The 56,445-nt window shown below is 68.9% G+C and carries 48 protein-coding genes and 2 tRNA genes (2 of these 50 cut by a window edge); 31 read left to right on the top strand and 19 right to left on the bottom strand.

Features of this window, described 5'->3' with window-relative positions; genetic code table 11:
* Positions 1-714, top strand: partial view of an ABC transporter ATP-binding protein gene (locus BLS85_RS04855; RefSeq protein WP_092782963.1) — the 3' portion only. It extends 42 nt beyond the left edge of the window; only the last 714 of its 756 coding nucleotides appear in the window; its start codon lies beyond the left edge, outside the window; its stop codon occupies positions 712-714.
* A complete protein-coding gene (locus tag BLS85_RS04850; protein ID WP_342729086.1) occupies positions 711-1,427 on the top strand; it encodes an ABC transporter ATP-binding protein in 717 nt (238 codons plus the stop codon). The genes BLS85_RS04855 and BLS85_RS04850 overlap by 4 nt, the downstream gene beginning before the upstream one ends.
* A 280-nt stretch (positions 1,428-1,707) precedes the next feature.
* On the opposite strand, the gene BLS85_RS04845 is transcribed toward BLS85_RS04850, so the two are convergent.
* From BLS85_RS04845 to BLS85_RS04835, 3 genes are read right to left on the bottom strand one after another with little or no spacing between them, the layout of a single operon-like run.
* Complete coding sequence (locus tag BLS85_RS04845) at positions 1,708-3,144, bottom strand: efflux transporter outer membrane subunit (protein WP_092782960.1); 1,437 nt, start codon at positions 3,142-3,144, stop codon at positions 1,708-1,710.
* Positions 3,141-6,281, bottom strand: coding sequence for an efflux RND transporter permease subunit (locus tag BLS85_RS04840; protein ID WP_092782957.1), 3,141 nt, complete (start codon positions 6,279-6,281; stop codon positions 3,141-3,143). The genes BLS85_RS04845 and BLS85_RS04840 overlap by 4 nt, the downstream gene beginning before the upstream one ends.
* A 4-nt stretch (positions 6,282-6,285) precedes the next feature.
* Entirely contained in the window at positions 6,286-7,389 is a 1,104-nt protein-coding gene (locus BLS85_RS04835; protein ID WP_092782954.1) for an efflux RND transporter periplasmic adaptor subunit, read from the bottom strand.
* Between the two features lie 394 nt (positions 7,390-7,783).
* Here BLS85_RS04835 and BLS85_RS04830 point away from each other — a divergent pair, with 394 nt between their 5' ends.
* From BLS85_RS04830 to phnE (BLS85_RS04810), 5 genes are all read left to right on the top strand, one after another.
* Entirely contained in the window at positions 7,784-8,611 is an 828-nt protein-coding gene (locus BLS85_RS04830) for a class I SAM-dependent methyltransferase (protein ID WP_092782951.1), read from the top strand.
* A gap of 291 nt (positions 8,612-8,902) precedes the next feature.
* Positions 8,903-9,694, top strand: coding sequence for a phosphonate ABC transporter ATP-binding protein (phnC, locus tag BLS85_RS04825; protein ID WP_092782948.1), 792 nt, complete (start codon positions 8,903-8,905; stop codon positions 9,692-9,694).
* Positions 9,695-9,775: 81 nt separating this feature from the next.
* Entirely contained in the window at positions 9,776-10,684 is a 909-nt protein-coding gene (gene phnD / locus BLS85_RS04820; RefSeq protein WP_092782945.1) for a phosphonate ABC transporter substrate-binding protein, read from the top strand.
* 72 nt (positions 10,685-10,756) lie between these two features.
* Positions 10,757-11,641, top strand: a complete 885-nt coding sequence (phnE, locus tag BLS85_RS04815) for a phosphonate ABC transporter, permease protein PhnE (RefSeq protein ID WP_092782942.1) — start codon at positions 10,757-10,759, stop codon at positions 11,639-11,641.
* Positions 11,638-12,501, top strand: coding sequence for a phosphonate ABC transporter, permease protein PhnE (gene phnE, locus BLS85_RS04810; protein ID WP_092782939.1), 864 nt, complete (start codon positions 11,638-11,640; stop codon positions 12,499-12,501). Before phnE (BLS85_RS04815) ends, phnE (BLS85_RS04810) begins: the two co-directional genes overlap by 4 nt.
* Before the next feature lie 163 nt (positions 12,502-12,664).
* Here phnE (BLS85_RS04810) and BLS85_RS04805 read toward each other — a convergent pair whose 3' ends face one another.
* Positions 12,665-13,252 (bottom strand): YqgE/AlgH family protein, encoded by a 588-nt coding sequence (locus BLS85_RS04805; protein ID WP_092782936.1) that lies wholly within the window; start codon positions 13,250-13,252, stop codon positions 12,665-12,667.
* Positions 13,253-13,659: 407 nt separating this feature from the next.
* Here BLS85_RS04805 and BLS85_RS04800 point away from each other — a divergent pair, with 407 nt between their 5' ends.
* Both BLS85_RS04800 and BLS85_RS04795 read left to right on the top strand, forming a co-directional pair.
* Positions 13,660-15,345 carry a GGDEF domain-containing protein gene (locus tag BLS85_RS04800; protein WP_143027093.1) on the top strand — a complete coding sequence of 562 codons (1,686 nt, stop codon included), beginning with the start codon at positions 13,660-13,662 and terminating at the stop codon, positions 15,343-15,345.
* A complete protein-coding gene (locus BLS85_RS04795; RefSeq protein WP_092782930.1) occupies positions 15,342-16,676 on the top strand; it encodes a DUF2336 domain-containing protein in 1,335 nt (444 codons plus the stop codon). The genes BLS85_RS04800 and BLS85_RS04795 overlap by 4 nt, the downstream gene beginning before the upstream one ends.
* A gap of 112 nt (positions 16,677-16,788) precedes the next feature.
* Here BLS85_RS04795 and BLS85_RS04790 read toward each other — a convergent pair.
* Positions 16,789-16,878, bottom strand: a tRNA-Ser gene (locus tag BLS85_RS04790).
* Between the two features lie 488 nt (positions 16,879-17,366).
* On the bottom strand, positions 17,367-18,281 hold the full coding sequence (locus tag BLS85_RS04785; RefSeq protein ID WP_092782927.1) for a LysR substrate-binding domain-containing protein: 915 nt from the start codon (positions 18,279-18,281) through the stop codon (positions 17,367-17,369).
* Positions 18,282-18,659: 378 nt separating this feature from the next.
* On the opposite strand from BLS85_RS04785, the gene BLS85_RS04780 reads away from it, so the two are divergent.
* Positions 18,660-19,136 carry a FeoA family protein gene (locus BLS85_RS04780; protein WP_092782924.1) on the top strand — a complete coding sequence of 159 codons (477 nt, stop codon included), beginning with the start codon at positions 18,660-18,662 and terminating at the stop codon, positions 19,134-19,136.
* 50 nt (positions 19,137-19,186) lie between these two features.
* Here the strand turns inward: BLS85_RS04780 and BLS85_RS04775 are convergent, their stop codons facing one another.
* On the bottom strand, positions 19,187-20,416 hold the full coding sequence (locus BLS85_RS04775) for a class I SAM-dependent rRNA methyltransferase (protein WP_092782921.1): 1,230 nt from the start codon (positions 20,414-20,416) through the stop codon (positions 19,187-19,189).
* 134 nt (positions 20,417-20,550) lie between these two features.
* On the opposite strand from BLS85_RS04775, the gene thiE reads away from it, so the two are divergent.
* Positions 20,551-21,225, top strand: a complete 675-nt coding sequence (gene thiE / locus BLS85_RS04770; RefSeq protein ID WP_092782918.1) for a thiamine phosphate synthase — start codon at positions 20,551-20,553, stop codon at positions 21,223-21,225.
* A gap of 6 nt (positions 21,226-21,231) precedes the next feature.
* On the opposite strand, the gene BLS85_RS04765 is transcribed toward thiE, so the two are convergent.
* Positions 21,232-21,777, bottom strand: coding sequence for a GNAT family N-acetyltransferase (locus BLS85_RS04765; RefSeq protein WP_092782915.1), 546 nt, complete (start codon positions 21,775-21,777; stop codon positions 21,232-21,234).
* A gap of 360 nt (positions 21,778-22,137) precedes the next feature.
* Here BLS85_RS04765 and BLS85_RS04760 point away from each other — a divergent pair, with 360 nt between their 5' ends.
* From BLS85_RS04760 to BLS85_RS04745, 4 genes are all read left to right on the top strand, one after another.
* Positions 22,138-24,777, top strand: a complete 2,640-nt coding sequence (locus BLS85_RS04760; protein WP_092782912.1) for a hypothetical protein — start codon at positions 22,138-22,140, stop codon at positions 24,775-24,777.
* Between the two features lie 468 nt (positions 24,778-25,245).
* Positions 25,246-25,818: a molybdenum cofactor biosynthesis protein B gene (moaB, locus tag BLS85_RS04755; RefSeq protein ID WP_092782909.1), complete on the top strand. Its 573-nt coding sequence runs from the start codon at positions 25,246-25,248 to the stop codon at positions 25,816-25,818.
* 5 nt (positions 25,819-25,823) lie between these two features.
* On the top strand, positions 25,824-26,075 hold the full coding sequence (locus BLS85_RS04750) for a hypothetical protein (protein ID WP_092782905.1): 252 nt from the start codon (positions 25,824-25,826) through the stop codon (positions 26,073-26,075).
* A 174-nt stretch (positions 26,076-26,249) separates the two neighbouring features.
* Positions 26,250-26,326 (top strand) — tRNA-Asp (locus BLS85_RS04745).
* A gap of 77 nt (positions 26,327-26,403) precedes the next feature.
* On the opposite strand, the gene BLS85_RS04740 is transcribed toward BLS85_RS04745, so the two are convergent.
* A complete protein-coding gene (locus BLS85_RS04740) occupies positions 26,404-26,823 on the bottom strand; it encodes a VOC family protein (protein WP_092782902.1) in 420 nt (139 codons plus the stop codon).
* A 111-nt stretch (positions 26,824-26,934) separates the two neighbouring features.
* On the opposite strand from BLS85_RS04740, the gene BLS85_RS04735 reads away from it, so the two are divergent.
* The 4 genes from BLS85_RS04735 (at position 26,935) to tkt (ending at position 31,900) form a co-directional block, all read left to right on the top strand.
* On the top strand, positions 26,935-27,585 hold the full coding sequence (locus BLS85_RS04735; protein ID WP_092782899.1) for a response regulator transcription factor: 651 nt from the start codon (positions 26,935-26,937) through the stop codon (positions 27,583-27,585).
* A gap of 147 nt (positions 27,586-27,732) precedes the next feature.
* Entirely contained in the window at positions 27,733-28,710 is a 978-nt protein-coding gene (glpX, locus tag BLS85_RS04730) for a class II fructose-bisphosphatase (protein WP_245699079.1), read from the top strand.
* A gap of 86 nt (positions 28,711-28,796) precedes the next feature.
* Positions 28,797-29,735, top strand: a complete 939-nt coding sequence (locus tag BLS85_RS04725; protein ID WP_092782896.1) for a phosphoribulokinase — start codon at positions 28,797-28,799, stop codon at positions 29,733-29,735.
* 161 nt (positions 29,736-29,896) lie between these two features.
* Positions 29,897-31,900 (top strand): transketolase, encoded by a 2,004-nt coding sequence (gene tkt, locus BLS85_RS04720; RefSeq protein WP_092782893.1) that lies wholly within the window; start codon positions 29,897-29,899, stop codon positions 31,898-31,900.
* Between the two features lie 130 nt (positions 31,901-32,030).
* Here tkt and BLS85_RS19270 read toward each other — a convergent pair whose 3' ends face one another.
* From BLS85_RS19270 to BLS85_RS04705, 3 genes are all read right to left on the bottom strand, one after another.
* Positions 32,031-32,399, bottom strand: coding sequence for an excalibur calcium-binding domain-containing protein (locus BLS85_RS19270; RefSeq protein WP_218128290.1), 369 nt, complete (start codon positions 32,397-32,399; stop codon positions 32,031-32,033).
* A gap of 150 nt (positions 32,400-32,549) precedes the next feature.
* Positions 32,550-33,626: a glycosyltransferase family 2 protein gene (locus BLS85_RS04710; protein ID WP_092782887.1), complete on the bottom strand. Its 1,077-nt coding sequence runs from the start codon at positions 33,624-33,626 to the stop codon at positions 32,550-32,552.
* 213 nt (positions 33,627-33,839) lie between these two features.
* The gene (locus BLS85_RS04705; RefSeq protein WP_143027092.1) at positions 33,840-34,055 is read right to left on the bottom strand and encodes a hypothetical protein; all 216 of its coding nucleotides are present in this window, start codon (positions 34,053-34,055) and stop codon (positions 33,840-33,842) included.
* Between the two features lie 377 nt (positions 34,056-34,432).
* On the opposite strand from BLS85_RS04705, the gene BLS85_RS04700 reads away from it, so the two are divergent.
* The 7 genes from BLS85_RS04700 (at position 34,433) to BLS85_RS04670 (ending at position 42,030) form a co-directional block, all read left to right on the top strand.
* Positions 34,433-36,310 carry a thiamine pyrophosphate-dependent enzyme gene (locus BLS85_RS04700; protein WP_092782881.1) on the top strand — a complete coding sequence of 626 codons (1,878 nt, stop codon included), beginning with the start codon at positions 34,433-34,435 and terminating at the stop codon, positions 36,308-36,310.
* 4 nt (positions 36,311-36,314) lie between these two features.
* Positions 36,315-36,947 carry an indolepyruvate oxidoreductase subunit beta gene (locus BLS85_RS04695; protein WP_092782878.1) on the top strand — a complete coding sequence of 211 codons (633 nt, stop codon included), beginning with the start codon at positions 36,315-36,317 and terminating at the stop codon, positions 36,945-36,947.
* A gap of 278 nt (positions 36,948-37,225) precedes the next feature.
* Complete coding sequence (gene gcvPA / locus BLS85_RS04690; protein WP_092782875.1) at positions 37,226-38,578, top strand: aminomethyl-transferring glycine dehydrogenase subunit GcvPA; 1,353 nt, start codon at positions 37,226-37,228, stop codon at positions 38,576-38,578.
* Positions 38,575-40,095, top strand: coding sequence for an aminomethyl-transferring glycine dehydrogenase subunit GcvPB (gcvPB, locus tag BLS85_RS04685; RefSeq protein WP_092782872.1), 1,521 nt, complete (start codon positions 38,575-38,577; stop codon positions 40,093-40,095). The genes gcvPA and gcvPB overlap by 4 nt, the downstream gene beginning before the upstream one ends.
* A 36-nt stretch (positions 40,096-40,131) precedes the next feature.
* On the top strand, positions 40,132-40,536 hold the full coding sequence (locus tag BLS85_RS04680) for an STAS/SEC14 domain-containing protein (protein ID WP_092782869.1): 405 nt from the start codon (positions 40,132-40,134) through the stop codon (positions 40,534-40,536).
* The gene (locus tag BLS85_RS04675; protein ID WP_176793374.1) at positions 40,533-41,534 is read left to right on the top strand and encodes a mitochondrial fission ELM1 family protein; all 1,002 of its coding nucleotides are present in this window, start codon (positions 40,533-40,535) and stop codon (positions 41,532-41,534) included. Before BLS85_RS04680 ends, BLS85_RS04675 begins: the two co-directional genes overlap by 4 nt.
* Before the next feature lie 55 nt (positions 41,535-41,589).
* Positions 41,590-42,030, top strand: a complete 441-nt coding sequence (locus BLS85_RS04670; RefSeq protein ID WP_092782836.1) for a DUF29 domain-containing protein — start codon at positions 41,590-41,592, stop codon at positions 42,028-42,030.
* A 15-nt stretch (positions 42,031-42,045) separates the two neighbouring features.
* Here BLS85_RS04670 and BLS85_RS04665 read toward each other — a convergent pair whose 3' ends face one another.
* Genes BLS85_RS04665 through BLS85_RS04655 form a run of 3 tightly spaced genes read right to left on the bottom strand, consistent with a single transcriptional unit; the run spans position 42,046 to position 44,508 of the window.
* Positions 42,046-43,017 carry a 2-hydroxyacid dehydrogenase gene (locus BLS85_RS04665; RefSeq protein WP_092782833.1) on the bottom strand — a complete coding sequence of 324 codons (972 nt, stop codon included), beginning with the start codon at positions 43,015-43,017 and terminating at the stop codon, positions 42,046-42,048.
* A gap of 14 nt (positions 43,018-43,031) precedes the next feature.
* Positions 43,032-43,646, bottom strand: a complete 615-nt coding sequence (gene leuD / locus BLS85_RS04660; protein ID WP_092782830.1) for a 3-isopropylmalate dehydratase small subunit — start codon at positions 43,644-43,646, stop codon at positions 43,032-43,034.
* A 58-nt stretch (positions 43,647-43,704) separates the two neighbouring features.
* Positions 43,705-44,508 (bottom strand): alpha/beta fold hydrolase, encoded by an 804-nt coding sequence (locus BLS85_RS04655; RefSeq protein ID WP_092782827.1) that lies wholly within the window; start codon positions 44,506-44,508, stop codon positions 43,705-43,707.
* Between the two features lie 453 nt (positions 44,509-44,961).
* Between BLS85_RS04655 and BLS85_RS04650 the strand changes: the two genes are divergently transcribed.
* Positions 44,962-45,156, top strand: a complete 195-nt coding sequence (locus BLS85_RS04650) for a DUF1192 domain-containing protein (protein WP_245699078.1) — start codon at positions 44,962-44,964, stop codon at positions 45,154-45,156.
* Positions 45,157-45,297: 141 nt separating this feature from the next.
* Here the strand turns inward: BLS85_RS04650 and ykgO are convergent, their stop codons facing one another.
* Positions 45,298-45,423 (bottom strand): type B 50S ribosomal protein L36, encoded by a 126-nt coding sequence (gene ykgO, locus BLS85_RS04645; protein ID WP_092782824.1) that lies wholly within the window; start codon positions 45,421-45,423, stop codon positions 45,298-45,300.
* Between the two features lie 474 nt (positions 45,424-45,897).
* Positions 45,898-47,733 (bottom strand): phosphoenolpyruvate carboxykinase (GTP), encoded by a 1,836-nt coding sequence (locus BLS85_RS04640; protein WP_092782821.1) that lies wholly within the window; start codon positions 47,731-47,733, stop codon positions 45,898-45,900.
* 335 nt (positions 47,734-48,068) lie between these two features.
* Between BLS85_RS04640 and BLS85_RS04635 the strand changes: the two genes are divergently transcribed.
* Positions 48,069-48,572 (top strand): copper chaperone PCu(A)C, encoded by a 504-nt coding sequence (locus BLS85_RS04635; protein WP_092782818.1) that lies wholly within the window; start codon positions 48,069-48,071, stop codon positions 48,570-48,572.
* Between the two features lie 37 nt (positions 48,573-48,609).
* On the opposite strand, the gene BLS85_RS04630 is transcribed toward BLS85_RS04635, so the two are convergent.
* Entirely contained in the window at positions 48,610-49,404 is a 795-nt protein-coding gene (locus tag BLS85_RS04630; protein WP_092782815.1) for a TetR/AcrR family transcriptional regulator, read from the bottom strand.
* Between the two features lie 104 nt (positions 49,405-49,508).
* Here BLS85_RS04630 and BLS85_RS04625 point away from each other — a divergent pair, with 104 nt between their 5' ends.
* The 3 genes from BLS85_RS04625 to scpC all read left to right on the top strand — a co-directional run bounded on the left by BLS85_RS04625 (position 49,509) and on the right by scpC (position 55,614).
* Positions 49,509-50,681, top strand: a complete 1,173-nt coding sequence (locus tag BLS85_RS04625; RefSeq protein ID WP_092782812.1) for an efflux RND transporter periplasmic adaptor subunit — start codon at positions 49,509-49,511, stop codon at positions 50,679-50,681.
* 15 nt (positions 50,682-50,696) lie between these two features.
* Positions 50,697-53,822 carry an efflux RND transporter permease subunit gene (locus BLS85_RS04620; RefSeq protein WP_092782809.1) on the top strand — a complete coding sequence of 1,042 codons (3,126 nt, stop codon included), beginning with the start codon at positions 50,697-50,699 and terminating at the stop codon, positions 53,820-53,822.
* Positions 53,823-54,096: 274 nt separating this feature from the next.
* A complete protein-coding gene (gene scpC, locus BLS85_RS04615) occupies positions 54,097-55,614 on the top strand; it encodes a succinyl-CoA:acetate CoA-transferase ScpC (protein ID WP_425438464.1) in 1,518 nt (505 codons plus the stop codon).
* Between the two features lie 135 nt (positions 55,615-55,749).
* Here scpC and BLS85_RS04610 read toward each other — a convergent pair whose 3' ends face one another.
* A protein-coding gene (locus BLS85_RS04610; protein ID WP_245699077.1) for an alpha/beta hydrolase crosses the window boundary here: on the bottom strand, positions 55,750-56,445 show its 3' portion. It continues 390 nt past the right edge of the window; only the last 696 of its 1,086 coding nucleotides appear in the window; the start codon falls outside the window, past its right edge — the gene reads right to left on this strand; its stop codon occupies positions 55,750-55,752.

The following is a 56,445-nucleotide window of genomic DNA, read 5'->3' as shown; positions in this document are numbered from 1 at the left end:
TTCGGTGGCGTCACCGCGTCCGCAGAGTTGTCGTTCACCGTCCTGCCCGGCGAGGTTCATGCCCTGATCGGCCCCAACGGCGCCGGCAAGACGACGGCCGTGGCCCAGATCGCCGGCGAGTTGCGCCCCGATGCCGGCCGGGTGCTGTTCGACGGCCGCGACATCACCGCCCTGCCGGTGCATCGCCGCGCCCTTCTGGGGCTGGGGCGGTCGTTCCAAATCACCTCCGTTCTGGGGGCCTTCTCGGTGCTGGACAACGTGGCCCTGGCGGTGCAGGCGCATGCCGGGCACAGCTTCCGTTTCCTGGGGGATGCCAGACGGGACCGCCGCCTGCGCGACCCGGCCCGGGCCACCCTCGCCCGCCTGGGCCTGGAGGACGACGCCGAGCGGCCCGCCGCCATCCTCTCGCACGGCGGTCGGCGCACCCTGGAACTGGCCATGGCGCTGGCGGGGCGGCCGCGCCTGCTGCTGCTCGACGAGCCGATGGCCGGCATGGGCGCGGAGGACTCGGCGCGCATGGTCGAGGTTCTGCGCGCCCTCAAGGGCGAGGTGGCCATGCTGCTGGTCGAGCACGACATGGATGTCGTGTTCGCGCTGGCCGACCGCATCACCGTGCTGGACGGCGGGCGGGTGCTGGCCAGCGGCGCGCCGGACGAGGTGCGCGCCGACCCCCGCGTCGTCGCGGCCTATCTGGGTGAGGAGGCGGTGGCGTGACGGAGTTGCTCACTCTTGACGCCGTCAGGGCCTCGCATGGGGCGACACCGGTGCTGTTCGGCGTCGATCTGACCGTGCGCGAGGGCGAGGTGGTGGCCCTGATGGGGCGCAACGGCATGGGCAAAACCACCACCGTGCGCGCCATCATGGGGCTGATGCCGATCACCGCCGGGCGGATGCGGTTTCGCGACCGTGATCTGGCCGGGCTGGCACCGCACCGGGCGGCGCGGCTCGGCCTTGGGCTGGTGCCGGAGGGCCGGCGTGTGTTTCCGAACCTGACGGTGTTCGAGACGCTGCTGGCCACCGCCCGCCCGCCGACGCCGGGCAGCGCCGTGGAGCCGTGGACCCTGGAGCGGATCACCGACCTGTTTCCGCGCCTGCTGGAGCGCGCCGACGCCATGGGCGGGCAGCTCTCCGGCGGCGAACAACAGATGCTCGCCATCAGCCGGGCGCTGATGACCAACCCGGCGCTGCTCATCCTTGACGAGGCCACCGAAGGGCTGGCGCCCGTGGTGCGCGACCAGATCCGGACCGTGCTGGCCCGCCTGAAGGCCGAGGGGCTGTCGATCCTGGTGATCGACAAGTCGGTGGCCGCGCTGGCCCGGGTGGCCGACTCCATGGTGATCCTGGAAAAAGGCCGGGTGGCGTGGAGCGGCAGGCCCGCCGCCCTGCTCGCCGCGCCGGAGGTGCAGCACCGCCACCTGGGGGTGTAATTCGGAGCCGGATGCGTGGGTCTCGATCCGCCACCGTACACCCTCGATCACTGGTCAGGCGCCGTCGCGTGGGAGACCCCTCGATGCGGCTTCGGGCTGGAAGGCCCTCCGGCATACTCGGGATGATGGGATCCGCCTCACAACGGGCGCAACACGCAAAAAAAAACGCTCTCGTTGAGTCGTCGCAGCCAAGGGCGTCGCGAACCGACGGGACATGGCAAGCCCCCTCCCCCGCACCTCTCGATTTCTTGGGGCCAATAATGGGTCAAGGAAGCACCCGTCAGGTCCGGCCTGTCGCGGGTTCCGAAGCGGGAGGGCCGTGTGGCGCGCCGATGGCGGCGTACAGGGCCGCAGCGGCCTGGGCCGTGTCGGCGCGGGCGTCCAGCAGCGCCTGACGGTTGTCGAGCACCGTGCGTTCCGCCTCCAGCACGTCCAGGAATCCCACCAGACCCTGAGCATATAGGTCGCGCGACTGCGCCACGGCGGCTTCGCTGGCGGTCACCGCCTCGCCCAGATCCTCCACCCGCCCCCGCGCGGCATCAAGGGCCCCCAAGGCGGTCTCGACCTCCGCCACCGCATCCAGCAGCGCGGCGCGGTAGGTTACCAGGGCCTCGCGCGCCCGCGCCTCGGCGGCGGACAGCTCGGCCCGGCGCGCCCCGGCATCGAACAGAGGCAGATCGAGGCTCGCCGCCAGCGTCCCCACCATCGTGGTGACCACGCTGGCGCTGCCCAGACCGGCGCTGGACAGGGTCAGGGTGCCGGGCAGGGAGAGGCTGGGATACAGCGCCGCCTCTGCAATACCAATGCCGGCCGTGGCCCGGATCAGCTCCGCCTCGGCCGCGCGCACGTCGGGGCGTGCCCGCAGCAGGTCGCGCGGCAGGCCGACGTCCGGCCCACCGGCATGATGGACGGGAATCGCCGTCGGCGCCGGAGAATCGGCCGCGAAGCCGGCCGCCTGTCCGCTCAGCACGGCCAACGCCGCCCGGGCCTTGGTTAGGCTTTCCCGCAGCGGCCCCCGGCGCGCCCGCGTCGAGGCCTCCTGGGCTTCGGCCCGGCTGACATCCAGCGCCGCGACCAACCCGGCGGCATAGCGTTGGCGCACCAACGCCAGGGTCTGGCCTTGCAGGTCGAGCGCGGCATCGATCATCGCCAGCGTGGCGCGGTCGCGGGCGATGTCCAGGTAGCGCGCCACCACCTCCGCCGCGACCTGTCGGCGCAGGTCGTCGCGCACCAATTCGCGCCGCAGGGCCTCGGCCTCGGCGGCCTGAACGGCGCGGCGCCGGCCGCCGAACAGATCGGGCGCCCACCCGAACGTCAGGCCGGCGTCGGTCGATCCGGTCAGATCGTTGCCGCCGCTCCGGGTCGTCGACGCCGGAGTCCGCATCAGCTCGTCGGTTCCCGAAACGCCCGCGTCGGCATCCAGCGTCGGCCACAGGTCGGCGCGGGACCCGCCCGCCAGGGCGCGGGCTTCCTCCAGTCTGGCCTGGGCGGCGGCGATATCCAGGTTGTTCGCCAACGCCTGCTCCACGAGCGCGTCAAGGGTCGGATCCCCGAAGCCGCGCCACCACGCGACCTGGGGAGCTGCGTCCCCCGGCACGGCGCCCGCGCCCCGGAAGGCGGGCGGAGTCTCCAGATCGGGCGGCACGTAGTCCGGCCCCGCCGTGGTCAGACAGCCGGAGAGCAGCAGCGCCGTCCCGGTCACGAGCCCGTGTCTCATTCCGCCGCCGCCTCCTCGCCGCGATCCGGGATGGTGGCGGCGTGGGCCAGTTCCCGCTCCAGGCGAGCGCCCTCGGCGGCGCGCGGTTTGGCCAGCCGCGCCAGCCCCAGATACGCCACCGGCGTCAGATAGAGTGTGACCAACGCCGCCAGCCCCAGCCCGCCGAACACCACCCAGCCGATGGCGGCCCGGGCCTCGGCCCCGGCGCCCGTGCTCAGGATCAGGGGCAACCCGCCGAGCACCGTCGAGACCATGGTCATGACGATGGGCCGCAGCCGCACCGACGCCGCCGTGGTGACGGCCTCTCGCACCGACAGGCCCCGGTCCCGCAGCTGGTCGGCGAACTCCACCAGAAGAATCCCGTTCTTGGCCATCAGGCCGATCAGCATGACGAATCCGATCTGCGAATACAGCGTCAGCGTTGTGTCCGTCAGCCACAGCGCCAGCACGCCCGCCGCCAGCCCGAACGGCACCGTGGTCATCACCACCAGGGCGGAGACCATGCTTTCGAACTGCGCCGACAGCACCAGGAACACCACCACCAGGGCCAGGATATAGGTCAGCATCATGTCCCGGCCGGTCTGCTCCAGGGCCTCGGCCTCGCCCAGGGGGATCATCTCGACGTCGTCGGGCAGCACGTCCGCCGCCAGCGCGCGCAATTCCGCCAGGGCGTCGGCCAGCGCCACGCCGGACGCCACCTCGGCGTCCAGGTCGATGGCGCGGCGCTGTTCGCGCCGGTCCAGTTCGGCCGGCACCCCCTCCTCGGTCAGGGAAATCAGGCCGGACAACGGCACCAGCGCACCGCCTTCGGCGCGCACGAACAGATTGGCGAGATCACCCGGATCATTGATGGCGCCCTGACGCGACCGCAGCACGATGGGAATAGTTTCGTCGTCGCGGTTCAGGTCGGCGATGTCGTCGCCGTCAATCATGGCCCGCAGGGTGTCGGCCAGGGCATCCAGGGAGATCCCCAGGTCGGCGGCCGCGCGCCGGTCCAGCCGGATGGACAGTTCGGGCTGCGTCGGCTGATAGGAGATGTCGGGGTCGCTGAGCGTTTCGGCGCGGTCCTCGATGGCCCGGGACAGCGCCTTGGCGGCCTCGAACAGGTGGTCGTAGTCGTTGCCCAGAAGGGCCACCTCCATGCCGCCGCCCTGCCCCCTCAGCCCCAGGGAATTGGAGCCGAACACCCCGGCCCGCACGCCCGGCAGGTCCGACAGCGGCCCGCGCAGGTCGTTCATGATGGCCTGCTGGCTGCGCTCGCGCGCCGACCAGGGCGCCAGGGGGGCGATGACGAAGACGCGGTTGGGGTCCCAGCGCCCGACGATGGTCAGGGCGCGGGCGACCTCGCCGCGTTCGACAAAGGGCTCAAGGATGGCCTCGATATAGTCGGCCTGACGGGTGGCGTAGGTGAGATTGGCGCCGTCCGGCCCGCTGGCGGAGAGGAACAGAACGCCCCGGTCCTCTTGCGGCAGAAGGTCGCGGTCCAGGTCCTGATAGAGCACCCAGCCGGCGGCGCCGAACACCGAGACCAGAGCCAGAACCACCAGGGGCGCGCCCAGCGCCATGGCCAGGGTGCGGTCGTAGAGTCGAGCCAGGCCGTGCCCCAAGGTGCTCAGGGGGCCGCGCTTGCCCGCCTCCCGCGCCGCCGATGCCGGCAGGCGTGCCGCCAGGGCCGGCACCAGAGACAACGCCACGAACGATGAGATCGCCACGGCGATGGCCAGGACGTAGCCGAATTCCTCGAACAGACGCCCCGTCATGCCGGGCAGGAAGGCGATGGGCACGAACACCGACACCAGCGTGGCCGTGGTCGCCACCACGGCAAAGAAGACCTGCCGCGTGCCCAGCACGGCGGCCGCCCGGCTGCCCAGGCCCTGGGCCTTGCGGCGCTGCACGTTCTCCAGCACGACGATGGAATCGTCCACGATCAGGCCGGTCGCCAGCACCAGCGCGAGCAGAGTCAGGATGTTGATGGAAAAGCCCAACAGCCAGACGGCGGCGACGGTACCGATCAGGGCAATGGGAATGCTGACGGTCGGGATCAGGGTGGCGCGCGGCGAGCCGATGAACACCCACAGCGTCAGGACGACGATCACCACAGCGATGCCCAGGGTGGTCAGAACCTCCCGCACCGAGCCCTTGATGAACACGGCATCGTCGGAGGTCACCAGGATCTCGACATCCGGCATGCGGTCGTTGAGGCGCTCCACCGCCGTTCGGATACCGTCGGAAATGGCGATGGTGTTGGACCGCGCCTGTCGGATCACCCCCAGCCCGATGACCCGGCGGCCGTCGAGGCGGAACAGGCTGGTGGCCTCCTCCGGACCCATCCAGACCTCAGCGACATCGCCGATGCGGACCGTGTCGCGGACGATCAGCGCCTCGACCTCGGCCGGCGAGGACACGCGCGCATCGGCCCGCACGATCAGGTCCATGTCGCGGGACTCAAAGCTGCCGGCCGGCACGTCCATGGGCGCCGTGCGCAGGACCGCCGACACGTCGCCCACCGTCAGGCCGTGCGCCGCCAGCCGCAACGGATCCACCACCACGCGCAGTTCGCGCGCCCGATCGCCGTAGACCGAGACATCGGCGACCCCCGGCACGGCCACCAGGGCCGGCACGATGTCGGTCTCGGTGACGCGGGTCAGGGCCGCCTCGCCCAGCATGTCGCTGGAAACCGCCAACCTGAGGACCGGCTGGGCATCGGCATCGGCCTTGACCACGGTGAGCTGTTCGACCCCGTCTGGCAACTGGCGTTCGATCCGGCTGACGGCCTCGCGCACGTCGGCGGCGGCGGCCTCCAGGTCGGCGCCGGGGTGGAACTCGGCGCGGATGCGAAAGTTGCCCTCCTCGCTGGAGGAGCGCAACGCGCGCAGACCGGAGACCCGGGCCACCGCCGCCTCGACCACGCGGGTGACCTCGGAGTCCATGGTCTCCGGCGCGGCGCCCGGCCAGTCGCCCCGCACCGAGACGATGGGCCGGTCCACGTCGGGCAACTCGCGCACCTCCACGCCCAGGATGGCGGTAACCCCGGCAAGTGCAATCAGCAGGTTCAGCACCAGGACCAGCAGCGGCCGGCGGATCGCCAACGAGGGCAGGTCGGCCCGTGCCTCGGGGTTGGGGGTCGGGTCGGTCATGGGGCTAACTGCCCGGCGCGGGTTGGCGGGCCGGGGGGTCCACCAGGGTCACGGGAATGCCCTCTCGCATGCGCTGGATGCCCTCCACCACCACCAACTCGCCGTCATCAAGGGCGCCCGCGACGAGAACCACGCCTTCGCGCCGCTGGATGATGCGAACGGGCTCGCGCGAGGCCTCGCCGCCGCGCACGACCCACAGGAACGGGCCGTCCGCGCCCCACTGCACGGCGATTTCCGGCACCAGAGGGCGCTCGGACCCGGTCAGGTCGAGGCCGACGGCGAAGCTCATACCCGGCCTGAGCACAGCATCCGGATTGTCGAGGCGGGCGCGCACGGTCACGGATCGGGTGGCGGGGTCCACCTGACTGCCGATGTCGATCAGCCGGCCGGCCAGGGTCGCGTCGGGGCTGCTCAAGGGCGCGATCTCCACCGTTTTCCCGACGGCGATCCGGCCCAGGGCCGATTCCGGCAGCGAAAACCGCACCAGCAGGGCGGAGCGGTCATCCAGCGTGGTCACCGACTGATCGGGCGTGACCCGGTCGCCCACGTCGGCGTCGATGAAGCCGACATGACCGGCGAAAGGCGCGGTCAGGCGCCGGTCCTCCAGCGCCACCTCGGCCTCGCGCCGGGCGATGCGGGCGGCTTCAAGGGCGGTGCGGGCCTCGTCCACGGTGGAGGCCGGAACGGCACCCCGGCCGGCGGTCTCGTAGCGCCTGAGAAGGCGTTCCGCCTCGGCCTCGCGCGCCTTGGCCAGATCCAGGGCCAGGGTTTCGCGGCGGGCATCCAACTCCAGCAGGACGTCGCCCTGGGCGACCCGCTGGTCCGGCCGGACATGGACCGCCACCACCGTCCCGGCGGCGTCGGGATGCAGGCTGGCTGAGCGGATCGCCTCGCCGGTGCCGATGGCCTCCAGGCGGGTGGTTTCGGAACGCAGAACCACCGGCTCGACCACCACCCGCGCCGCCGGCCGTCCGCTGCCACCTCCGCCGGACGACGGGCCGGCTCCGGCCTGTCCGGCCCCCGGAATCAGACCGTCCCCGAACTGGTAGGCCAACGCCGCGCCACCCAGGATCGCGGCGGCCAGCAGGACCTGACCGATCACTCGCATGAGCGTCTCCCGGGCGCGTCGCTCGGCGCGCGGATGGTCACCGCCGGACGATCCGGCGGATCATGCCCGCAAGATAGGCACGAACTGAGACCGGGTCGAGGTCCGCGACACTCGTATCTGCACCCAAGCGGCGGCTCGATCCACCGGAAGGCGGCCCGGGCGCAACATCATCCGGGTCCGGTTTTTCACTATTTTTAATAGTAGACAAATCATCCATTGTTTGATTTTTTGTTCCTGTTTTGCAAAAGAGTCATCCCGCCATCACGATTTTGTCTTCGTTTCATTGCATCCTTTGCCTCGGTCAAGGGCAGAGTCCGCGTGAGCGCGGTTTCTGGCTGAACCGGGCGGCACCCTGACTGGTGCCGGTTCCGGCCACGGAGGCAGCGAGGGATTGATGGCGACTCGAACCGAAGGCGATTTCAGCGGTCTGGCCGGGATCTATCGGCGGTCGCGGCCGTCCTACCCAGCCGATCTGATGGCGGCGGTCGCGACGGCGGTCGGTGACGCGGCGTGTCGCCCCGATGCCCTGGCGGTGGACGTCGGCGCTGGAACGGGCATTTCCACGCGCCAGTTGCGCGCGACTCTGCCGTCGTCCTGCGCGGTTCTCGGCGTGGAACCGAACGCCGACATGCGAAACGCGGCCGAAGCCGACGCCACGGGCACCCCCGGGCTTCGGTATGCGGAGGGGACGGCCGAGCGCCTCCCGGTCCCCGACAACGCGGCCGTCCTGGTGGCCGTGGGTCAGGCCGCCCATTGGTTCGACCGGGCGGCCTTCTTCGACGAAGCGGCTCGGGTGCTGGCGACCGGCGGCGTCCTCGCCATGTTCCAGAACAACCGGGACTGGCGGGCGTCGCCGTTCATGGAGGCCTATGAGCGGTTCATTGAGGCCCAAGCCATTCGCGGCGACGGGTCGCGCTACACCCGCGGCTACCGCGACAGTCCCTTCGCACAGGAACTGCTGCGCCGATTCGGACAGGTGGTCGCGCAGCAGTTCCGCTGGGACCGGCGGATGGGGGTTGATGCCTTCGTCGAGATGGCGGCGTCATCGACCCAGGTCCAGCGGGCGTTCGCCCAAGTCGGCGACGCCAAGGGACAGTCCATGATCCGGGACATCGCGCGACCCCATGCGAATGCCGAAGGCGAGGTCAGCGTCCCCTACGTCAGCGAACTCTACTTGGCGCGGCCGGGAGGACCAATGATCCGGACGGACCTTGTGCCGTGACCCCGGGGCGCGCCCAGGCGACCAGGGGATCGCCACAAAAACGGACGTTGGGGCGTTCGCCATATAGACTGCGTGCGGGTCATGAAGTCGGAAGGCGCACCCAGCCTCTTAATAGATGAATCCACGACTCATCGGGTTCCCGAGAAGCGTCCGCACAAGGACTCGGGAACCCTCGACATTTTATTTCGCGTATTTCTGTTTTCGCTCAATCTTCACCAACCTGACACGCGCCTGTCACTTCTGCGCCTTACTCTCTGGTCTTGCCTGAATTTTTTCGGACGAGAGGTCTCCATGCTGAAGGCAACCGCGCTGGTCAAACGCTACGGCCCCTGTGTGACAGCCGTGGACGGTGTCTCGCTTGAGATCCCGCAGGGCCAGATGGTGGGCGTGATCGGCCGCTCCGGCGCCGGCAAGTCCACATTGCTGCGCCTCATCAACCGCCTGATCGATCCCACCGAGGGGCAGGTTCATTTCGACGGCGTCGATGTCACGCGCCTGAAGGGACGGCGCCTGCGCGAATGGCGCGCCGCCTGCGCCATGATCTTCCAGCAGTTCAATCTGGTCGGCCGCCTGGACGTCCTGACCAATGTGCTGGTCGGCCGCGTCGGCCATCGCGCCACCGTCCCCACGCTGGTCAAACAGTTCTCCCGATCCGAACGGGCCCTGGCCGCCCAGGCCCTGGAGCGGCTCGACCTCGCGGACCAGGGCCTGCAACGCGCCGAGACCCTGTCCGGCGGCCAGCAACAGCGCGTGGCCATTGCTCGTGCGTTGGTGCAACAACCGCGCCTGATCCTGGCCGACGAGCCCATTGCCTCGCTCGATCCCGGCAACGCCAAGCGGGTCATGGATGCCCTGCGCGCCATCAACCGAGAGGACGGCCTGACCGTCCTGTGCAATCTGCATCACATCAGCACGGCCCGTGACACCTGCGACCGCATCATCGGCATGCAGGACGGGCGCGTCGTCTTCGATGGCCCGCCCGAGACGCTGACCTCCCCCATCATCCGCGACCTGTTCGGGACCGAAGCCAGGGATGGCGACGGTCCTGCCTGGAACCACCCGCCCGCTTCGGCGGTGGCCTGACCGGATCGTTTCCGTCCGCACCGGGCCGCGCGACACCGCATCATCCCGTTTCGCCCACCCGCGACCGCCAAGGAGAGACCCATGTCCCTGACCCGCCGCACCCTGATCGCCGCCGCCACGGCAGCCGCCACTCTGGCCGGCGCCAGCGCCCCCGCGCTGGCCGACTGGCGCGAGGACTACCCGACCCTTCGCTTCGGTGTGATCACGTCCGAGAACGAGGCCGACCGTACCATGCGCTTCAAGCCGGTCCAGGACTACCTGGAGGAGGCCCTGGGCGTAACCATCGAGTGGCGCACCGCCACCGACTACGCCGGCATCATCGAGGGCGTGCGCGCCGGCAAGATCGAGATCGCCCGTTTCGGGCCGGCGTCCTACTCGAAGTGCTGGATGGTCACCGACGGCAAGGTCGAGCCGCTGGTCGGCGAACTCGATCTGGACGGCAACTTCGGCTACCACTCCGTCGTCGTGGTCAAGGCCGACAGCCCCTACCAGAGCATCGACGACCTGGAAGGCAAGTCGCTGGCCTTCGCCGACCCGAACTCCACCTCCGGCCATCAGGCGCCCCGCTTTTTCCTCGGCGAGGCCGGATATGATCCGGATGCGTTCTTCGGCTCCACCGGCTTCTCCGGCAGCCACGAGAACAGCGTCATGGCCGTGCTGAACGGCACCTACGACGCCGCCGCCACATGGTGGCGCGACGCGGAGCGCTCCAACCCGCAGCGCATGGCCAACAAGGGCATGATCGAGGATGGGTCCTGGCGGGTCATCTGGACCTCGCCGAAGCTGCCGTCGAGCCCGTGGGCCATGTCCACCGAACTGCCGGAAGACATGCGCACGGATGTCCAGCAGGCTCTTTACAATATGAAAGAGGCGTCCCCAGAGGCCTGGGAAAGCCTGACGGATGGTCAGGCCAGCGGCTTCAAGCTGGTCACGCATGCCGACTACGAGGGCGTGGTGCGCATGATCCAGACCAATCTGGCGGATCGGTAGGATCAGAAATCAACGGCGGGGGCCCCTTGGGCGCCCGCCCTTCGGTTTGTTGAACCAGAGTCCCTCCCCGCCATGACAGACGCCACCATTTCCGCGCCGGACGACCCCGCCGCTCGCCTGGAAGAGCGGCGCACCGCCGCGATCCGCGCGCGCCGGCCGCACACGGTTCTGGCCGTGCTGGCCTTCGCCGCCTGCTTCGTGGCGTCGTGGATTCTGGGCGAGGTCGACGTTGTGGAGTTCGTCACCGGCCTGCCGGGCTTCTTCACCTACATCCATGACACCTTGCCGACCGTGCGTGCGAGTCATGTGCTGGAGGATCTCGGCGCATGGTACAGCCGCATCGGGATCTGGCTGGCCCTGCTGTGGGACACGGTGCTGATCGGCTTTCTGGGCACCCTGCTGGGTTTCGTCGGCGCCTTCGTTCTGTGCTTCCCGGCCTCGCGCAACCTGACCCGCAACTGGCCGATCTACTTCGTCACCCGCCGCCTGCTGGAGATCGCGCGCGGGGTGCCCGAACTCGTCTATGCCATGATCCTGGTGTTCTCGTTCGGGCTGGGACCGTTCCCGGGGGTGCTGGCGCTGGCCATCCACACCACCGGCGCGCTGGGCAAGCTGTTCTCGGAGGTCAACGAGAACGTGGACCCCCGCCCGGTCGAGGGAGCGCGCGCGGCGGGCGCGTCCTGGGTGCAGGCGATGCGCTACGCCGTGGTGCCGCAGGTGCTGCCCAACTACGCGAGCTACACATTGCTGCGCTTCGAGATCAATGTGCGCGAGGCCACCGTCATCGGCTTCGTGGGCGCCGGTGGCATCGGGCAGGAGCTGATGTTCGTGTTCCGTCAGTTCCTGTTCACCGAGATCAGCGCCATCGTGCTGCTGCTGATCGCCACCGTGATGGTCATCGACATGACGTGTGAAAACCTTCGCCACCGCCTGATCGGCACGGAGGCGTTGCGATGATCGGGCGCGAGGCCGTCATCCCGAGCGCCGACGAGGTCGCCGCGCTGCGACGGCGCCACCCGCGCCTGTTCCTGCCACCGCTGCGCCAGCGCCTGGGCCGTTGGGCCGGCTGGGCCGGATTCGCGGCATTTCTGGTCTACGCCTTGTGGCAGCTTCGCTTTTTCGATGTCGCCATGATCGCGGCCGGGTTCGGCAGGCTGGGCGACGTGCTGTCGTTCATGTGGCCACCGGCACACAACGGCAACCTGCCGGACTTCCTGAAGGGTATCGGCGAGACCCTGGCCATGGCCTTTCTGGGCACGCTGGGCGCCGCTCTGCTGGCGGTTCCTCTGGGTTTCCTTGGGGCCAAGACGGTGGTCCGGGCGTGGCCGATCCATTTTCTCACCCGGCGGACCTTCGACGTCTTTCGCGGCATTTCCCAGCTCATCTGGGCCATGATCTTCATCAACGTCGTCGGCCTGGGGCCGTTCGCCGGGATTCTGGCCATCATCGTCGGCGACATGGCGGTGCTGGCCAAGATGTTCGCGGAAGCCATCGAGAACATCGACCAGGGCGAGGTCGAGGGTGTGCGCGCCGCTGGCGGCGGCCGTCTGGCGGAGATACGCCTGGGCATGCTGCCGCAAGTGGTGCCCATCATGCTGAGCCAGACCCTGTACTACTTCGAGTCCAACACCCGCTCCTCCACCATCCTGGGCTTCGTCGGCGCCGGCGGTATCGGCCTGCAGTTGTCCGACCGCATCCGGGTCAACAACTGGGACGAGGCCGGCTTCATCATCATCCTGATCCTGATCACGGTGTTCCTGATCGACACCCTGTCGCGCTTCATCCGACAGCGCTTCATCGGTGTGCGCGGCGGGTAACCTCCCGCGCTTTCCCGGATGTCCCTTGGGCCAAGATCCGGATCAACGCCTTGCCGTTGAGGAGCAGCACGTCATCCCCAACCGCCCGAAGGCCGGGAGAAGCCTGCAGCGTTGGCGATCCGCCGAGCCGGTTGGAGGTGTGCATCGCGGATGCCGACCGGCCTCACGCGTGGCCGCCCTCGCTGGACAGCAGCGCCGGATCGATGCCGATGCGAGCCATGGCCAGACCGTACTTGGCGTCCAGGTCGGGGGTGAACACCAGTTCGGGATCGGCGTCCACCGTCAGCCAGACATTGCGGCGCAGTTCGTCGTCGAGTTGCCCGGGGCTCCAGCCGGCGTATCCCAGGGCCATCAGGGACCGGGTCGGCCCGGTGCCGATGGCCATGTCGCGCAGCACCTCCAGGGTGGCGGTCAGGGCCACGGCCCGGTCCACGACCAGGGTGCCCTCGTGGATATAGTCCGACGAATGCAGAACGAAGCCGCGCTGGCTTTCCACCGGGCCGCCGAACTGCACCTGGATTTGCTGACAGCTCGGTGTGGCCGGGATGTTGAGCTGTTCCAGCAGGTCGCAGAAGCTGAAATCGGGGATGGCGCGGTTGACCACCAGCCCCATGGCGCCCTCCTCGGTGTGGGCGCAGATATAGATGACGGCCCGCACGAAACGCGGGTCGCTCATGCCCGGCATGGCCACCAGGCACTTGCCCGTCAGATAGCCGTCCGCCTCGCCGACGCTGGCGAATGTCTCCACCATCGGTCCCACCTGTGGTCGGGTCCACGTTTCCACAACCTGATTCGATCACGTCTGACCGCCCGTGCCAAGCGGAACCGTACGTGGGCGGTGCTTCTCGTTCTTGGGCGTGCCGGTGCTCACCCGACCTCTGGCGGCGTCCGGACAGGTCCGCCCGGCGAACCGCAGGCTCCCTGAAAAGGCGATAGAACTCAGAGTGAGTCCGTTTCGCGGCCTATCGCGTCGGGCGGAAAAGCACTGTATGATCAAGGCTTGCCCCGGTTCGTTTCGGGGCAACGGGTGACCTGCAACCCCGGATCGATCAGCCCGCCGTGACACCACAGGACCTGACAACGCCCGCGCCGGCTGCGGCCGACCCCGTCCGACCCACAGAAACGCCCGCGACGTTCGAGTTGGGGCGCGAAACCGTCATGGCTTACCCCGGGCCGGCGGCGATCATCGGCAACGACGGCAGTCTTCTGGACAGCAATGCCAGCGCGCGTCGCCTGATCCCCCTGTTGGAACCGGGCGCGAAGGGCGATCTGCCCGGCGCCATTCGTCTGGCCCGCGATACGAAGACGCCGGTTCTGCGGTTGGTGCCCGTGGCGACGACCGGGCAGGCGTCGGGCCTGGACGTCATCGCGATTCCGCTGGCCGACGGGCTGCGGGTGCTGCTGCTTGGCCGCGATCCGGTCCTGGAGGCGGCCCTCTACAGCGCCCTGGCGGACAGCCGCGCGCGCTACAAGGACTACGTCAGTCTGGCCAGCGACTTCGCCTGGGAGACCGGCGCCAACGGGCGGTTCTCGTTCATCATGCCGAGCGATGCCCTGGGATACCGCGAACACGGCCTGCTGGACACGGACCCGGTGGATCTTCTCGACCGCTGGGAGCGCAAGGACGTGGCCATCGTGTTCCAGACCACCCGGCCCGTGCGCGACGTTGAGTTGTGGGCCCGCGCCGGCGACGGCCGGGCGGTCTGTCTGCTGGCGTCGGCCATGCCCGTGTACGATGCGGCAGGGGCGCGACAGGGCACCCGCGGCATCTGCCGGGACGTCACCGAACAGCGCGAGCAGGAACGGGCGCTGCGGCGGCTTCACAATCGCGAGCAGGTGCGCGCCCGGGTCGTCCGCGCCTTCCGCGACGAGGTGGACATCAGCGGCATCCTCACCATGGCCGCCGAGGCTCTGGCCAAGGGCATCGGCGCATGCGGCTGCCGCATCCTGCGGCGGGGTCCAGCAGGGTCCATGTCGCCGGATGACGACGGGGCGTCGTATCCCCTGGCGGACCTGATCGTGGGCGGCGACTATGGGTCGCGGGATGCCGCGCCGTCGCCCGACGCCCTGCCGGAGGAGTTGACGCTCGGCGCCCAACCCTGGGAAGCTTTCGTCGGCACGGTGAACGTCATGGTCGTTACTACCAATCACCACCAGACCCTCAATGGCGCCGTCGTTGTGTGGCGCCGCGCGGAACGGGGGCCCTGGAGCGGCGATGACCGCAAGCTGATTCACGATGTGGCCGATCAGGTCGGGATCGCCAATGAGCAGATCAACCGATACGAAACCATCATGACCCTGTCGCGCACCGACGCCCTGACGGGTCTGCTCAACCGTCGCGCCTTTCTGGAGGACGTCGAGCGCCGACATCACCGCCTGGAGCGCGCCCAGGCCAGTTCGGCCCTGCTCTACCTCGATCTGGACAACTTCAAGCAGGTCAACGATGCGCGCGGCCATGCCCAGGGCGACCGCGTCCTGACCATGGTCGCGGACATCCTGGGCCAGCGGACCCGTCCGACCGATCTTGTCGCACGGCTGGGCGGCGACGAATTCGCCGTCTGGCTGGAGGACGCGGATGATGCGGTGGCGAACCAGAAGGCACGGGACTTCCTGGAGGGCGGCGCCCTGCTGCTGCCGATGAGCGGTCGCCCGGACCACCCGCTGGCCCTCTCCATCGGCATCGCGGTCTGCGATCCGAACCGGCCGGAGAGCCTGGAGACGCTGATCAAACGGGCCGATTCCGCCATGTACGCGGCCAAGCTGGGGGGCAAGGGCCGCTACCATCTGGCGGACCCCGTGGAGCCCGTCTCCCGGGATGGTGATGGGCACCCGGAGGCACGATGACCGACCTGTTGCGGCGTCTGTTCAAGGAAAACAGCGACAATACCCTCACTTACGAGGAGGCCCGGGAACTGGCGGCACACGATGACGTCACGGTGCGCCGGACCCTGGCCCATCGCACCGATCTCGCGCCCGAAGTACTGTATTATCTGGCCGGGGACGACGATGCCGAGGTCCGCGGGGCCATCGCCGGGAACGTGGCCACCCCCGCCCGCGCCTATTTGCGGCTGACCGACGATGGCAACGAGGATGTGCGTCTCGCCCTGGTCCGACGCATCACCGCTCTGGCACCGGATCTGTCGGACGACGAGAGGAATCGCGCCCGCGAGAAGGTCCATGAGTCCCTGACGAGGCTGGCCCAGGATGCGATTCCGAAGGTCCGGGCGTTGCTGGCGGAGGCGCTCAAGGATGTCGCCCACGCACCGCCCGCAGTCATCAACCGGTTGGCGCGCGACGCGGAAATCGCCGTGGCCGCCCCGGTTCTGACCTTCAGTCCCGTTCTGACGGACGCGGATCTGCTGTCGATCATCGAAAACCAGCCGGCCAGCGAGCATCTTTCGGCCATTGCCCGGCGGCCGGGGGGACTGACCGAGAGGGTCACGGAGGCCATCGTCGGCACGGACGACACCGGCGCCATCGCCGACATGCTGACCAACCGCGGGGCGCAGATCCGTGAGGCAACCCTGGACGCGCTGATCGACCGTGCCGCCGCGGTACCGGCCTGGCATGGCCCGCTGGTCCGTCGTCCCTCCCTGCCCGATGATGCCGCGCGGCGCCTCGCGGTGTACGTGTCCGACACTCTGGTTCAGGCCCTGATGCTGCGCGAGGATCTGACCCCGGAAGACGCCATGGCCGTCTCGCGCGAAATGCACCGGCGCCTGGAGCCCGGCGCGGACGAGGGCGATCTGATCGATTACGGTCCGGACTGGCGCGCCGCCCTGCAGGAGCTTCACGCCCACATCGTCAAGGAGATCCGGGCCGGCACCGTTGGCGAATCCGATATCCGCCTCGCGATGGACAACGACGACCGGACCCGGGCCATCGCCCTGCTGGCGGCCCTGGCGGATATCAGTCCCATGGCCGTCGTCGCGGCGGTGCGCGCCTCCAGCCCCAAGGGAATCGTCTCGTTGATCTGGAAGGCGGGGCTGCCCGCGAGCATTCTGGCCGACCTGCAGAGATGGCTGGCCGCCATCCCGCCTCAGGAAATTCTGCGACCTGATCCGGACACCGGGCACTTCCCGTTGGAGATCTCGGAAATGGACTGGCAGATCGCCATGTTCCGCGACCTTGAGGAGACCAACAGGGAGGAGCCGTCCGGCGCGAGCGGATGCTGATCCGGCGTCGGTTCAATCCGGTTCGGCTCGACCCGTTTCGCCGCAGCGCGCGCCTCACCCGATCCACCCCGAATTCCTTGATGTCGCAAGGAGATTCGGGGCGTGGGTGTGTTGGCGGAGGGCCTGGGAGTCGAACCCAGTCACCGGTTTGACCCGGTGTACGGATTAGCAATCCGCTGCATTACCGTCCTGCCCGCCCTCCAGCGGGACGCGCCGGGGCCTAGCCCCCGTTTCGAAACGAGGAAGGCGTTGTACACGCCCACCCCCAAGGACGTCAACGGGGGGCATCAACGGGCAGCAATTCTCGGGACGGCGGGAGGACACCGGTTGCGGCCGGTGCCGGCCTGTTCTCCTCCCCCTTCGGGGCTATCTGATTCAGACAACTCTACTTTTGTTCGTCATTGCGAGGAGCGCAGCCCAAATTAAAACATGGGGCAATCCAGGGCGGATACTTGCGTTTTGTGCCCTGAATTGCTTCACCCTCGTCTTGCGACGAGGGTTCGCAATGACGAGTCAAGATGTCGCGTGAGCGAAGAGCCGCCGCTTCGGCGGGAAGACGTGTGAATATGATAGCCCTATCCACGGGAGGGAGTCCGGGTCGCGCCTGGGCCCCCAGCCGTTCCCTTCGGAGGCCGCGCGGCCAAACTGAGAACGGCTGATCAACGGGTCGGGCGCGCGCGCCGTGACCGCTCACCCCTCCTGTCCCACGCGGGTCTCCCGCAGAAGTTCCCCCAGCAGCCGAAAATCGGGCTCCCGCGCCGCGCCCGGCCTCCAGGCCAAAACAAGTGTGCGGGCCGGTCGAGCCTCCGCCAGATTGCGGACCACCACACCGCCCTTCGGCGGGACCTCCCGCGCCACGGCCATGCGGGGCAGCAGGGTCACGCCGAGCCCGGCCGCCACCATCTGCGTCAGGGTGCTAACGCTGGTGGCCTGGAACCGGGTGTCGGCCCGGCCGCGATCCAGGTGGCAGGCCGACAGCGCGTGGTCGCGCAGGCAATGCCCGTCCTCCAGCATCAGCAGCGTCTCGTCGGCGAGGTCGGCCTCGCACACTGTGTCGCGCGCCGCCAGCGGATGATCGGCGGGCAGAGCGGCCACGACGTCCTCCTCGCCGAGGTCGAGGGAAACCATCCCGCGCAGGTCGAACGGCGTGGCCACCAGAACCGCATCCAGGCGACCGACGGCCAGTCGTTCCAGGAGGGTGTCCGTCAGCGCCTCGTGCAGATAGAGCCGCAGGTCGGGATACTGCCGCCGCAACGCCGGCAGGGCAGCCGGCAGCAGATAGGGCCCAATGGTGGGAATCACCCCCAGGCGCAGCAGCCCGGACAACGGTTTTGTCCGCGCGGCCGCGACGTCGACCAGGGTTTCCGCCTCCATCAGCAGATGACGCGCCCGGGCGACGATCTCGTGACCGACCGGGGTCATCACCACGCGGCGTCGGGACTGCCGCTCGATCAGGGTCACCCCCAGCAGGGTCTCCAACTCCCGGATGCCCGCCGACAGCGTTGATTGGGTAACGTTGCAGCGATCCGCCGCCTGACCAAAGTGCAGCGTTTCGGCGACAGTGACCAGATAGCGCAGTTGTCGGGGGCTGGGCAGGGCTCGCATGGGCGAATGATGGGTCCGATGGAACGTCGGGCGAGGAAACGCAGCAAATTTAAGCGACAGTGGCGTTGAAGGCCACGCGTTTCATAAAAAAGGCTTATCCCCCTGTTTCTGGGATCCCCTTGACGTGGGGGACGTACGGTAGCTGGACCCACCACCGGCTGCGCCAACCGGACCCAGGGGGATAAGCCGGTCATAACAAAGAGTTCGACATGAAACGTGCTCGGCACGGGCCGCATTGACCCGTTTGGGTCGGGATCAGAATTGCCTGGACATGCGAATGCCTCTCAATTAAGGTAAACAGAGATGGAAACCACACAGAAAGTGGGGATGATGACCGCGCCTGCGGTGACCGTTCCCGCCTGACGAGGACAGGAACGCATGTTCGACGGACTGGGTCGGAAGGGACGGGCATTCGGGGGGCGCGGGCGCTGGCGTCGACACGGCGCGGCGCCGGGGCGTGGCGTGGGCGGCGCCGACGTGGCGCAAGGTCCCGGGGAGCATGAACCCGAACCGGGCCACCAACAGGGCCACGCTCACGGACATGGCGGTGGAGCCGGACGCGGACTTGGACGGGGACATGGGCGCGGGCGCGGGCGCAACCGTGGTGGACCCGAGGCCGCGTTCGAAGGACCGTCGCTGAACGACATCGGCACCGGTGGGCTCTGCCGGGTGGTGGCCCTGCACGGGCGCGGCCCCGTACGCCAACGCCTGATGGACCTGGGGCTGGTGCCCAATGCCCGCCTTCAGGTCGTGCGCAGCGCGCCCCTGGATGATCCCGTCGAGGTGCGGATCGAGGACACGTTCCTCACCCTGCGCCGCGCTGAGGCCGCCCACGTTCAGGTAACGGACGTATGATCCTGTCGGACCGCCCCTGAACTTGGCGTTCCGGACGTCGCCGCCAGTCCTCAATCCAAGGCCAACAGCACACCCTTCAGGTAGGCCGACTCCGGCAGCATGGGGTGCAGCGGGTGGTCCGGCGCGGCCCCGACGCGGGCCAGCACGCGCGCATCCCGCCCGTCCTGGGCGACGCCCCGCGTGACCTCGTCCACGAACCGTTCGGCCGGCATGTTGTGCGAGCACGAGGCGGCGAACAAAAAGCCCTCCCGCGCCACCGCCGCCGCCGCCAGCCGCGCCATCTTGCGGTATCCCCGCGCGCCCGACTCCAGGTCCTTGCGCGCCTTGACGAAGCTGGGCGGATCGCACACCACCACGTCGAACCGGGCGCCATCGCGGGCCAGCGCCTCCAGGGCGTCGAAGGCGTCGGCGCGCTCGGTGCGCACGCGCGCCTGGACCCCATTGAGCGCCGCCGCCTTGGTGGCCAGGGCAAGCGCTGGCGCCGCCGTGTCCACGCACAGCACATCGGCCGCGCCGGCAACAGCGCCGGCCAGCCCGAAGCCGCCGGCGTTGCTGTACAGGTCGAGCAGCGTCCGTCCGCCGGCCAGTCCGGCCACCAGGGCACGGTTGTCGCGCTGGTCGTGGAACCACCCCGTCTTCTGCCCCGCCGTCAGGTCGGCCAGATAGCTCACGCCGCGCTCGACCACGCGCACTGGGCCGTCCGGCGTGGCGCCGTGCAGGCGGTGCCCGGTGTCGGGCAGCCCTTCCAGCGTCCGCGCGTGGGTGTCATCGCGGATCACCATCCCGGCCGGCTTCAACAGCGCCTCCAGGCTCTCCAGCACCCGGGGCAACAGGCGCTCCATGCCGGCGCTGTTCGCCTGCACCGTCAGCCAATCGCCGAAACGGTCCACGATCAGCCCGGGCAGGCCGTCGGCCTCGGCGTGAACCAAGCGATAGAAGGGGTCGGAGACCAGGGTCTCGCGCAACCGAATCGCGCGGCGCAGCCGCTCGCCGATCAGACCCCCGTCCACGGCGACGTCAGGGCGCCGAACCAGGACCCGCAGGGCGATCAGCGAATGCGGGTTGAACAGGGCGGTGGCCAGCGGCTCGTCGCCGGCGTCCAGCACCGTGACCACCGTGCCCGGCGGCAACGCCTTGGCCTCCGGGGTCATCGCCACCTCGTTGGAGTACACCCACGGGTGGCCGCGCCGCAGCCGGATGGCATGTTTCGGCCGCAACGTGACGCGGGGATGCGGCGGACGGGCGGGATCAGGGGTGTCGGCAGACGAGGGATCGGACATGCCGCGGGCCTTTCGAAAGGGGCGGACACCATATCCGTCGCCGGCCCGAACGCAACCCGTCCGAACGCTCTACACAGGACCACCGGGCGGGGTTACGCTGCAGCCTGTTCGCGCCCCCCCCTTGAAAGACGACCATGCCCAGCCAAGACCCCAGCGACCGCTGCCGCCTGTACCTCATCACGCCGCCGGTCATCGACGATGCCGACGCCTTCGCCGCCACCCTGGCGGAGGCGCTGGACGGCGGCGATGTGGCCTGCCTGCAAATACGCCTGAAGCCAGCGGACGACGCCACCATCCGCCGCGTCGCCGAGGCGCTGGTGCCCGTGGCCCAGACCCGGGACGTGGCCGTGCTGATGAATGATCGGCCCGATCTGGCGCTGGCCACGGGGTGCGACGGCGCACATGTGGGACAGGAAGACACGCCGCTGGCGGAGGCCCGCCGCATCCTGGGCGACGACCGCATCGTCGGCGTCACCTGTCACGACTCGCGCCATCTGGCGATGGAGGCCGGAGAGGGCGGCGCCGACTACGTCGCCTTCGGCGCCTTCTTTCCCACCGACACCAAGCAGGCCAAGACGCGGGCCGACATCAACCTGTTGAGGTGGTGGGCGGAGGCCATGGTCGTCCCCGTGGTGGCCATCGGCGGCATCACGCCGGACAACGCCCGGCCGCTGATCGAAGCCGGCGCGGACTTCCTGGCCGTCAGTGCCGGAGTGTGGGACTGGCCCGGCGGGCCGCGCGACGCCGTGGCGCGGTTCAACGCGCTGATGGAAGAGGCCTCACCCGAACGGGAGGTGGTGCCTGGGTGAGGGCGCTCAGGTCTCCCGGCCGGTCTGAGGCGACGCGGCATCGGACCCGCCCGCGACGGATCGCAGGGTCCCGCCGTCGCCGGCCGCGCCTTCGGCCAGTTCCAGGGCCAGCAGGCGGTGCGGCCGCTCGCCCGGCATGACCAGGCCGAACCGACTGGCCGGCTGGAATCCGAACGGCTCATAATACAGCCGGTCACCAACCAGAACGACCAGTCCATGACCCTGGCGCTCGGCCTCGAACAGGCCCTTGCGCATCAGCGCCTTGCCGATGCCCAGGCGGGACAGCGCGGGCTCCACCGCGATGGGTCCCAGCAGCAGCGCCGGGACCGGCGCCTCTCCCACCAGGACCGGCCAGAAGCGGATCGTGCCCAGCACTGAGCCGTCGGGTCGGTCGGCCACGAAGGACAGCTCGGGGACAGGGGCAACACCCTGGCGGTAGGCATAGGAGCGCTTGGCGTGGCGGTCGGGCCCGAAGGCCCGGTCGAGCACACCCTCGATGGCGGCGTCGTCTTCGGGCACCTCGGAACGGACGGCATACGCGACGGGAACCATCAACACACTCCTCAGGACCGGCGCGATTCAGCGTCGGCGGATCTGCTGCGTCTATACCACCCGCGCGGCGCGCCCCCCACGATTTTGTCACCGACCGAGGCAGGACAGCCGGTTGCCAAACCAGACACCAAATCCCCCACCCGGGCAGCGCCGTTCAATTCTGCCCGGCAACGAAATCCGAGCGCACCCGATGGGCGCTTTTACACCATATGGGGGATGAAGCCGGTCACGGATTGTGGGCAATTTAGATTGTCTTATAGAAATTGTGGGCTCAGCCCACCGCCCGACATGGATTGGACAGGTGCGGTGTGAGCGGCTCGCCGGGAAGAGCGGTGCCGCCTGAAACCGAAGGAGATGACGATGACCGACACGACGACGGGTGCCACCATCGACACCGCCCCCCACACCGAGACCACCGATCAGGCCACGTCCGCCGGCGTGTTGCTGGCGCAGGCCGATCCGACCGCCGGCACGGCCATCGTGCTGGTGCCGCCGACGGCCGGCGAGACGTCCGAGGTGTTCGTCACACCCGGTCAGGCCTTTAGCGTGGACGCGGCCCCGGATCGGGTATCGTTCAGCCAGGACGGCGGCAACCTCGTGCTGTCGTTCGACGGTGGCGGCACCGTTGTTCTGTCGGATTACCTGACCTTCGCGTCGCCCGACTCCGGCGCGTTGCCCCCGGCGCTGACGCTCGCCGACGGCACGGTCATCACCCCCGATCTCCTGATTGCCGACTACGGCATTGAGTTGAACGATCTGGCTCCGGCCGCCGGGGGAGGAACGCCGGCCGCTGGCGCGCCCGCGGCGCAGCCCGGTGGCGGCGGCGAAGGCGGTGGCGGCGCCGGGTTCGGCAGCTACGGGATCGGTGGCCTCGGCGAGGGCATCGATCCGCTGGGCCTGCTGGGCAACCTGGACCTTGCGTTCGATGTGGCGGCGGCGCCGGATGAGTTCGTCGCGCCCGAGCCCGAGCCGGTGGCAACCCCCGCTGCGGCCCCGGTTGCGGCGCCCGAACCGGTCGAGACGCCCGAGGAGCCCGACATCGGCGTCGTCGTGGACGAAGATGGGCTGCATGGGTTCAACTTGGTCAGTCTCTTCTGGGGCCACAACGGCATCCCGGGTGGCCCCGGCGATGTGGACGCCCGCCAGCCGTGGGTGGATCTTCTGGGCGGCCTCATTCAGGAGCATGCCGAGGGTTTCCAACAGTATCTTGATGACCAATACGACGGTGACCTGAACGCCTTCATTGAAGACCACCCGATCCTGAACCGGCTGATGGATTTCACGGAGGTCGCGGCCCTGGGCGACATTCCGGAGGTGGAACCGGGCGATGGCTTGGCATTCCTGCCCGACGAGACGGCACAGTACACGCGTGCCGATGGCGCCCCGTTGACGTGGGTTTCCGGAGCGTCAGGGGCCATCCATCTGGTCGTGGCCCCCAAGAATGGCGGCGAGGACGAGAACCTGGACCGCGCGCTCGCCACCCAGGAGCAAATCACCCCCTGGGACGTCGCCCTGACGGTCCTTCCGATTACGGGGACCCCCTTGGCCGAGATCACGGGCAACGACTACGTTGTGCTGCTCCACCAGGCTTTGTACCACGATCAGGCCGGAACCGAGGACAACATCCCGATTTCCGTCCCGTACCAGACGGAGGACGGGTCCGGCACGGTAACCTTCGCGGTGAACGACGACACACCGGAACCCAAGGCGGTCACGGTGACCTATTGGGGCTGGGAGCCACAGTTCGGCGATGACGTCACTGCCCTGGACTACAGCGGCGACGGCGACACCATCGGCTGGTACGTGAAGGCGCCCTGGAATATGGATGACGAGGGCAACCCGAGGGTCGGCCATGTCATCTGGAGTGGTACGCCCGATTACGGCCAGTCGTTCACCATTGAAGGGTATTCGGAAGACGAGATCGGCTTCTTTGTCATTCAGAACGCCAATATCGGTAGTGATCAGACGTCCAAGACGTCGGCCCTTCCGCCGGATTGGATCAACCTCGCAGGAAACAAAGGCGTCGATTTCATACCCGGAAACGAGAACGACAACATCCCCGGCAGCGACCCCGGCACCAGACTCTCGTTCCTGGATGGGGATGTCCAACTCACCGTCAACGACCACACCGTGGGCGAGGAGATCGTGAGTGAAGCCGGGGACCGCATGGCGACCGCATCGGGGGGGATTGATAAGCCCTTCAACACGACAGGAAACGAAGATGCGTTGGTCGCCGATTACGGTGCCGATGGTCCGGAACTCGCACCGTACGCCGAGATCGACGGGAGCGCTCTCTTTACGTTCACCGATGATCTGAACAGCACGCAGACCAACCTGATGGGACTGGACGAGGCCACGGGGACCTACAAGTCCATCACGCTGTGGTACTACAATGAGGTTGACGGAACACTCTCGAGAACGCCCGTCCTCGACGGTGACGACGGCCAACAGATTTGGGGTTGGGCAGGGACCCCGCCGGCCGAGCTTTCGAACGCTGACGCCCCCGTGTTCACGATGACTCTATATCTGGATGGCGGGTACCAATTCGAGCTTCTGGGGGCCGTCGAGCACGAGGGCGCTCAGCACACCGGCGGTGGGAACCAGATTTATCAGCAGGTGCCCATGGCCCCCGACGTGGCCGTCCTGAACATACCGGGCGCGATCCGGACCACGGACGACGACGGCGACCCGGTCCTGCTGGACTTCAGCATCCGCATCGATGACAGTGTGCCGGTGGCGGAAGATAAAGAAGAATTGGAACATCTAAGCGGAGATACGTACCAGTTTGTCATCACGCAGGAAGAGGTGGGCGCGGATGGGCTCAAGAACGTCACTGTCGATGGGGCCACCGATGTAGAATTGACGGAGTCCGCCAACGGCTGGACGGTCACCTTCACTGGTGACGGTCAGGCAGACAGGCATGAATACACCATCACCGACAATGATGGCGATACGGATACCGCCACGGTCTTCGTGAACGACTTCGGTCCAGTCACCTGATGCCGCGCATCCCCTGGTCCGATTCGCCTGGCCGGGTGGGCGCCCTGTATCCTGCACACACCGGACGGACGGGGGCTCTCCCCGTCCGTTCGCGTTTCAGGGATCGCACGCGACCCGAACCGAGGGGCGCGCGCGGACAGCGGACCAGCCGGGACATCGGGTGATCCATTCGCATCCGCTGACATGGTGTTCGGTTCTGGTGGAGGGCGCCGCGCGGACTCCCTCCCCTGGATAGGCGATCCGATTCACACACATCCAAAGCCGCTGTTTTCCGCCTGCCCCCCCTCTCAACCTCCCCCCACAAATGGGGGAGGAGAACAGGCTGGCCCCGACCGCACCCGGTGCTCTCCCTCAACCCTGACAATGGTTGCGAACTAGGCTTGCCCCTTTCGCCGCGCCGCGCCAGAGACTAGAGTGACGGGATCGGGTCCATCATCCCAAGGCGCATCATCAAGGATTGTCGCTCCCATGGCCGGCATCGACCCTTCCCTGCCGTTTCTGCCGGTGCGTATCGCCGTGCTGACCGTCTCGGACACCCGCACCCTGGCCGAGGACCGCAGCGGCGACGTTCTGGTCGAGCGCCTGACGGCGGCCGGCCATGTCCTCGCCGACCGGGCCATCGTGCCCGATGACGCCGACCGCATCGCCGACCACCTGCGCGCCTGGATCGCCGACGCCGGGGTCGACGCGGTCATCACCACCGGCGGCACCGGTGTGACCGGGCGCGACGTCACCCCGGAGGCCATGGACCGGGTGGTGGAGAAGCACATTCCCGGCTTCGGCGAGCTGTTCCGCTGGCTGAGCTATCAGACCATCGGGACCTCGACCATCCAGTCCCGCGCCACGGCCGGGGTGGCCGACGGCACCTATCTGTTCGCCCTACCGGGCTCGACCGGGGCGTGCAAGGACGCCTGGGACGGCATCCTGGCCACCCAGCTCGACAGCCGGCATCGGCCCTGCAACTTCGTGGAACTCATGCCGCGCCTGCGGGAGCACTTGGCCGCTCCGGCGACGGGCGGGACGACGGGTGGGGCGGGCTGACGGTCATGGTCGTCCTGCGTGCCGCCCCCTATCCGGTAACCGTGTTGCCGCAACAGCGGCTGCTGCTTCAGCTCGTGGCCATGTCGGGCGACATCGCCATCACCAACGTCCGCCCGTCCTCGATTCTGTGGCGCACCCTGCGCGAGTGCGTGGACCGCGGCTGGGTCGAGGCGGTCCAGATCAGCCCGGGCGTGCACCGGGTCACGATGCTGCCCGCCGGGCGCGAGGTGGCCCGCGCCGACGAACCGTCGGCCTGACCCCCCGCGCCGACGAACCGTCGGCCTGACCCCCGCGCCGACGAACCGTCGGCCTGACCCCCGCGCCGACGAACCGTCGGCCTGACCCGAGGCGGCGCGGGCGAAAAAGCGCTTGCGGTGCCCCGCCCGTCCTGATACATACCCGGCCTCCGTCGGAACGCGGCGGACCTTTATGCGGGTGTAGCTCAGTTGGTTAGAGCGCTGGCCTGTCACGCCAGAGGTCGCGGGTTCAAGTCCCGTCACTCGCGCCATAAAATCAAAGACTTAGCGGCCCCCACGCGGGGCCGTTTGTTGTTTGGGGCGACGCGCCGTCGTACTGCCCTCATTCTCACCACGTCCCCGTGTTCTCCATCGAGACCCAGGGCTCGCAGGGCGTCAGGGCCTCGCCGGCCTGCAACAGCTCGATGGAAATCCCCTCCGGCGAGCGGATGAAGGCCATACGGCCGTCGCGGGGCGGCCGGTTGATGGTCACGCCCTGATCCATGATGCGCTGGCAGGTGGCGTGGATGTCGTCGACCCGGAAGGCGAGATGACCGAAGTTGCGCCCGCCGGTGAGTTCCTCCGGATCCCAGTTCCAGGTCAATTCGATCTCCGCCTCCGGGTTTTCGTTGGCGGCCAGGTAGACGAGCGTGAAGCGCCCCTTCTCGGAGTCTGTGCGGCGGGTCTCCCGCAGCCCGAGGACGTCGCGGTAGAAGGCCAGCGAGGCGTCCAGGTCAGTGACCCGAACCATGGTGTGCAGGTATTTCATGACTTCGTGATCTCCTGTTCATATGGCGCTTGGCCCGGAGCCGTGGAAGACTCTACGCTGTCGCGGTCAAAACGCCAGACGCGGTGCCCGCACGGATCGGAGCCAGAGGGGATGGAGACGCGCGAACAGCCGTTGGTCGACGTGTTCGTGGCCGACAAGAGCCCCCTGGTGCGCATGGCCATGAAGACGCTGCTCGCCGAGGACCCCCGGTTCAACCTTCAGGGCACCGCCGAGGACGGTGAACTGTTCCTGCGCGCCGTGGACCGGCTGACCTTCCGGGTCGGCGTGATCGGCTGGTCCATGCCCTACATGGACGGCGCGGCGGTGCTCCAGGCGCTGCGGGGGCGCGAGCGAGCGCCGCGCATCCTGGTCTACACCGGCGAGACGGATCCCGACATTCCGCGCCGGGTCATGGATCTGGGGGGCGCCGGCTTCTGTTCCAAGGCCGAGACCCCCGAACGGCTGCTGGCGGCCATCGACACCGTGGCCCGGGGCCACATGACCTTTCCCTACACCGATGTCTCCCGGCTGGGCACGCGCGAGGCATCACCGCTGGACGGCCTGACGGCGCGCGAGCGCGAACTGCTGGCCTGTCTGGCCGAGGGCGACTCCAACGCCCGCATCGCCGCCCGCTTCGGCATTTCGGTGCATACGGTCAAGTTCCACCTGAAGAACGTCTTCGGCAAGCTCGATGTCGCCAACCGGGCCGGGGCGGTGGCCGCGTTCCTGGCCGACGATGGCCGGGGCGGTTCCGCAGTGTGAACCTGCCCGTTCGGGTAGCCTATCCATCCCCCGAAAGAGTCTTCCGCCCTGCCCGGACGGGTGTTTCCCCAAAGTTCCTGTTACATTAGCGTCCCCTCATCAATCCAATCCTGTCCCGTCCGAGACGAAGGGGGGAGAAAAGCGGCCATGATGAGCATGACCGGGGAGAGCGCGCCCCTGTTCCTGTACGCCCTGCGCACCGTGACCGAGGCGGCGGCCGTCGCCGCCTATGACTGGATCGGCCGCGGCCGCAAGGAAGATGGCGACGGCGCTGCCGTGGACGCCATGCGCGAGGCCCTGAACCAACTGGCCATCGACGGCGTCGTGGTCATCGGCGAGGGCGAGAAGGACGAGGCGCCGGCCCTGTACAACAACGAACGTGTCGGTCAGGCGGCGGATGCCGTGCAACTCGACATCGCCGTCGATCCCATCGAGGGCACGACCTTTATGGCAACCGGCCAGACCAACTCGCTGGCCGTGATCGCCGCCGCGCCGCGCGGCTCGATGATGGACCCCGGCCCGGCGTTCTACATGGAGAAGCTGGCGGTGCCGCCGGCCGCCAAGGGCAAGATCGACCCCGCGTGGCCGGTGGAGCGGCGCCTGACGGCGCTGGCCCAGGCGCTGGACAAGCCCATCGGCGAATTGACCATCTACGTCCTGGACAAGCCGCGCCACCGCCCGATGATCGAGCGCATCCACGAGGCCGGCGCCCGCGTCGCGCTGTATCCGGCGGGAGACGTGGCCGGCGCCCTGATGGCCGCCATTCCGGGCTCCGGCATCGATGCGCTGATGGGCACCGGCGGCACACCGGAGGGCGTCATGACCGCCTGCGCCGTGCGCGCGCTGGGCGGCGACTTCATGGGGCGCCTTGATCCGCAGTTGCCGAGCGAGCAGATCGCCGTGCGCGACGCCGGCCTGAGCACCGAAAACTGGTATGCCATGGAGGACATGATCCGGTCGCAGAACGTGTTCTTCTGCGCCACCGGCATCACCTCCGGGCTGCTGCTGGACGGGGTGCAGCGTCACCCCGCGCACCACCGTGTCCACACCATGATGATCTCCGGGGCCAGCGGGGAGCGTCAGTTCCTGACCAACTGGCGCCCCCGCGACTCCGTCGCCGGGTGAGGCCACGAAGACGACGCGTCGCGCGCCGGCGCCGATCCGCGCCGGCCCCACGAAACGAAGACCGATGTTTGGAGGGATCCTCCGTCATGCCTTTGAAGCGCTTTGATCGTCCCGTCATCCTTGGCATGGTCGGTGACTCGGCCAGCGGCAAGACCACGCTGGCCCGCGGTGTGGCGCGTATCCTGGGCGAGGATCGCGTCGCCGCCATCCGCACCGACGACTACCACCGCTACTCCCGCGCCGAGCGCAAGGAGAACGGCCTGTCGGCGCTGGACCCGCGCGCCAACTACATGGACATCATCGAGCAGCACCTGGAACTGCTGAGCCAGGGCAAGCCGATCCTGAAGCCCGTGTACGATCACGAGAAGGGCGAACTGGCGGCGCCGGAGTACGTGGCGCCGAAGCCGTTCATCATCGTCGAGGGTCTGCTGGGTTACTCCAGCAAGGAGATGCGCGACTGCTACGACGTCAAGGTCTACCTGGAGCCGGACGAGGACCTGCGCATCGACTGGAAGATCCAGCGCGACACGGTCGAGCGCGGCTACACCAAGGACCAGGTTCTGGCGTCGCTGGACAAGCGCCGCTCGCTCAGCCCGGCGCACATCCACCCGCAGCGGGCCTTCGCCGACATCGTGGTGCAGTTCAAGCGCCCGGCCGGTCACGCCGAGGAACGCGGCGCCCATCTGGACGTGCGCCACATCCTGCGCCCGACCCTGCCGCACCCGAACCTCGCGCCGCTGGTGGACGCCAGCGCCAAGAACGAACTGAGCCTGGACCTAACCCGCGACGAGGACGGCAAGCCGGTGGACGTGCTCGGCCTGTCCGGATCGCTCACCGACGAGCGTGCGGCGGCGCTGGAAAACCTGCTGTGGGATCTGATCCCGGAGGCCGGCCACCTGCGCGCCAACGTGGGCGAGTTCAGGAATGCCGACAACGAAAGCATGGTGAGCCATCCGCTGGCCCTGTCGCAGCTTCTGATCGCCTATCACATGGTCAAGGCCGCGCTGGGAATTCACGTCATTTAACATGCGTCAATGCGGCGCCCCGGCCGCCATGCTGAAAAGACCGGTCGGCGGCCCGGTCTGGCCTCGTCCGGTCAGGCCGGGCCGTCGCCGCCAAGGGAAATGGAAACGACCAGGATGAGGGCCGCGAGCGCAACCGGCCCCGTGCGAGGAAGGACCCCGTCATGACCCATCACGCTTCCCCGACGGCCGCCGCCGCCCACGCGGACATGGCCAACTGCATCCGCTTCCTGGCCGCCGACGCCGTGCAGGCCGCGAAGTCCGGTCACCCCGGCATGCCCATGGGCATGGCCGACGTGGCCACGGTGCTGTTCACCCGCGTCATGAACTACGACGCCGCCGACCCGACCTGGGCCAACCGCGACCGCTTCGTGCTGTCGGCCGGGCATGGCTCCATGCTGCTGTATTCGCTGGCCTACCTGACCGGCATGCCGGGCATGGAGATCGACGACCTCAAGAACTTCCGCCAGCTCGGCAGCAAGACCGCCGGCCACCCCGAGTACGGCCACGCCCCGGGCATCGAGATGACCACCGGCCCACTGGGGCAGGGCATCGCCACGTCGGTCGGCATGGCGCTGGGCGAACGCATGGCCGCCGCCCGCTACGGCGCCGATCTGGTGGACCACTACACCTACGTCATCGCCGGAGACGGCTGCCTGATGGAGGGCATCAGCCAGGAGGCCATTTCGCTGGCCGGGCACCTGAAGCTGTCCAAGCTGATCGTGCTGTGGGACGACAACGAAATCTCCATCGACGGCTCGACCGATCTGGCCACGTCGGAGGACCAGTTGGCCCGCTTCGCGGCCAGCGGCTGGGACACCACCCGCGTCGACGGCCATGACCCGGATGCCATCGCCGCCGCCATCGCCGCCGCCCAGACGAGCGACAAGCCCAGCCTGATCGCCTGCAAGACCATCATCGGCTGGGGCGCCCCCAACAAGCAGGGCAGCCACTCCACCCACGGCGCACCGCTGGGCGACGACGAGATCGCCGCCATGCGCGACACGCTGAACTGGAGCCACGGCCCCTTCGCCCTGCCCGAGGACGCGCTGACCGCGTGGCGTGCCGCCGGCGCACGCGGCGCCAAGGCCCGCGCCGACTGGCAGGCGAGGCTTCAGGCCGCCCCGGCCGACATCCGCGACGCCATGACCGCCGCCCTGTCCGGCGACCTTCCGGCCGGCTGGGACGATGGCCTGAAGGCGCACATCGCCACGCTGATCGAGGACAAGCCGAAGCTCGCCACCCGCGTGGCCTCCCAAAAAGCACTCGACGCCCTGGTGCCGTCGGTGCCGACGATGATCGGCGGCTCAGCCGACCTGACCGGCTCCAACAACACCAAGGCCGCCGGCATGACGCCGGTCAAGCCGGGCGACTACGCCGGCAACTACATCCACTACGGCGTGCGCGAGCACGGCATGGCCGCCGCCATGAACGGGCTGGCCCTGCACGGTGAGTTCATCCCCTACGGCGGCACCTTCCTGGTGTTCGCGGATTACAACCGGCCGTCGATCCGCCTCGCGGCGCTGATGGGCGTGCGGGTCATCCACGTCATGACCCACGACTCCATCGGCCTGGGCGAGGACGGCCCGACCCACCAGCCGGTGGAGCATCTGGCGTCGCTGCGCGCCATGCCCAACGTGCTCGTGTTCCGCCCCGCCGACGCGGTGGAGACCGCCGAGTGCTGGGCGCTGGCGCTGATGAACAACGGCGGCCCGAGCGTGCTGGCCCTGAGCCGTCAGGGCCTGCCGACGCTGCGCGCCGCCGCATCCGCAGACATGCCGAGTGCCAAGGGCGCCTACGTCCTGGCCGAGGCCGAGGGCGGGGCGCGCAAGGTGACGCTGTTGGCCACCGGCTCCGAGGTGGAAATCGCCGTCAAGGCCCGCGAGATGTTGCAGGCCGAGGACATCCCGACGGCGGTCGTCTCCATGCCGTGTTGGGAGCTGTTCAGCGCCCAGGATCAGAGCTATCGCGACGCCGTGCTCGGCCCGGACACCGTGCGGATCGGCATCGAAGCCGCCGGTGACATGGGCTGGCAGCGCTGGCTAGGCGACAACGGCGCGTTCATCGGCATGGAGGGCTTTGGCGCCTCCGCCCCGGCGCCCGCGCTGTACGCGCACTTCGGCATCACCGCCGAGGCCGCCGTCGCCGCCGCCAAGGCGAAGCTGTAGGACCGGTTTGCCTGGGCCGGACGGGAGACGGTCTCCCGCCCGCGCCCGGTCACCATGGATCACGTCCGGGCGGGAGGTCCCCTCTTGCCCGGATGTGTTTCTGCTCGGCGGGGGACACTCCGGCCGCCGATCACCGCCACCCAGCGGACTCACAGGCCACGCCGTCCCTGTCCGCGTCGAGCCAGGGCCAATACCCGGGATCCCCCCGATACGCCGGGGACACGCCGGCCGCTTCAGCGGCGGCGCAATTCGGCATGGCCATGATGTGCCGGAACGTTTCGTCGGCCGGCCACGGCGACAGCGCGACCACCCATATCCAGACGGCCAGGATCAAGGACGCCGGCAGCGCGATCCAGACCAAGCGCCGCAACAGGCGACGTCGGCGCTCGTGCCACTCGATCCGGCGCGAGACCCGCTCGAATCGCTTTCGCAACGCCCGGGCCTTCTTCTCCCGATCCGACGTGTTTGTGTTGCTCTGAACGATCTTCAGGTGTCGCATCTTTCCGGTTCGCATCCCAAGTCAAGGGTGCTTGACCGCCGATGGCCAGCCACCCAACCCGCATCCTTGAGGTGTATCATGGAATGGGCGGCAGCCGAAGAAGCGACCTGCCGCCAGGGGTTCAAATACCTGCCGTCGAATGAATTGACTTCATTCGACGGCTGCCCGGCGCGACTGCGCCGCCTCCACCTCCACCGGCCACGTCTTCGCCGTGTGGCGGAGCCGGCGCAGCGGATTCCAGGTCACGGCCCGGGCCAGCGCGCCCAGCGGCGCCGTCCGGGTGGCTTGGATGGCGCGCCGTTCGGCCCATACGCCGTCCGGCCCGGGCAGCGCGGCCACCCCCTCCCGCAGGCCCTGCCACGCCGACCGGAACGCACCGTGTCGCGCGGCCCGTCCCAGCATCACCGCGTGAACCGCCACCTGCACCGGCAGCAGCGGCCAGAACCAGGCCGCCGGGGTTGTCCGCACGGCGGTCCACAGGGCGCCGCGCCGTTCCATCCCAAGTCGGAACGGATCGTGCCGCGTCGCCGTACCGCCGCCGACATGCCGAACCCGGGCCGCCGCCACGGTCACGCAACGCCCCCCGCGCAGCCGGTGGCGCAGCGCCAGATCGACGTCCTCCATGTCACAGAAATACCGTTCGGCGAAACCGCCCAGGGCCTCGAAGTCCGCCCGCGCCCACAGCGCAGCGGCGGCACAGGGGGCCAGAACGCCCCGGTCCCGCCCCGACGCGAGAACACCCGGCGCGGTGTCCACCGGCGCGCCGTGCCCGCCCCGCCACGCCAGCCCGAGGGGGCTCCAGCACTCCCCGATGCCATCCAGGAGCCCCGGCTCCGCCGCGTTCACCTGAACCGACCCGAACGCCGTGCCCGCCGGATACCGCGCGGCGGCGCCCATCAGGCTCGACAGCCAGTCCGGATCCGGAAAGGCATCGGGATGCAACAGGGCGAGCCAGTGTCCCCGGGCGTGCCGCGCGGCCAGATTGGCGCCGGCCGCGAAGCCCAGGTTCTCGTCCGGCGGCACCACGGTGATCGGAAAGGACCGGCGGGCGATCTCGGCCCAGGCCCAGTCGGCGTCACCGACGCCGTTCTCCACCAGCACCACCTCGAAGTCCCGGTACTCCTGCGCCGCCAGATGGTCGAGCGCCCGCCGCGCCAGCCGCGCGGTGTAATGGGAAACCATCAGCACGCTGACCAGCGGCGGCGATGTCTCGGCCGGTTTGGACATGGAAGACCCGGACTTTCGCGCGAGAACGAGGGCGACCCGGGCTTTGTCGCACGCCCGTCGAGGTGGGGCAATCGGTTCGGGGATGGGATCGACGCCCACACGAAAACGGCGCGGAAAGGCCCGCGCCGCTCGTTTCAACCTGTCTTCTCACCCCCGATTCAATCCGGGGGCACGCCGGCCCCGGCGGGGGAATAGAGGCCAACACCGTCCCGGTCAGGCCGGCGTGGCGTAGTCCGCCATGTTCTGTTGCGAGACCTGGAACCGGTTGTAGCCGTAGCTGACCCAGACCGCATCGTAATCCTGTCGCACCATGGTGACGATCAGGGTGCTGCCCTGCGGGATCAGGAAGCGGCTGCCGCCGCGCTCGACGCGGAACGGACGGTTGACGCGCCACTTCTGGCCTGGTGCGACTCTTTCCGTGCTTTCCATGACCATGTCCTCCCTGTCCCCCTCATCATGATCAGGTCCTGCCCGTTGCCCCGGAGGGGCCTTCGGACTGGCACGACCCGCTCCGGATCCCCCGACGCCACCCCAACCTCTCACCTGCACCCTAGCCGCCCTGTCGGCGCCGCGCTGTGACAGCCCGCACACCATCCGAAAGCCTCCCGAAAGCCCGCACTCCGTGGCGCCTTGACGCTGCGGGGCGTGCACGGTAAACGCTGCGGTTCCCTGGGCTCGTTGCGGTGCCGCGTCGGTTGGCGGACGGTCGCGCGCCCGGAGCTTGGACCATTTAGATTTCGTGCCGCGCGGCATTCGCCGGAGCCCCGAATCGGGCCTGCGGCCCAGGCAGGGGGAGGACCCGGTTCATGAACGCCCTGACCGATATCGCCGTCGGCGGACGCACCCTGTTTTCCGGCAACGAGGCCGTGGCCCGCGCGGTCTGGGAATCCGGGGCGGCGCTGGCCACCGCCTATCCCGGCACGCCCTCCACCGAGATTCTGGAGACGCTGGCCCGCTACCCGGACATCCGGGCGCAGTGGAGCGTGAACGAAAAGGTCGCCCTGGAGGTCGCCATCGGCGCCTCGCTGGCCGGAGCGCGCGCGTTCTGTGCCATGAAGCACGTCGGGCTGAACGTGGCCGCCGACGCCCTGATGAGTCAGGCGTTGGCCGGCTGTCACGGCGGGCTGGTGATCGCCGTGGCCGACGATGTCGGCCTGTCGTCCAGCCAGAACGAACAGGACAGCCGCCACTGGGGCCGCTTCGCCCATTTGCCGATTCTGGAGCCGGCGGAGGCCCAGGACGCCCACGACCAAACGCTGGCGGCGTTCGAACTGTCGGAGCAGGTGGGCTGCCCGGTGATCCTGCGCCTGACCACGCGGGTCTGCCACGTCAAGACACTGGTCACCGTGGGCGAGCGTCAGGCCCCGCCGGCGCGCGGCTTCATCCGCGATTCGCGCCGCTGGGTCATGCTGCCCAGCAACGCCAAGGCCATGCTGCCGCGCCAGGACGAGCGCGACGCCACCCTGACCGCGCTGTCCGAGGACAGCGAACTAACCACCCTGTTGGACGGCATCGACCGCTCGCTGGGCATCGTGGCCAGCGGTCCGGCCGCCCTGTCGGCGCGCGAGGCCCTGCCCGATACGCCGGTGCTCAAGCTGGGCCAGACGTTTCCGGTGCCGGTGGAGCGCATCCGCGCCTTCTCGCGGACGGTGGACGCGCTGTTGGTGGTCGAGGAAACCGAACCCCTGATCGAGCAGGAACTGCGCGCCGCCGGCCTGTCGGTCCACGGCAAGGACGTGCTGCCCAAGCATGGCGAGTTGTCCGTCGCGGTGCTGCGCCGGGCCGTGGCCGCGTGGCGCGGCGATGCGGACTCGGTCGGCGCCGCGCCGGCGCCGGCCGGCCCCGATCCCTCCGTGTTCCCGCGCCCCCCGACCATGTGCGCCGGCTGTCCGCACCTGAGCCCGTTCTACTGCCTGTCCAAACTGCGGCGCTCGACGCTGATCGCCGGGGACATCGGCTGTTACACCCTGGGCGCCGGGCACCCGTGGCAGGCCATGGACACCTGCACCTGCATGGGCGCCTCGATGACCATGGCCCAGGGGCTGGCCGCCGCCCGCTCCGGCGAGGATGCGACCAAGGCCGTGGTCTCCGTCATCGGCGATTCCACCTTCCTGCACATGGGCATGCAGGGCCTTCTCGATCTCGTCTACAACCGCGCCAACGTCACCGTGCTGATCCTGGACAACCGCACCGTCGCCATGACCGGCGGGCAGGAACACCCGGGCACCGGCTTCGACATTCACGGCGCGGAGGCGCCGCGCGTCGATTTCCTCGCCCTGGTCAAGGCCATGGGCGTCAAGCCGGACCGGGTGCACTCCGTCGATCCGTACAAGCTGCCCGAATTGTTCCAGTTGATCCGCGCCGAAACCCAGGTGCCGGAGGTCTCGGTCATCATCACCGACCAGCCGTGCGTGCTGACCGACCGGCATCAACCGCGCCCGGCCCTGAAAGTGGTCGAGGAGGACTGCACCGGCTGCGGCGGCTGCATCAACACCGGCTGCCCGGCGATCCAGGTCACGCGGCGCGAGACCACGACCACCAAGAGCGGCAAGACCAAGGAACTGGCTTTCGCCCGCATCGACAGCGCCTTCTGCACCGGCTGCAACGCCTGTGTGGAAACCTGCGCGCCCAACGCCATTGTGCCGCTGGATCCGTCCGCGCATCCCCGCCTTGAGAGAGTGTGAGCCCATGACCGAGTCTCCGGCCGCCACCGTCACCAATGTTCTGCTGTGCGGCATCGGCGGCCAGGGCGTGCTGACCGCCGCCGAACTGCTGGCCCAGGCCGCCGTCGCCGCCGGCCACGACGCCAAGAAGACCGAGGTCGCCGGCATGGCCCAGCGCGGTGGGGTGGTGACCTCGCATCTGCGATTCGGGCCGCGCGTGCTGGCCCCGGCCATTCCCGACGGCGAGGCCGACCTGCTGCTGGGGTTCGAGGCCGCCGAGGCCCTGCGCTGGATCGGCCAGTTGCGGCGCACCGGCAAGGCGGTGGTGAACGGGCTGCGGGTCAAGCCGCCGGTGGTGCATCAGGGGCTGTTCGACTACCCCGAGGATCCCATCGGCATGATCCGCGCCGTCGGCGTCGAGGTGCGCGTGGTCGAGGCCTGGGATATCGCCGACTCGCTGGGCAACCACCGTCTGATGAACACGGTCATGCTGGGCGCCGTCTCCGACCTGCTGCCGCTGTCGGCCGACGATCTGCGCGAGCGGGTGGTGGCGGTGTTCCGCGCCCGCAAACCCGCCCTGGCCGACCTCAACGCCCGTGCCTTCGACGCCGGCCGGGCGGCGGTGACGGCCGCGCCGGAGCCTGTCGCGGCGGGTTGACCCGGCACCGCGCCGCCCCGGCGTCACAATCAATCCCCGTCATTCACGTCGGTTCGGCGGGCGCTTGCGCGCCGGACCCGCGAAGCCGCGTGCCGAAGATGGGGACTCGCTTGGACCATAACCCCTTGAATCTCAAGGGGCCGATAGTGCATGGTTCCCGACGCCCTCTCTACCGCTTACAGTCGCGGCGCGCGACGCTCCCCCTCCACCCTCTCTCCGCCGGGGAGGGGGCGCGGTCTGCCGTCAAGGCCCGGTGAAACACACGAGGACCCGACCCCATGCGCTATCTGCCCCTGACCGACCATGACCGCCGCGCCATGCTCGACCGCATCGGCGCCGGGTCCGTGGACGATCTGTTTTGCGACGTGCCGGCCGAGACCCTGGCGGACGCGCCGTTCGACGCGTTGCCCGAGCACGCCACCGAAATGGCGGTGGAACGGGACCTGTCGGCGCTCGCCACGCGCAACCGGGCGGCCGGATCGGGGCCGTGCTTCCTGGGCGCTGGGGCCTACCGCCACCACGTGCCGGCGACCGTGGATCACCTGATCCAGCGCGGTGAGTTCCTGACCGCCTACACGCCCTATCAGCCCGAGGTCAGTCAGGGCACGCTGCAAACCCTGTTCGAGTTCCAGACCCAGGTGGCGCTCATCACCGGCATGGAGGTGGCCAACGCGTCCATGTACGACGCCGCCACCGGCGTGGCCGAGGCCGCCGCCATGGCCAGCCGCGTGACCCGTCGCAAGCGGGTGCTGGTGGCCGGGGGCGTGCATCCCCACTACGCCGAGACCACGGCCAGCTTCCTGCGCTACACCGACATCAAGGTCGAGGTGCTCGACCCCGACCCCGTCGGCATCGCCGACCTGATCGGGCGCGTGAACGAGGGACACGCCTGTGTGGTGGTCCAGAACCCCGACTTCTTCGGCCGCCTGTCCGACCTGTCGGCGCTGGCGTCGGAATGCCACGCCCAGGGCGCGCTGCTGGTGGTGGCGGTGGCGGAGCCGGTGTCGCTGGGGCTGGTGAAACCGCCGGGCGAGATGGGGGCGGACATCGTCGTCGGCGAGGGCCACGCCATCGGCAGCTCGCTGAACTTCGGCGGCCCCGGCGTCGGCCTGTTCGCCACGCGCAAGAAGTTCGTGCGCCACATGCCGGGCCGGCTGGCTGGCGAAACCGAGGACCAGGACGGCCGGCGCGGCTGGGTGCTCACGTTGTCCACGCGCGAGCAGCACATCCGGCGCGAGAAGGCGACCTCCAACATCTGCACCAACAGCGGCCTGGTGGCACTGGCCTGGACCATTCACATGTCGCTGCTGGGCGAGGCCGGCTTTTCGCGGCTCGCGCGCCTGAACCACGGGAAGGCGGTGGAACTGGTCGGGCTGCTGGAGGGCGTGTCCGGCCTGGAGGTGGTGACGCCCACGTTCTTCAATGAGGTCTTGGTGCGCCTGCCCGGTCATGACGCCGCCGCCGTGGTCGAGACCCTGGCCGGCAAGGGCATCCTGGCCGGCGTGCCGCTGTCGCGGTTCTGGCCGACCTTCCCGGAACTGGCGGACGGTCTGCTGGTCTGCGCCACCGAGACCACCGAACGCGAGGACATGGAGGCGCTGGCCCGCGCCCTGACGGAGGCCCTGGCATGACCGAACGCGGCACCCCCACCCTGACCGGCAACCGTGGTCTTCAGATCGAGGAACCCTTGATCTTCGAGCAGGGCCACCCCGACAAGACGGGCGTCGATCTGCCCGATCCGCCGGATCTGCCCGACCGCCTGGGCGGACTGGCGCGGACCGGCCCCATCGGCCTGTCCGGCCTCAGCGAGCCCGAGGTGGTGCGCCACTACACCCGGCTGTCGCAGAAGAACTACGCCATCGACGCCGGGTTCTATCCGCTCGGCTCGTGCACCATGAAGCACAACCCGCGCCTGAACGAGCGCATGGCGCGGCTGCCCGGCTTCGCCGACCTGCACCCGTTCCAGCCGCAATCGACCGTGCAGGGGGCGTTGGCGGTCATGCACCGGCTGTCCGAGTGGCTGCTCGGCCTGACCGGGATGGAGGCCGTGGCGCTGTCACCGGCCGCCGGGGCACATGGGGAACTCTGCGGCATGCAGGCCATCCGCGCCGCCCTGGACGCGCGCGGCGCCGGCGACCGCCGTGTGGTCTTGGTGCCCGATTCGGCGCACGGCACCAACCCGGCGACGGCGGCGCTGTGCGGCTTTAAGGTGCGCGGCGTGCCCGGGGACGACCGGGGCCGGGTGGACCTCGCGGCGTTCCGGGAGGCGCTGGACGATCAGGTGGCCGGGGTCATGCTGACCAACCCCAACACCTGCGGCCTGTTCGAAAACGACATCATGGCGCTGGCGACGGCGGTCCACGAGGCCGGGGCCTACTTTTACCTCGACGGCGCCAACTTCAACGCCCTGGTCGGCCGGGTGAAGATCGCCGACCTGGGCGTCGACGCCATGCACATCAACCTTCACAAGACCTTCTCCACGCCGCACGGCGGCGGCGGGCCGGGCGCCGGCCCCACGGTGCTCAGCCCCGCGCTGGCGCCGTTCGCGCCCTTGCCGCATGTGGTGGCGGAGGCCGACGGCGGCTATCGCCTGATCGAGCGCGTTGAGGGCGACATGCAGCCGTTCGGCCGCATGAAGGGTTTCCACGGTCAGTTCGGCGTGTTCGTTCGCGCCCTGTCCTATCTGATGAGCATGGGCGCCGACGGCCTGCGGCAGGCGTCGGGGGACGCGGTGCTGAACGCCAACTACCTGCTGGCGCGACTGAGCGAGACGCTGACGCCGTCGTTCGAGGGGCCGTGCATGCACGAGGCCCTGTTCGACGACCGCTTCCTGAAGGGCACCGGCGTCTCGACGCTCGACTTCGCCAAGGCGATGATCGACGAGGGCGTTCACCCGATGACGATGTACTTCCCCTTGGTGGTGCATGGGGCCATGCTGATGGAGCCAACCGAGACCGAGAGCCGGGACAGCCTGGACGCGTTCTGCGATGCCGTGCTGGCGCTGGCGGACAAGGCACGGTCGGGCGACGCGGCGTTCTTCACCGAGGCGCCGCGCCACACCCCGCGCCGCCGCCTGGACGAGACGCGGGCCGCGCGTCATCCGGTGCTGCGCTGGGAGCCGCCCGAGCCGGCCAAGGCCGCCGAGTAGTGCCCGAGGACCTTGGGGAAGGGGGAGAGAACCAGGATGCCCGTGACGCACACCTTCCATCCCGACCAAAATTATCTTGAGGTGACGCTGACCGGAACCCTGACTCTGGAAGACCTCACCGACGAGATGGCGGCGTTCATCAACGACGGGGCATGGCGGTCCACGGTGAACGCGCTGTGGGACTGCCGGGCACTCGACAGCGCCGTCATCGACCAGACCTTTCTGGAGGGACTGGTGACCTATCGCAGCAACATCGACCTGCTGCGGCGCCGGTCGCGGGCCGCGATCCTGATTGACCCCGCGACCGCGGATTGGGGGGATGAACTCACCCGTCAGTTCGAGAGGTCACACCTGAGCAGCGAAATCCGGGTGTTCCTGGATCGCGACGCCGCTTTGCAATGGGTGTGCGAACCATCCGGCCACGGCGCGGCGGAGGCATGACCTCCGAGCCCTCAGCCCCGGTGTGGGCGCTGCTGGACGGCCTGTCCGGCTCCAACAGCCAAACCCGGGGCGTCGTGCAGGCGCTGGGTGTGCCGATTGCGGAAAACGTCCTGACCTATGCACGGGAATGGCCGTGGGAGCGTCTGACGGGGCGCGTCAGGCCGACGCCGGAGACCCGCGACCGTCTGTTGGCCGCGCCGCCGCCGCGCCTGATCGTAACCACGGGCCGGCGCGCCGGCGCCGTGGCGCGCTGGCTGAAGCGGGCGCTGGCCGACCGCGACGGCACCGCGCCGCGCCTGCTCCACATCCAGGACCCGCGCTTCGGCCACGACGACTTTGACCGTATCATCGTCCCCGCCCACGACCGTTCCCTGGCGCGGTTGAAGGCGCGGCGCAACGTAACCGTCGTGACCGGCTCCCCGCACCCGCTGACCCCCGAGCGCCTGGCGACCGCGGCGGAAGAGTGGCGGAGCGCGGTGGAGGACCTGCCCCGGCCGCGCATCGCCGTCCTGGTGGGAGGCGATTCCGGACGGCGCCGGCTCGACGCGGCGGTGGCCCGGCGGCTGGCGAATCAGGCATCCGAACTGGCCCGACGCGCCGGCGGCGCGCTGATGGTGACCACCAGCCGGCGCACCCGGGCGGACGCGCTGGCGGACCTTCGCGCGTCCCTGGCCGGCCCCCACGTCCTGCACGCCTGGACCCCGGAGCCGGCCGGCAATCCCTACCTGGGGTTCCTGGGGCTGGCCGACGCCGTCATCGTCACCGGCGATTCCATGTCCATGCTGACCGAAGCGACGACTCCCGCCCGGCCGGTCTACATCTTCGCGCCAGCCGGCTGGGCACGGGCGCCACACGCCCGCTATCATGCCCAGTTGGTGGCGGCCGGCGCGGCACGGATGCTGGACGACGCCACCGCCTGGGACGCCTGGAGCGGCGTCCCGATCAACCCGGCCGCCGCCATCGCCACCGAGGCGCGGGCGCTGCTGGAGCGCTCTTGACGTCGCTGGGGCGGGACCGGATCCTTTCACGGTTGGCGGATGCGGAGGGCCGGCCATGTCCACCCTGTACGATCAGGATTTCCACGCCTGGACCCAGGAACAGGCCGCCCTGTTGCGCGCCGGGCGTCTGGCCGAGGCCGATATCGACCATCTGGCCGAGGAGATCGACAGCATGGGGCGGACGGAACGGCGTGAACTGGTGAACAGGCTCGTCATTCTGCTGCTGCACCTGCTCAAGTGGCAGGTCCAGCCGGGCCGTCGCGGCAACTCGTGGCGCCTGTCGGTCAAGGAACAGCGGCTGCGCCTTGCCGCGCATCTTGAGGACAATCCGAGCCTCAAGGCCGGGCTCGATGCCGCCATCGCGCGGGCATGGCGTCTGGCCCGCATCGAGGCGGAACGCGAGACCGGCTTGCCGGAGTCCACATTTCCCGCCAACTGCCCGTTCGACATCCGGCAGATCCTGGACGACGGCTTCTGGCCCGAGGGGAACGGATAGGCGCCGAGGCGGCGTTCAGGCCACCCGGTCGGCGGGCGCCTCGCCGCGCAGCAACACCGCGTCCAGGTTGTCGAGCGCGCGGAAGCCCATGGCCTCGCGTGTTTCCACCGTGGCGCTGCCCAGATGCGGCAGCAGGAAGGTGTTGGGGAGCGCGCGGTAGTCCGGATGCGCGTTCGGCTCGCCGTCGTAAACATCAAGGCCGGCGGCGGCCAGATGGCCGCGCCTGAGGGCGTCGATCAGGGCGTCGTCGTCGACGATGCCGCCGCGCGCGGTGTTGACCAGAATGGCGCCCCGGGGCAACAAGGCCAGCCGCGCCCCGTTCATCAGGCCGATGGTCTCCGGCGTGGCCGGACAATGCAGGCTGAGAACATCGCAGTGGGGCAGCAGACCCTCGATGGTCTCGTGAAAGATCGCGCCCTGTTCCAGATCGGGCGGCAGCCGGCGCCGGCCGTGGTAATGAATCGTCATGTCGAAGGCCCGGGCGCGCCGCGCCACCGCGCGGCCGATGCGCCCCATGCCGACGATGCCCAGGCGCTTGCCGGTGACGTGCGTCCCCATCATCTGGGTGGGCGTCCAGCCGGTCCAGGTGCCGGCGCGCATCAGCGCCTCGCCCTCGCCGGCCCGGCGCGCGGCCCCCAGCAAGCACAACAGGGCGATGTCCGCCGTGGCGTCGGTCAGCACGTCGGGCGTGTTGGTCACGATCAGGCCCCGGGCGCGGGCAGCCTCCACGTCGATATGGTCGAAGCCGACGGAGAAGGTCGCGATGATGCGCACCGAGTCCGGCAGCGCGTCGATGACCGCCGCCGTGACCGCGTTGCCGGGCGCGACCAACAGCCCATCGGCGCCAGCGGCGTGCGCCACCAGGGCGTCCCCGCCCAGCGGCGGCGTATCGACGGGGGCCGGGCGCGCCGCGTAGTCGCGCGCCGCCCGGGCCTCCACCGCCTCCGGCAGGGTCCGGGCCAGGGTCAGCGCGGGCTTCGCGGACATGGCGACGCGCGCCCCTATTCCGCCGCCAGCCAGGGGAATTGTTGCGCCCGCCGGTCCTCGAAGGCGGTGATGTCCGCTTCCTTCTCCAGCGTCAGGCCGATGTCGTCGAGGCCGTTGAGCAGGCAGTGCTTGCGGAACGGATCGATGTCGAAGCGCACCACGCCGCCATCCGGGCCGCGAATCTCCTGCGCCTCCAGGTCCACGGTCACCGTGGCGTTGGCGCCCCGGCTGGCATCGTCCATCAGCTTGTCCACGTCCTCCTGCGGCAGGCGGATGGGCAGGATGCCGTTCTTGAAGCAGTTGTTGTAGAAGATGTCGGCGAAGCTGGGCGCGATGACGCAACGGATGCCGAAGTCCAGCAGGGCCCAAGGCGCGTGCTCGCGCGACGAGCCGCAGCCGAAGTTGTCGCCAGCCACCAGGATGGAGGCCTTCCGGTAGGCCGGCTGATTGAGCACGAAGTCCGGCTTCTCGGCGCCGTCGTCGTCGTACCGCATCTCGTGGAACAGGCTCTTGCCCAGGCCGGTGCGCTTGATCGTCTTCAGGAACTGCTTGGGGATGATCATGTCGGTGTCGACATTGACGATCGGCATCGGCGCGGCGACGCCGGTCAGGTGGACGAACGGTTCCATGACCTTCCTTTCGGGTTCGGGGACGGTGGATCCCTTTCTAACGTGGACGCGGATGTTTTCAATGGGCGTTCGTCGCGAGGACCTCGTCCAGGAACGCACCCAGGGCGGTCACAGTGGCGTCGGGCTGTTCGGCGTGGACCCAATGGCCGGCGCCCGCGATGGTCTCGACGCGAGCGGCGGGGAACAGGGCGCGGATGGACTCCTGGTGCGCGGCCCGCACATAGTCCGACGCGCCGCCGGCCAGGAAGAGTGTTGGGCCGTCGTAGCGCGCCCCCGCCGGCGGGTCCGGCCAGCCGGTGATGTCCGCCATGCCGTCGATCAGGGCGCGCAGGTTGAGGCGCCAGCGGGCCGTCCCGCCATCGCGTCCCGGAAGCTCCAGGTTCTGCAGCAGGAAGGCGCGGATGCCCGGCTCGGGGATGGTGTCGGCCAGCACCGCGTCGGCATCGGCGCGGCGACGCACGTCGGCCAGCGGCACGTCCAGCATGGCCTGGGCGTAGGCCTCCAGCCCGTGGCGGTAGGCGACCGGGGCCACGTCCACCGCGATCAGGGCGCGTACTCGTTCCGGGCTCTCCAGGGCCAGCCGCAGGACCGCCTTGCCGCCCATGCTGTGGCCGCACAGGACGGCGGGCCGGCCCGGCGCCTCCTCGTCCAGCAGCGCCCGCAGGTCGGCGGCCATCGCCGGGTAGTCGGTGGCATCGTGCCACGGCGAGGCCCCGTGATTGCGCAGGTCGGGCGTGATGACGCGCCAGCCCCGGGGGGCGAGCCGGCCCGCGATGGCATTCCAGTTGCGGCCCGATCCGAACAGGCCATGAAGGATGACCAGCGGCGGGCCGTCGCCGGTGACGGAGCGGTTCAGGGGCATGGATCACCTGTCGGGGATGCGGGGTGGGCCAAGGCGCCATTCCACCGCCCCGCCGCCGGACCACGCAAGCCCTTTCCGGCGGCGGCCCGGACCCAGGGCAATCGGGTGAAAGGGCGTGCGGTCGCAAAGACGTGGCAATGAAGACGTGGCAATGAAGACGTGGCAATGAAGACGTGGCAATGAAGACGTGGGGATCGTGTGCCTTGTGGCGGCACGCCCCACCATCTTTTGTTGGGGTAGGGCGGATTCGCCCCGCGCAGCGGGGCAATCCGCCGCGTGTCGGCGATGCGGCGGGTTGCGCCTTCGGCGCGAACCCGCCCTACGAAGTCTCGCGTTTTGCCAACGGTGCATTCACCCGATTGCCCTCGTTCGGCCCCGCGTACGCTTCCCATGTCAGGCGTGGACTTGATAGAGTCGCGGCCCACCGTGCCCTCAAGCCCCGGATGCCCGCCCATGCCCATCGAGTCAGACGATCTGGAGCCCCGCCCCGTGCTCGCCGCGCCGCCCAACATGGAGGTCATGTCGGTGGGCGACCTGGAACACTACATTCGCCAGCTTGAGCACGAGATCGCCCGCGCCCGGGCCATGATCGACTCCAAGGGCGGCGCCCGCGCGGCGGCGGAGGAGGTGTTCAGGAAGGGAGGATGATGCGGCGGTGCGGCGGAGGGCTCACACGCTGTCCCTCCAAGCCGCGAGACCCGCGCAGGCACTCTGGAACGGACGAGCGCGGCTCATCCGCCGGTGCGCGCGGGGGCCAGCGGCGGTCACACAGGCGGTGACCGCGTGGCCTCAGCCCTGGCGGGCCTTGAAGCGCGGATTGGTCTTGTTGATGACATAGACGCGGCCACGGCGCCGCACGACACGGCAGTTCTTGTCGCGGGTCTTGGCCGACTTCAGCGAGTTACGCACACGCATCGGACTGTCCTCGGGTTTCAGCACAAAAAAAACCACGGTTCGAACGACAGCCCGAACCGAAGAGCGCGCACCATACAGAGCAGTGTTCCGGGCGTCAACGCGAATCATGCGCCTGCGGCACGTCCCAGAATGCCGGAAGAACGGGGGCTGAAACTGGCGCCGGCCTGTTCTTCTCCCCCATCCGGGCTATCGTCTTCCGTCAGGGAGCAGGGACCTCACGGCACCTTTCTTCCGCGTCACCGGGCGCACTGCGCCGCACCGCGTCCGGGTCGCGGTCGTCATGACCGGCGCCCACGCCCGCGGGACCGCCCCCTCCCAGCCGACGGGCTTCCGCGTGACACTGGCCACCCTGCCCGCCACGCAGGACTCGGCCAAAGGCGTCGGGACCGGAGACAAGAAACCCCCGCCGAACGGTTGTTTCGGCGGGGGCCTTATCACTGTCACGAGATCACGGTCACGACCCCTGGAAGGTCATCACGCCGACTTCGGCAACTCCCAGACCTCCGGGGCGTTCTCCAGTTCGGCCATCAGCAGATCACGCTGGGCCGTGATCTCGTGCGGCAGGCGATCCCCGAACTGGTCGAACAACTCGGCCTGGGTTTCGACCTCGCCCAGCGCTTTGGCCTTCTCGACGCTCATGATGCGGTTGTAGAGCGCCTCCTCGAACGGCAGGCCATTCCAGTTCATGTCGGAATAGGCCGGCACGTTGCCCAGCGGGCTTTCGACCGCGTGGGCCTGACCGCGCACCCGCTTCACGATCCACTCCAGCGCGCGCATGTTGTCGCCGAAGCCCGGCCAGATGAACTTGCCGTTCTCGTCCTTGCGAAACCAGTTGACGCGGTAGATGTGCGGCAGGTTGCCCTTCATCGCATGGCCGAGCTTCAGCCAATGCGCCCAGTAGTCCGCCATGTTGTAGCCCATGAACGGCAGCATCGCGAAGGGGTCGCGGCGCAGGGCGCCTGGTTTGCCCTCGGCAGCGGCGGTCAGCTCCGAGCCCATGGTGGCGGCCAGATAGACGCCGTGGGTCCAGTCCTTGGCCTCGAACACCAGCGGGAAGTTGGTGGCCACGCGACCACCGAACAGGAAGGCGTCGATGGGCACGCCGGCCGGGTCCTCCCACGCCGGGTCCAGCGACGGGCACTGGCTCAGCGGCGCGGTGAAGCGGGCGTTGGGATGGGCGGCGGTGCGCCCGCAATCCGGCGTCCAGTCCTGGCCCTTCCAGTCGGTCAGGCGGGCCGGCGGCTCGTCCGTCATGCCCTCCCACCAGACGTCGCCGTCCTCGGTCATGGCCACGTTGGTGAAAATGCAGTTCGCGTGAAGCGACAGCATGGCGTTGGGGTTGGACTTCATCGAGGTTCCCGGCGCCACGCCGAAGAAGCCGTATTCCGGATTGATGGCGCGCAATGTGCCGTCGGGCTTCGGCTTGATCCAGGCGATGTCGTCGCCGACGGTGGTGACCTGCCAGCCCTCGTAGCCCTTGGGCGGGATCAGCATGGCGAAGTTGGTCTTGCCGCAGGCGCTGGGGAACGCGCCGCCGACGTAAGACTTCTCGCCGTCCGGGCTCTTGACGCCCAGAATCAGCATGTGCTCGGCCAGCCAGCCCTCGTCGCGCGCCTTCACCGACGCGATGCGCAGCGCGAAGCACTTCTTGCCCAACAGCGCGTTGCCGCCATAGCCGGAGCCGTACGACCAGATCTCGCGGGTCTCCGGATAGTGGACAATGTACTTGTTGTCGGCGTTGCAGGGCCACGGCACATCCTTGACGCCGTCCACCAGCGGCATACCGACGGAGTGGATGCAGGGCACGAACTCGCCGTCGTCGCCCAGAACGTCCAGCGCCGCCTGACCCATCCGGGTCATGATGCGCATGTTGGTGACCACGTAGGCCGAATCCGTGATCTCGATGCCGATTTCTGAAATGTCGGAGCCAAGCGGCCCCATCGAGAACGGAATCACGTACATGGTGCGGCCGCGCATGCAGCCGCCGAACAGGCCGTTCAGGGTGGCGCGCATTTCCGCCGGGGCAACCCAGTTGTTGGTCGGGCCGGCGTCGTCCTTGTTCTCGGAGCAGATGAACGTGCGGTTTTCCACGCGCGCGACGTCGGCGGGGTCGGAGCGACACAGATAGCTGTTCGGGCGCTTTTCCGGATTCAGGCGGATGTACGATCCGCCGTCCACCAGACCCTGACACAGGCGGTCATATTCCTCCTGGCTGCCGTCGCACCATTCAACGCGATCCGGCTTGGTCAGCGCGGCGATCTCGTCCACCCACGCCAGAAGTTTCGCATGCTTGGTCGGCGCATCGTTCATCTACATACCCTCCCGATTGGCACGGCACATTTGCGAATTGGAATGAACTGGGAAACAGGATAAAGTGGTCCGGCTTCCCGGACAATAGATGTCGGCGCGAGCCTCGCGGGCCGACCTTCGCGTGTATCGCGGCGCGTGCTCATCGGACGCCACGACCATCCATGACAAAACTCTGTTGCGGCGCAGTGTGCCCGGTTTCGGCCGGGGGGTCCAGAGTGGTTGCCGCGTTGTCACTGCGATGCCGCAATGCGCGGTGCCCATGGGTGAGTCATCATCCAGCGGCAGCGTGTATCGCGCGCCCCTGCCTTCCCCCGAGATCATGGGAGCCGCCCGTCATGACCCTTCGCAACGCCCTGGTCGCCCTTCTCGGCGCGCTATTTCTGATCCCGTCCAGCACCATCGCCACTCATGCGGAAGAGGTCACGGTCGGCCCCCTGACCATCGCCGATCCCTGGGCGCGCGCCTCCGCCGGCCGGGCCCGGGCGGGCGCCGCTTTCATGAGCATCACCAACGACGGCGCCGAGGCCGACCGGCTGGTGGCTGCCGACGCCGATGTCTCGGAGGTGGTGGAGCTTCACACCCACATCAAGGACGGCGACGTCATGCGCATGCGAAAGGTCGAGGCGATCGACGTCCCCGCCGACGAAACCACCGTGCTCCAACCGGGCGGTCTGCACGTCATGTTCATCGGCCTGCACGAGTCCCTGAAAGAGGGCGAGGCCTTCCCCGTCACCTTGACCTTCGAACATGCTGGCGACGTCGAGGTCACCGTGACCGTCAAGAGTGTCGGCGCCATGGGCGGCGGCATGGGGCACGGACAGGGGAGCGGCGGACAATAGAGCGCGTTGCGGGAAGGGTGAAACACGCGACGCGCCCTCAGTTTTTCTCGGGATCCGCGTCGCCTTCCCCGGACTCCCGTGATGCACCGTTTTGGCGGCGACGCGGAGCGTCGCCGGGGACGAGCCGATGGGTCTCCCGCGTCGGCAGGATGCCCAGCGCCTCCCCTGAGGCTGTCCGATTGCCCAGACCGTGCAGAAAGATGGCGATGGCAATATCCAGGCGGCGGTCGGCTTCCGACGGCGTGGGGGTACACGCGTCCGGGTTCATCAGGCGTTCCAACGGCGACTGATAGACCATTTCGAACAGGATGTCCGCCGCCGTGCGGGGATCGGCCCCGGCAATCTCGCCGGCCGCCAGGGCGCGGCGCAGTTCGGCCTCGATCAGTTTTTTTGCCGCCACCGCGCTCTCACGATAGACCGTGCGGGCCAGATCGGGATTTCGGGGAGCTTCCGCGATCACCGCCCGCAACGCCGCCATGCGTCGTTGAGAATGGGCGTATTGAACCTCGCGGCGCAGCAAAAGGCGAAGGCGCTCGGCCAGCGGCCGGGCATCAGCGTCGTCGGGCAGTTCGCGGACAAGCGAGGCCCGCACCCGCCGAACCCAGGCTTCGACCAGCGCGGTCCGTCCGTCATAGTGCGCATACAGCGTGCGTTTCGACATGCCGGCGGCGCGCGCCACGGCGTTCATGCTGGCGCCCTTCAGGCCGGCTTCGGAAATGATCTGCTCCAAGGCATCGAGAATCCGGGTCTCGCGCGTGTGCGGGTCGAGCGGTGGCCGCCCCCGCCGCACCGCGCCCTCAACCTTGTCCTGCGAACCGATCGCGCCCGCCATCCCGTTCAGCCTCTTGCTTTCGCCCACCTTAGACCGTATTTTGGAAACCAACAAGTTTCCAAAAGAAAGACGCCCACCCCGGGCGCCCCTCCCCGGAGAACCCCATGACCTTGACCAGGGCTTTCGCAGGCGGACTGACCTGCCTGATGTTGCTCGCCGCCGCCGGTGCGGCCTGGGCCCAGGCGCCGTCCGGCGCGCCCCCCGCTGTGACCGTGCGGACCCTCGCCACGCAGGACGTCACGCTGATTGCGGAACTGCCAGGTCGGGTGGTGGCCTCCGGCATTGCGGAGGTGCGTCCGCAGGTCGATGGCATCATCGTCGAACGGCTGTTCGAGGAAGGATCCGACGTCACCGTGGGTCAGCCGCTGTACCGCATCGACGACGCGACCTATCGGGCGCGCGTGGCCTCTGCCGAGGCCAAGGTCGCCGAGGCCCAGGCCACCCTGCGCGCGGCCGAGCGCGACGCCAACCGGCAGGGCGCACTGGTGCGCGAGAGGGTTGCGAGTGAGCGAACCTTTGACGAGGCCGTGGCGGCACGCGATACCGCCGCCGCTGCGGTACAGGTCGCCGAAGCGGCCGTGCGCACTGCCCAGATCGATCTGGACCGCACCATCGTCAATGCGCCGCTTGATGGCGTCATCGGCCGCTCGCTCACCACCCAGGGGGCACTGGTCACCAGTGGTCAGGCGGCCCCGCTGGCGACCATCCGCGCCCTGGACCCGGTGCTGGTCGACGTGACCCAGTCGGCCGCAGAGGTCTTGGCGTGGCGGCGCGGTCAGAACGCCGCCGGCGACGGGGAGGCGTCCGACTCGGTTGCGCTGATCCTGGCCGACGGGGTGCGGTACGACCACGACGGATCGCTGAAGGCGGCGGAACCCTATGTCAACGAACAGACCGGCGTGGTCACCCTGCGGCTGGAGTTTCCCAACCCGGACCGCCTGCTGCTTCCCGGCATGTACGTCCGCGTCCTGATGCCCCAGGGTGTTGAGACAAACGTCATCCTGGCTCCGCAAAGGGGCGTGACCTACGACCGCCGCGGCCGTCCCGTCGCCCTGGTGGTCAACGCCGACAACGTGGTCGAGGAACGCACCCTGGAGATCATCGAGGCGCGCGGGTCCGACTGGATCGTGCGCGACGGCCTGGCCGACGGCGACCGGCTGATCATCGCCGGCCTGCAAAAGGTGCAGCCCGGCGCCACGGTCACGCCGCAGGACGAATCCCACACGGGGCCGAACGGTGGCGCCGCCGCCGGCGCCTCCGACGCCCCACGCCCCTGACCGGGAGCTCGCCTCATGGCCCGTTTCTTCATTGATCGCCCGGTCTTCGCCTGGGTGATCGCCATCATGATCATGGGCGTCGGCCTGCTTTCGGTGCTGTCGCTGCCCGTCTCCCAGTACCCGGAAATCGCGCCGCCGTCGGTCAGCGTATCGGCCACCTATCCCGGGGCCTCGGCCGAGACCATCGAGAACACGGTCACCCAGGTCATCGAACAGCAGATGACCGGGTTGGACGGCCTGCGGTACATGGAATCCGAATCCACTTCGTCGGGTCTGGCCTCCATCACCCTGACCTTCGAGACCGGGACCGACCCCGACATCGCCCAGGTGCAGGTGCAGAACAAGCTGTCGCAGGCCCAGAGCCTGTTGCCCGAGGAGGTGCAACGGCAGGGCGTGACGGTGCGGAAGTCCGCCGCCAGTTTCCTGATGGTCGTGGCGCTCATCTCCCAGGCCGAGGGCAAGGCGGCGCTGGACCAGGTGGACCTGAACGACTACCTGACCTCCAACGTGGTGGACGAAATCAGCCGCGTCGAGGGCATAGGCGAAGTGCAGGTGTTCGGCTCGTCCTATGCCATGCGCATCTGGCTGGACCCCTCCAAGCTGGCCGCCTACGAACTGGCGTCGTCCGACGTCATCGCCGCCGTGTCGGCGCAGAACGCCCAGGTTTCGGCCGGTCAGTTCGGCGCCCTGCCAGCGGAACAGGGCCAGCAGCTCAACGCCACCGTCAACGCCCAATCGTTGCTACGGACGCCGACCGACTTTGAACAGATCGTCCTGCGCGCCGAGACCGACGGCGGGCTGGTCCTGCTCAAGGACGTCGCCCGGGTGGAGATCGGCTCCGAGCGCTACGATACTTTCGGGCGCTACAAGGGCCAGCCGGCCGGTGGCATGGCGCTGCGCCTGGCCAGCGGCGCCAATGCCCTGGACACGGCCGACCGTGTCAAGGCGCGCATGGAGGAATTGTCGCGGTTCTTTCCCGAAGGCGTGACCTACGTCTTTCCTTACGACACCACGCCCTTCGTCAAGATCTCGATCGAGGAGGTGGTGAAGACCCTGTTCGAGGCCATTCTCCTCGTGTTCGTGGTGATGCTGCTGTTCCTGGGGAACATCCGCGCCACCCTGATTCCGACCTTGGCCGTGCCCGTGGTGCTGCTGGGCACCTTCGGCGTGCTGGCAGCCGCCGGCTATTCCATCAACACCCTGACCATGCTGGCCATGGTGCTGGCGATCGGCCTTCTGGTGGACGATGCCATCGTGGTGGTGGAGAACGTCGAACGCATCATGGAGGAGGAGGGCCTAAACCCGCGCGAAGCCACGCGCAAGTCCATGAGCCAGATCACCGGAGCCCTGGTGGGCATCGCCCTGGTGTTGTCGGCCGTGTTCGTGCCGATGGCCTTCTTCGGCGGGTCCACCGGCGTCATTTACCGCCAGTTCTCGGTGGCCATCGTATCGGCCATGATTCTGTCGGTGGTGGTGGCCCTGACCCTGTCGCCGGCGCTGTGCGCCAGCCTGCTGCGGGCCCGCGACATGCATCCGAAACGCGGGCCGCTGGCGTGGTTCAACAGCGCCTTCAACCGGCTGACGCGGGGATACACCTGGAGCGTGTCGGGGGTGGTGCGCCGCCCCCTGCGCATCGGCCTGATCTATCTGGTCCTGGTCGGCGGCATGGGGTGGCTGTTCGTGAAGACACCCACCGGGTTCCTGCCGGAAGAGGATCAGGGCATCCTGTTCGTGCTGGTTCAAGGCCCGCCCGGCGCCACCGCCGACCGCACACTGACGGTCATCGAGCGCATTGAGGACCACTTCCTCACCAACGAGACCGAAGCCGTCGACGCCCTCATCACGGTGGTGGGGTTCAGTTTCGCCGGCCAGGGCCAGAACATGGGCATTGCCTTCGTCCGCCTGAAGGACTGGAAGGAACGGCAAGCGCCGGGACTGGGCGTCCAGGCGGTGGCCGGCCGGGCTTATGGAGCCTTCAGTCAGATCCAGGACGCCATGGTGTTTCCCATTGTCCCGCCGGCGGTCATCGAGCTGGGCAACGTCTCTGGCTTTGATGTCTACCTCCAGTCGCGCGGCGGTCAGACTCACGAGGAGCTTCTGGCGGCCCGCAACCAGCTCATGGGCATGGCAATGCAGAGCCCGATCATCGGCTCCATTCGTCCCAACGGTCAGGAAGACGCGCCGCAATACGCCCTGGACATCGACTGGCGCAAGGCCGGCGCCATGGGCGTGACGGCCGTGGACGTTGCCGACCTGCTGTCCGTGGCCTGGGCCGGCCGATACGTCAACGACTTCCTGAACAACGGCCGGATCAAGAAGGTCTATGTTCAGGGCGAGGCCGAGGCCCGCGGGACACCGGAGGACATCGAACGCTGGCGTGTGCGGAATGCCAGCGGCGGGCTGGTGCCGTTCTCCAATTTCGCCGAGGGCAGATGGGAGTTCGGCCCGCAGGGCCTCTACCGCTACAACGGCGTGCCGGCCATGCAGTTGCAGGGCAGCCCCGTGGCCGGCGTGACCAGCGGCGAAGCCATGGCGGAAATGGAAAGGCTGGCCGGCCAGTTGCCACCCGGGTTCGATCTGGCCTGGACCGGCCTGTCCCTGGAGGAGCAGCAGACCGGCGGTCAGGCGCCGCTGTTGTACGCCCTGTCGCTGGCGGCCGTGTTCCTATCGTTGGCGGCCCTGTACGAAAGCTGGGCCATCCCGGCGGCGGTGATGCTGGCCATGCCGCTGGGCGTGCTGGGGGCTCTGACCGCCGCGCAGATCGGCGGGTTCGCCGACGATGTTTTCTTCCAGGTGGGCCTGCTGACCACGATCGGCCTGACCGGTAAGAACGCGATCCTGATCGTGGAATTCGCGCGCCACCGGCAGGACGGCGGCGAGCCTCTGCTGACCGCCGTGATCGAGGCGGCGCGGCAGCGTTTTCGGCCCATCGTCATGACCTCGATGGCCTTCGGTCTGGGTGTCACCCCGCTGGTCCTGAGCACGGGGGCCGGCGCGGCCGGCCGAAACGCCATCGGCTCGGGCGTGCTGGGCGGCACCATCGCCGCCACCGCGCTGGGCGTGCTGCTGGTGCCGCTGTTCTTCGTGGTGATCCGGCGCCTGACCGGCAAGGGAGATCGTAACCCGCGAACCGAGGATTGAGACCGGCCGACGAATCAACGAACGTCATTCGATGGCCGGCCTCAGGTGTCGACGATGTCGCCGACCCTGGGCGACAGACGGGTGGCGTGGGCGCACCGGTGGACGGCACGTCGTCTGGTCGCTCCGCCGAGTTCCTCTCGCGAGGGCGGCGCATGGCAGCTATGCGCGGTCGTGTCGTGGCTAGCAAAACGGAACCCCTGGTGGGTAGAAAGCGGGCTTCGCCGGGCGTTCTGGATCGTCCGCGCGCCGGCTTCCCAGTCAGGAGGACCTCCGCTTGAGCGCCCCCCATCGCATTCTTCACCCCGATCTGCGCGCCCGTGTGATGAGCCCGGAAGACGCCGCCGGCCTGATCGCGTCGGGAACGACAATCGGCATGAGCGGCTTCACCGGATCGGGCTATCCGAAGCGGGTTCCCTTGGCCCTGGCCCAGCGTATCGAGGCCGAACACGCCGCCGGACGGCCGTTCCGCGTTCGCATCTGGACCGGTGCGTCCACGGGGCCGGAACTGGACGGTGCTCTGGCGCGGGCCGATGGCGTCGAATACCGGCTGCCCTATAACTCGGACCCGATTGCGCGTGAGAAGATCAACGCCGGGCGCATGCATTACGTCGACATGCACCTCAGCCAAGTCGCCCCAATGGCCTGGCAGGGGTTCTTGGGCCCGTTGGACACAGCGCTGATCGAGGTCTCCGGCATTACGGAAGACGGCGCGCTGATTCCCTCCACATCCATCGGCAACAACAAGACATGGCTGGAGCGCGCCGGGCAGGTGATTCTGGAGGTCAATCGCTGGCAAAGCGAGGCCCTGTCCGGGATGCACGACATCTATTACGGCACCGCGCTGCCCCCCGATCGGGTGCCGATTCCGCTGGTCCGGCCGGGCCAGCGCATCGGCCAGCCGACCCTGCGCTGTGATCCCGACAGGATCGTCGCGATCGTGGAAACCGACGCCCCGGACCGCAACCAACCGTTCGCCGCGCCGGACGGCGTGGCGGAGGCCATCGCCGGACACTTGCTGGACTTCCTGCGCGACGAGGTGCGGCGCGGACGCCTGCCGCCTTCGCTGCTGCCTTTGCAGTCCGGGGTGGGGAATGTCACCAACGCCGTGCTCGCCGGTTTGCTGGAGGCCCCGTTCGAGGGTCTGACGGCCTATACCGAGGTAATCCAGGACGGCATGCTGGATCTGCTGGAAAGCGGCAAGCTGAGCGTTGCTTCGGCCACGGCCTTTTCGCTCAGCCCCGAGGCGGCAGACCGGTTCAACGCCCAGGCCGAGCGATTCCGCGACCGCCTGATCCTGCGCCCCCAGGAAATCTCCAACCATCCGGAGTTGGTGCGCCGACTGGGATGCCTAGCCATGAATGGGCTCATCGAAGCCGACATCTACGGCAATGTGAACTCGACCCACGTCATGGGCTCACGCATCCAAAACGGGATTGGCGGATCGGGCGATTTCGCGCGCAATGCTTACGTATCCATCTTCATGACGCCGTCGACGGCCAAGGGCGGAGCAATCTCGGCCATCGTGCCCAAGGTCAGCCACGTGGACCACATCGCGCAGGACGTTCAGGTTCTGGTGACGGAACAGGGTCTCGCCGATCTGCGCGGCCTGGCGCCGCGGCAGCGCGCCCTCGCGATCATTGAAAAGTGCGCCCACCCGGACTTTCGCCCGGCCCTCGCCGACTATGTGGCGCGGGCGGAATCCGGGTCCTTTGGCGGCCATGCCCCGACTCTGCTGGACGAGGCCCTCTCTTGGCACGCGCGCTTTGTCAGGACCGGATCCATGCGACCGTAGAGCGGATCGGGACCGATCCGAGGGGCAACGGGCGCGCCGGTCTCCACCCAGGCCACCCGCGCGACCCGTTTCGAGGAGACATGCTCTCGGACGGAGACGGCCCGCCCGGCCTTTCTAACGCGCATCTCAGCCCCGTCAGTACGCCGGATAGGCCGGCACCTTGCGCGGCGTGACCTTCAGGTCGCCGGCCAGCAGCGCACGCGCCCGCCGATCGGCGCCGGAGGGCAGCGGGGCCGCCGGATCGGCGACCCAGGCAACGATATCCTCCAGGGGCGTGACCGCGCCCAGATCGCGCAGCAGCATGTGCCAGCCGTCGGCATAGAGGGCGGCGCGGCGGCGCGGATCGGCGCCGTCACCGACCATCGCCCGCAAGGCCTTCAGCGTCGGTTCGGCCGGAATGATCTGGTCGTTGGCCCCGGCCAGCACTAGGAACGGCGGCGCCACCCGGGGCGCCGCGCCCAGGGCGGCATCCATCAGGTCCACCAGTCCGCTGATGGTGTCGCTGCGCGTCTGGCGGATCATCAGGGGATCGCGGCCCAGGGCGCGCAGCATCTCGATGTTGTCCGACGGCCAGATGTCGAGGTTCTTTCCGGAGACCGTCAGCCCCGGGGCCAGCGCCGTGGTGACGTCCAGAACCAGACGGTACAGGAACGGCATCGCCGAGCGGCCCCACACCGCCGGAGCGCTGAGGATCAGGCCGTCGATGTCCAGCGGCCGCGCGGGGTCCGCCCGGGCCACCATGGACACGGCGCCGCCCATGCTCTCGCCCAGCACCAGCACCCGCCGTCCCGGCCATTCGGCGCGGGCCAGCGCCACCAGGTCGCGCAGGTC

The sequence above is a fragment of the Rhodospira trueperi genome, assembly GCF_900101965.1.
GTDB lineage: Bacteria > Pseudomonadota > Alphaproteobacteria > Rhodospirillales > Rhodospirillaceae > Rhodospira > Rhodospira trueperi.
Note: the sequence above shows the minus strand (reverse complement) of the source record. Positions and strands in the feature narration are given on the sequence as shown.

What these genes read in the sequence shown, in the direction of transcription:
- BLS85_RS04845 (WP_092782960.1), bottom strand. Translation starts at nt 3,144, where the DNA reads ATGAGACACGGGCTCGTGACCGGGACGGCGCTGCTGCTCTCCGGCTGT.
- BLS85_RS04840 (WP_092782957.1), bottom strand. Translation starts at nt 6,281, where the DNA reads ATGACCGACCCGACCCCCAACCCCGAGGCACGGGCCGACCTGCCCTCG.
- BLS85_RS04835 (WP_092782954.1), bottom strand. Translation starts at nt 7,389, where the DNA reads ATGCGAGTGATCGGTCAGGTCCTGCTGGCCGCCGCGATCCTGGGTGGC.
- BLS85_RS04830 (WP_092782951.1), top strand. Translation starts at nt 7,784, where the DNA reads ATGGCGACTCGAACCGAAGGCGATTTCAGCGGTCTGGCCGGGATCTAT.
- phnC (WP_092782948.1), top strand. Translation starts at nt 8,903, where the DNA reads ATGCTGAAGGCAACCGCGCTGGTCAAACGCTACGGCCCCTGTGTGACA.
- phnD (WP_092782945.1), top strand. Translation starts at nt 9,776, where the DNA reads ATGTCCCTGACCCGCCGCACCCTGATCGCCGCCGCCACGGCAGCCGCC.
- phnE (WP_092782942.1), top strand. Translation starts at nt 10,757, where the DNA reads ATGACAGACGCCACCATTTCCGCGCCGGACGACCCCGCCGCTCGCCTG.
- phnE (WP_092782939.1), top strand. Translation starts at nt 11,638, where the DNA reads ATGATCGGGCGCGAGGCCGTCATCCCGAGCGCCGACGAGGTCGCCGCG.
- BLS85_RS04805 (WP_092782936.1), bottom strand. Translation starts at nt 13,252, where the DNA reads ATGGTGGAGACATTCGCCAGCGTCGGCGAGGCGGACGGCTATCTGACG.
- BLS85_RS04800 (WP_143027093.1), top strand. Translation starts at nt 13,660, where the DNA reads ATGGCTTACCCCGGGCCGGCGGCGATCATCGGCAACGACGGCAGTCTT.
- BLS85_RS04795 (WP_092782930.1), top strand. Translation starts at nt 15,342, where the DNA reads ATGACCGACCTGTTGCGGCGTCTGTTCAAGGAAAACAGCGACAATACC.
- BLS85_RS04785 (WP_092782927.1), bottom strand. Translation starts at nt 18,281, where the DNA reads ATGCGAGCCCTGCCCAGCCCCCGACAACTGCGCTATCTGGTCACTGTC.
- BLS85_RS04780 (WP_092782924.1), top strand. Translation starts at nt 18,660, where the DNA reads ATGTTCGACGGACTGGGTCGGAAGGGACGGGCATTCGGGGGGCGCGGG.
- BLS85_RS04775 (WP_092782921.1), bottom strand. Translation starts at nt 20,416, where the DNA reads ATGTCCGATCCCTCGTCTGCCGACACCCCTGATCCCGCCCGTCCGCCG.
- thiE (WP_092782918.1), top strand. Translation starts at nt 20,551, where the DNA reads ATGCCCAGCCAAGACCCCAGCGACCGCTGCCGCCTGTACCTCATCACG.
- BLS85_RS04765 (WP_092782915.1), bottom strand. Translation starts at nt 21,777, where the DNA reads ATGGTTCCCGTCGCGTATGCCGTCCGTTCCGAGGTGCCCGAAGACGAC.
- BLS85_RS04760 (WP_092782912.1), top strand. Translation starts at nt 22,138, where the DNA reads ATGACCGACACGACGACGGGTGCCACCATCGACACCGCCCCCCACACC.
- moaB (WP_092782909.1), top strand. Translation starts at nt 25,246, where the DNA reads ATGGCCGGCATCGACCCTTCCCTGCCGTTTCTGCCGGTGCGTATCGCC.
- BLS85_RS04750 (WP_092782905.1), top strand. Translation starts at nt 25,824, where the DNA reads ATGGTCGTCCTGCGTGCCGCCCCCTATCCGGTAACCGTGTTGCCGCAA.
- BLS85_RS04740 (WP_092782902.1), bottom strand. Translation starts at nt 26,823, where the DNA reads ATGAAATACCTGCACACCATGGTTCGGGTCACTGACCTGGACGCCTCG.
- BLS85_RS04735 (WP_092782899.1), top strand. Translation starts at nt 26,935, where the DNA reads ATGGAGACGCGCGAACAGCCGTTGGTCGACGTGTTCGTGGCCGACAAG.
- glpX (WP_245699079.1), top strand. Translation starts at nt 27,733, where the DNA reads ATGATGAGCATGACCGGGGAGAGCGCGCCCCTGTTCCTGTACGCCCTG.
- BLS85_RS04725 (WP_092782896.1), top strand. Translation starts at nt 28,797, where the DNA reads ATGCCTTTGAAGCGCTTTGATCGTCCCGTCATCCTTGGCATGGTCGGT.
- tkt (WP_092782893.1), top strand. Translation starts at nt 29,897, where the DNA reads ATGACCCATCACGCTTCCCCGACGGCCGCCGCCGCCCACGCGGACATG.
- BLS85_RS19270 (WP_218128290.1), bottom strand. Translation starts at nt 32,399, where the DNA reads ATGCGACACCTGAAGATCGTTCAGAGCAACACAAACACGTCGGATCGG.
- BLS85_RS04710 (WP_092782887.1), bottom strand. Translation starts at nt 33,626, where the DNA reads ATGTCCAAACCGGCCGAGACATCGCCGCCGCTGGTCAGCGTGCTGATG.
- BLS85_RS04705 (WP_143027092.1), bottom strand. Translation starts at nt 34,055, where the DNA reads ATGGAAAGCACGGAAAGAGTCGCACCAGGCCAGAAGTGGCGCGTCAAC.
- BLS85_RS04700 (WP_092782881.1), top strand. Translation starts at nt 34,433, where the DNA reads ATGAACGCCCTGACCGATATCGCCGTCGGCGGACGCACCCTGTTTTCC.
- BLS85_RS04695 (WP_092782878.1), top strand. Translation starts at nt 36,315, where the DNA reads ATGACCGAGTCTCCGGCCGCCACCGTCACCAATGTTCTGCTGTGCGGC.
- gcvPA (WP_092782875.1), top strand. Translation starts at nt 37,226, where the DNA reads ATGCGCTATCTGCCCCTGACCGACCATGACCGCCGCGCCATGCTCGAC.
- gcvPB (WP_092782872.1), top strand. Translation starts at nt 38,575, where the DNA reads ATGACCGAACGCGGCACCCCCACCCTGACCGGCAACCGTGGTCTTCAG.
- BLS85_RS04680 (WP_092782869.1), top strand. Translation starts at nt 40,132, where the DNA reads ATGCCCGTGACGCACACCTTCCATCCCGACCAAAATTATCTTGAGGTG.
- BLS85_RS04675 (WP_176793374.1), top strand. Translation starts at nt 40,533, where the DNA reads ATGACCTCCGAGCCCTCAGCCCCGGTGTGGGCGCTGCTGGACGGCCTG.
- BLS85_RS04670 (WP_092782836.1), top strand. Translation starts at nt 41,590, where the DNA reads ATGTCCACCCTGTACGATCAGGATTTCCACGCCTGGACCCAGGAACAG.
- BLS85_RS04665 (WP_092782833.1), bottom strand. Translation starts at nt 43,017, where the DNA reads ATGTCCGCGAAGCCCGCGCTGACCCTGGCCCGGACCCTGCCGGAGGCG.
- leuD (WP_092782830.1), bottom strand. Translation starts at nt 43,646, where the DNA reads ATGGAACCGTTCGTCCACCTGACCGGCGTCGCCGCGCCGATGCCGATC.
- BLS85_RS04655 (WP_092782827.1), bottom strand. Translation starts at nt 44,508, where the DNA reads ATGCCCCTGAACCGCTCCGTCACCGGCGACGGCCCGCCGCTGGTCATC.
- BLS85_RS04650 (WP_245699078.1), top strand. Translation starts at nt 44,962, where the DNA reads ATGCCCATCGAGTCAGACGATCTGGAGCCCCGCCCCGTGCTCGCCGCG.
- ykgO (WP_092782824.1), bottom strand. Translation starts at nt 45,423, where the DNA reads ATGCGTGTGCGTAACTCGCTGAAGTCGGCCAAGACCCGCGACAAGAAC.
- BLS85_RS04640 (WP_092782821.1), bottom strand. Translation starts at nt 47,733, where the DNA reads ATGAACGATGCGCCGACCAAGCATGCGAAACTTCTGGCGTGGGTGGAC.
- BLS85_RS04635 (WP_092782818.1), top strand. Translation starts at nt 48,069, where the DNA reads ATGACCCTTCGCAACGCCCTGGTCGCCCTTCTCGGCGCGCTATTTCTG.
- BLS85_RS04630 (WP_092782815.1), bottom strand. Translation starts at nt 49,404, where the DNA reads ATGGCGGGCGCGATCGGTTCGCAGGACAAGGTTGAGGGCGCGGTGCGG.
- BLS85_RS04625 (WP_092782812.1), top strand. Translation starts at nt 49,509, where the DNA reads ATGACCTTGACCAGGGCTTTCGCAGGCGGACTGACCTGCCTGATGTTG.
- BLS85_RS04620 (WP_092782809.1), top strand. Translation starts at nt 50,697, where the DNA reads ATGGCCCGTTTCTTCATTGATCGCCCGGTCTTCGCCTGGGTGATCGCC.